General features: G+C 48.3%; 46 protein-coding genes (2 of these 46 cut by a window edge). 2 read left to right on the forward strand and 44 right to left on the reverse strand.

Annotation, left to right across the window (positions count from 1 at the left end):
• From MKX51_RS28480 to MKX51_RS28495, 4 genes are all read right to left on the reverse strand, one after another.
• On the reverse strand, nt 1–83 hold the 5' portion of the coding sequence (locus tag MKX51_RS28480; RefSeq protein ID WP_340994687.1) for a type II secretion system protein. It extends 415 nt beyond the left edge of the window; 83 of the gene's 498 nt are visible here — the first part of the coding sequence; its start codon is at nt 81–83; its stop codon lies off the left edge, out of view.
• Nucleotides 84–180: 97 nt separating this feature from the next.
• A complete protein-coding gene (locus MKX51_RS28485) occupies nt 181–1386 on the reverse strand; it encodes a type II secretion system F family protein (protein WP_340994688.1) in 1206 nt (401 codons plus the stop codon).
• Entirely contained in the window at nt 1386–2435 is a 1050-nt protein-coding gene (locus tag MKX51_RS28490; protein WP_340994689.1) for a type IV pilus twitching motility protein PilT, read from the reverse strand. Before MKX51_RS28490 ends, MKX51_RS28485 begins: the two co-directional genes overlap by 1 nt.
• A 15-nt stretch (nt 2436–2450) precedes the next feature.
• The gene (locus MKX51_RS28495) at nt 2451–4115 is read right to left on the reverse strand and encodes a GspE/PulE family protein (RefSeq protein ID WP_340994690.1); all 1665 of its coding nucleotides are present in this window, start codon (nt 4113–4115) and stop codon (nt 2451–2453) included.
• 305 nt (nt 4116–4420) lie between these two features.
• On the opposite strand from MKX51_RS28495, the gene MKX51_RS28500 reads away from it, so the two are divergent.
• Complete coding sequence (locus tag MKX51_RS28500; RefSeq protein WP_340994691.1) at nt 4421–9238, forward strand: DUF5057 domain-containing protein; 4818 nt, start codon at nt 4421–4423, stop codon at nt 9236–9238.
• Nucleotides 9239–9321: 83 nt separating this feature from the next.
• Here the strand turns inward: MKX51_RS28500 and MKX51_RS28505 are convergent, their stop codons facing one another.
• The 3 genes from MKX51_RS28505 to MKX51_RS28515 form a co-directional block, all read right to left on the reverse strand.
• Nucleotides 9322–11154, reverse strand: a complete 1833-nt coding sequence (locus MKX51_RS28505; RefSeq protein ID WP_340994692.1) for a hypothetical protein — start codon at nt 11152–11154, stop codon at nt 9322–9324.
• 66 nt (nt 11155–11220) lie between these two features.
• Entirely contained in the window at nt 11221–11808 is a 588-nt protein-coding gene (locus MKX51_RS28510) for a PulJ/GspJ family protein (RefSeq protein ID WP_340994693.1), read from the reverse strand.
• Complete coding sequence (locus MKX51_RS28515) at nt 11792–12397, reverse strand: type II secretion system protein (protein ID WP_340994694.1); 606 nt, start codon at nt 12395–12397, stop codon at nt 11792–11794. The genes MKX51_RS28510 and MKX51_RS28515 overlap by 17 nt, the downstream gene beginning before the upstream one ends.
• Before the next feature lie 217 nt (nt 12398–12614).
• Between MKX51_RS28515 and MKX51_RS28520 the strand changes: the two genes are divergently transcribed.
• On the forward strand, nt 12615–13400 hold the full coding sequence (locus tag MKX51_RS28520) for an alpha/beta hydrolase (RefSeq protein ID WP_340994695.1): 786 nt from the start codon (nt 12615–12617) through the stop codon (nt 13398–13400).
• Between the two features lie 268 nt (nt 13401–13668).
• Here the strand turns inward: MKX51_RS28520 and argH are convergent, their stop codons facing one another.
• The 37 genes from argH to MKX51_RS28705 all read right to left on the reverse strand — a co-directional run.
• Nucleotides 13669–15084 (reverse strand): argininosuccinate lyase, encoded by a 1416-nt coding sequence (argH, locus tag MKX51_RS28525; RefSeq protein WP_340994696.1) that lies wholly within the window; start codon nt 15082–15084, stop codon nt 13669–13671.
• An 86-nt stretch (nt 15085–15170) separates the two neighbouring features.
• Nucleotides 15171–16406 (reverse strand): argininosuccinate synthase, encoded by a 1236-nt coding sequence (locus tag MKX51_RS28530; RefSeq protein WP_340946604.1) that lies wholly within the window; start codon nt 16404–16406, stop codon nt 15171–15173.
• 654 nt (nt 16407–17060) lie between these two features.
• Nucleotides 17061–18029, reverse strand: a complete 969-nt coding sequence (gene argF, locus MKX51_RS28535; protein WP_340994697.1) for an ornithine carbamoyltransferase — start codon at nt 18027–18029, stop codon at nt 17061–17063.
• Complete coding sequence (locus tag MKX51_RS28540) at nt 18026–19312, reverse strand: acetylornithine transaminase (protein ID WP_340994698.1); 1287 nt, start codon at nt 19310–19312, stop codon at nt 18026–18028. The genes argF and MKX51_RS28540 overlap by 4 nt, the downstream gene beginning before the upstream one ends.
• Before the next feature lie 122 nt (nt 19313–19434).
• A complete protein-coding gene (gene argB, locus MKX51_RS28545) occupies nt 19435–20259 on the reverse strand; it encodes an acetylglutamate kinase (RefSeq protein WP_340994699.1) in 825 nt (274 codons plus the stop codon).
• A gap of 71 nt (nt 20260–20330) precedes the next feature.
• Nucleotides 20331–21563 carry a bifunctional ornithine acetyltransferase/N-acetylglutamate synthase gene (gene argJ, locus MKX51_RS28550; RefSeq protein ID WP_340994700.1) on the reverse strand — a complete coding sequence of 411 codons (1233 nt, stop codon included), beginning with the start codon at nt 21561–21563 and terminating at the stop codon, nt 20331–20333.
• A gap of 22 nt (nt 21564–21585) precedes the next feature.
• Nucleotides 21586–22641: an N-acetyl-gamma-glutamyl-phosphate reductase gene (argC, locus tag MKX51_RS28555; protein ID WP_445322086.1), complete on the reverse strand. Its 1056-nt coding sequence runs from the start codon at nt 22639–22641 to the stop codon at nt 21586–21588.
• Between the two features lie 196 nt (nt 22642–22837).
• On the reverse strand, nt 22838–23722 hold the full coding sequence (locus MKX51_RS28560; protein ID WP_339251791.1) for a YitT family protein: 885 nt from the start codon (nt 23720–23722) through the stop codon (nt 22838–22840).
• Between the two features lie 72 nt (nt 23723–23794).
• Nucleotides 23795–24908, reverse strand: a protein-coding gene (prfB, locus tag MKX51_RS28565; protein WP_340994701.1) for a peptide chain release factor 2 whose coding sequence is annotated in 2 segments (ribosomal slippage) — nt 23795–24835 and nt 24837–24908 — 1113 coding nt in all. Because the reading frame shifts where the segments join, the coding sequence is not laid out codon by codon here.
• The gene (locus tag MKX51_RS28570) at nt 24834–24995 is read right to left on the reverse strand and encodes a hypothetical protein (protein WP_340995774.1); all 162 of its coding nucleotides are present in this window, start codon (nt 24993–24995) and stop codon (nt 24834–24836) included. Before MKX51_RS28570 ends, prfB begins: the two co-directional genes overlap by 75 nt.
• A 481-nt stretch (nt 24996–25476) precedes the next feature.
• Complete coding sequence (gene secA / locus MKX51_RS28575; RefSeq protein ID WP_340994702.1) at nt 25477–27981, reverse strand: preprotein translocase subunit SecA; 2505 nt, start codon at nt 27979–27981, stop codon at nt 25477–25479.
• Between the two features lie 308 nt (nt 27982–28289).
• Nucleotides 28290–28847, reverse strand: a complete 558-nt coding sequence (hpf, locus tag MKX51_RS28580) for a ribosome hibernation-promoting factor, HPF/YfiA family (RefSeq protein ID WP_036721235.1) — start codon at nt 28845–28847, stop codon at nt 28290–28292.
• 228 nt (nt 28848–29075) lie between these two features.
• The gene (locus tag MKX51_RS28585; protein WP_340994703.1) at nt 29076–30524 is read right to left on the reverse strand and encodes an S-layer homology domain-containing protein; all 1449 of its coding nucleotides are present in this window, start codon (nt 30522–30524) and stop codon (nt 29076–29078) included.
• A gap of 489 nt (nt 30525–31013) precedes the next feature.
• A complete protein-coding gene (locus tag MKX51_RS28590; protein WP_036721237.1) occupies nt 31014–31211 on the reverse strand; it encodes a cold shock domain-containing protein in 198 nt (65 codons plus the stop codon).
• Nucleotides 31212–31452: 241 nt separating this feature from the next.
• Nucleotides 31453–31788, reverse strand: a complete 336-nt coding sequence (locus tag MKX51_RS28595) for a flagellar protein FliT (protein WP_340994704.1) — start codon at nt 31786–31788, stop codon at nt 31453–31455.
• The gene (fliS, locus tag MKX51_RS28600; RefSeq protein WP_209989373.1) at nt 31781–32191 is read right to left on the reverse strand and encodes a flagellar export chaperone FliS; all 411 of its coding nucleotides are present in this window, start codon (nt 32189–32191) and stop codon (nt 31781–31783) included. Before fliS ends, MKX51_RS28595 begins: the two co-directional genes overlap by 8 nt.
• Before the next feature lie 17 nt (nt 32192–32208).
• Entirely contained in the window at nt 32209–34074 is a 1866-nt protein-coding gene (gene fliD / locus MKX51_RS28605) for a flagellar filament capping protein FliD (RefSeq protein WP_340994705.1), read from the reverse strand.
• Between the two features lie 17 nt (nt 34075–34091).
• On the reverse strand, nt 34092–34508 hold the full coding sequence (locus MKX51_RS28610) for a flagellar protein FlaG (protein ID WP_340995742.1): 417 nt from the start codon (nt 34506–34508) through the stop codon (nt 34092–34094).
• A 191-nt stretch (nt 34509–34699) separates the two neighbouring features.
• Nucleotides 34700–35863 (reverse strand): class I SAM-dependent methyltransferase, encoded by a 1164-nt coding sequence (locus MKX51_RS28615; RefSeq protein WP_340994706.1) that lies wholly within the window; start codon nt 35861–35863, stop codon nt 34700–34702.
• 24 nt (nt 35864–35887) lie between these two features.
• Nucleotides 35888–37582 (reverse strand): glycosyltransferase, encoded by a 1695-nt coding sequence (locus MKX51_RS28620; protein ID WP_340994707.1) that lies wholly within the window; start codon nt 37580–37582, stop codon nt 35888–35890.
• A complete protein-coding gene (locus MKX51_RS28625) occupies nt 37572–39428 on the reverse strand; it encodes a glycosyltransferase (protein ID WP_340994709.1) in 1857 nt (618 codons plus the stop codon). Before MKX51_RS28625 ends, MKX51_RS28620 begins: the two co-directional genes overlap by 11 nt.
• A 68-nt stretch (nt 39429–39496) precedes the next feature.
• Nucleotides 39497–40729 (reverse strand): flagellin N-terminal helical domain-containing protein, encoded by a 1233-nt coding sequence (locus MKX51_RS28630; protein WP_340995744.1) that lies wholly within the window; start codon nt 40727–40729, stop codon nt 39497–39499.
• Nucleotides 40730–40971: 242 nt separating this feature from the next.
• Complete coding sequence (csrA, locus tag MKX51_RS28635; protein ID WP_340994710.1) at nt 40972–41214, reverse strand: carbon storage regulator CsrA; 243 nt, start codon at nt 41212–41214, stop codon at nt 40972–40974.
• Nucleotide 41215: 1 nt separating this feature from the next.
• Entirely contained in the window at nt 41216–41662 is a 447-nt protein-coding gene (gene fliW, locus MKX51_RS28640; protein ID WP_340994711.1) for a flagellar assembly protein FliW, read from the reverse strand.
• Nucleotides 41663–41786: 124 nt separating this feature from the next.
• Complete coding sequence (locus MKX51_RS28645) at nt 41787–42350, reverse strand: DUF6470 family protein (protein WP_340995745.1); 564 nt, start codon at nt 42348–42350, stop codon at nt 41787–41789.
• Nucleotides 42351–42368: 18 nt separating this feature from the next.
• Nucleotides 42369–43286, reverse strand: a complete 918-nt coding sequence (flgL, locus tag MKX51_RS28650) for a flagellar hook-associated protein FlgL (RefSeq protein ID WP_340994712.1) — start codon at nt 43284–43286, stop codon at nt 42369–42371.
• A gap of 15 nt (nt 43287–43301) precedes the next feature.
• Nucleotides 43302–44897, reverse strand: coding sequence for a flagellar hook-associated protein FlgK (gene flgK / locus MKX51_RS28655; protein WP_340994713.1), 1596 nt, complete (start codon nt 44895–44897; stop codon nt 43302–43304).
• 57 nt (nt 44898–44954) lie between these two features.
• The gene (locus MKX51_RS28660) at nt 44955–45455 is read right to left on the reverse strand and encodes a flagellar protein FlgN (protein ID WP_076080047.1); all 501 of its coding nucleotides are present in this window, start codon (nt 45453–45455) and stop codon (nt 44955–44957) included.
• A 12-nt stretch (nt 45456–45467) separates the two neighbouring features.
• Nucleotides 45468–45755, reverse strand: a complete 288-nt coding sequence (gene flgM, locus MKX51_RS28665; RefSeq protein WP_036694667.1) for a flagellar biosynthesis anti-sigma factor FlgM — start codon at nt 45753–45755, stop codon at nt 45468–45470.
• 105 nt (nt 45756–45860) lie between these two features.
• Entirely contained in the window at nt 45861–46268 is a 408-nt protein-coding gene (locus MKX51_RS28670; RefSeq protein WP_340994714.1) for a TIGR03826 family flagellar region protein, read from the reverse strand.
• 141 nt (nt 46269–46409) lie between these two features.
• The gene (locus tag MKX51_RS28675; protein WP_340994715.1) at nt 46410–46847 is read right to left on the reverse strand and encodes a ComF family protein; all 438 of its coding nucleotides are present in this window, start codon (nt 46845–46847) and stop codon (nt 46410–46412) included.
• A gap of 459 nt (nt 46848–47306) precedes the next feature.
• Nucleotides 47307–49511, reverse strand: a complete 2205-nt coding sequence (locus MKX51_RS28680) for a DEAD/DEAH box helicase (protein WP_340995747.1) — start codon at nt 49509–49511, stop codon at nt 47307–47309.
• A gap of 99 nt (nt 49512–49610) precedes the next feature.
• Complete coding sequence (locus MKX51_RS28685) at nt 49611–50054, reverse strand: hypothetical protein (RefSeq protein ID WP_340946569.1); 444 nt, start codon at nt 50052–50054, stop codon at nt 49611–49613.
• 251 nt (nt 50055–50305) lie between these two features.
• Nucleotides 50306–51028, reverse strand: coding sequence for a response regulator (locus MKX51_RS28690; protein WP_036699238.1), 723 nt, complete (start codon nt 51026–51028; stop codon nt 50306–50308).
• 4 nt (nt 51029–51032) lie between these two features.
• A complete protein-coding gene (locus MKX51_RS28695; RefSeq protein ID WP_340946825.1) occupies nt 51033–52190 on the reverse strand; it encodes a sensor histidine kinase in 1158 nt (385 codons plus the stop codon).
• A 57-nt stretch (nt 52191–52247) separates the two neighbouring features.
• Nucleotides 52248–54962, reverse strand: a complete 2715-nt coding sequence (locus MKX51_RS28700) for a stalk domain-containing protein (RefSeq protein ID WP_340995750.1) — start codon at nt 54960–54962, stop codon at nt 52248–52250.
• A gap of 286 nt (nt 54963–55248) precedes the next feature.
• On the reverse strand, nt 55249–57671 hold the 3' portion of the coding sequence (locus tag MKX51_RS28705) for an Ig-like domain-containing protein (RefSeq protein ID WP_340994716.1). It continues 1606 nt past the right edge of the window; 2423 of the gene's 4029 nt are visible here — the last part of the coding sequence; the start codon falls outside the window, past its right edge; the stop codon is at nt 55249–55251.

Genomic DNA, 57671 nt, shown 5'->3' on the forward strand with positions numbered 1-57671 from the left:
ACCGCCAGCAACTCAATCAGCGTGAACCCTTTTTCCTCTTTTACCGCCTTACCTAACCTCTTTCTCAGTGCCTGTACGAACATTGTAATTCCCCCTCAATAGTGGTGTAATCCTTGAACAGAACCGATCCTCTGCTATTTGACCGGCGTCACCCCTCTCAAATCATTCAGGATATTCCAATTAAATATTGCTGTAGATACTGAACATCGGCAGCATAATAGAGGCTACGATAATTCCAACCACTCCTGCCAAAAAAGCAATAAGCAGCGGCTCCAGCAGCGATTTCAGACGGTCCACTGTATTCTCTACATCCATCTCGTAGAAATCAGCCACCTTGGCGAGCATCTGATCCAGGGCCCCTGTCTCTTCACCAATGGCAATCATTTGTGTAACCAGCGGAGGAAAAACCCAGGCTTTCTTCAAAGGCTCAGACAGCGGCTTGCCTTGCCGGAGTGAGTCACTAGCACTATGGATATATCTGCCTATCACCTTGTTTCCGGCTACATCCTCCACAATCGATAACGATTGAAGAATCGGCACCGAACTGGCATATAGAGAAGAGAAGGTTCGTGTGAATTGCGCAATGGAGCCTTTTTGATTCAGCTTGCCGAATACCGGAATTTTGAGCTTGGCATAATCAAGCGCATAAGCTCCGCGTTCAGTGCGTTTAACTAACTGATAGACAGTAATGAGCAGTACTATTGCCAGCAACCAAATATACCACTGGCCTTGAATGCTTGTACTAAGTGCCAATACCATCTTGGTAATCGCAGGCAGCTCGGCATTCATTGACTCAAACATGCTGACGAACTGAGGCACAATCGCCCATAGAAGGTATACCACTGCCGCGATAGCCATAATTCCAACGGTAATAGGATAGGTAAGTGCTGATTTGATCTTCTCAGTGGTTGTATGCTGCTTCTCGAAATAGACAGCCAACCGCTCAAGCGTCCCTTCCAGATCACCGGTCTCCTCTCCTGCACGAATCATGCTGACAAAGAGCGGCGGAAAGATCTTCTTGTGATCCTGAATCGCCTGTGAGAATGCAGTTCCTCTTAACAGGCTGGAGTTTACATCCAACAAAGCTTTACGCAGAGGCTTGCTCTCTGTCTGTTCTGCTAATATTCGTGTAGCATCCACAATAGAAACACCGGCACGCATCAGCGTGGCGAACTGGCGGCAATAGATAATGAAATGGATGGTCTTGACCGGATTTCCTATGTATATTTCCATAGACAGGATGGTGGTTTTGCGTTCTACGAGCGAGAATACAGTCAGTCCGCGCTTACGAAGCTCCTCCATCGCTATGGACTTATCCGTTGCCGTGAGCTTCCCCTTCAGCTGCTTGCCCGCATGGGTCTTCACCTGATATTCAAACTGCGGCATCAGCTGCCCACCTCCGTGAGATAGGCCTTGGCAGCTTCCGGATGAATAAGTCCATACTGCAATTGTTCACGAATATTCATCTCAAGTGTATGCATCCCGAGTGAGCGCCCGGTCTGCATTACATTTTTGAGCTGGTGGGTCTTATCAGTACGGATCAGATTCGCTACAGCTGGCGTATTAATCAGCAGCTCCGTTGTGCTCAGCCTCCCCCGTCCACCCGCCCTCGGGAAAAGACGCTGTGAGAGAACCGCCAGCAGCACTGAAGCTAACTGGGAACGAATCTGACCTTGCTGGTGGCCTGGAAAAGTATCGATAATCCGGTCAACCGTCTGCGGGGCATCCGTAGTATGCAGCGTAGCCATCACCAGATGGCCGGTCTCCGCAGCCGTAACTGCTGCGGACATCGTCTCCAGATCACGCATCTCACCCACCAGAATTACATCCGGGTCCTGACGCAGCGCAGCCCGTAATCCGCTGGCGAAGCTCCCGGTATCACTTCCCACCTCACGCTGATCAATTAGGCATGTGCCGTGAGAATGTATAAATTCTATAGGGTCCTCAAGCGTCACGATATGCTTACGCTCTGTCCTATTGATATAATTCAGCATGGCGGCAAGTGTGGAGGACTTCCCGCTGCCAGTTGGCCCCGTTACTAATATTAGCCCCTGAGGCTTCATAGCAAGACTGGAAAGTACAGCTGGCAATGATAATTGTTCAAGCGTCGGAATCTCTAATGGAATTGCCCGCGCCGCTATGCTGACTTCCCCTCTTTGCTTATACACGTTAACCCGATACCGCACCCCATTGTCCAAAGGATACGAGAAATCCATTTCCCCAACGCTATGGAAGATTGCACTTTTGTCACTCCCAAGTAAGGTTTCCGCCATACTAAGAGATTCTTCAGGCGCAACGTTCTCCCCATCCAGCGAATGGAGCGCTCCGTCTATCCGGATTACTGGCGGAGAACCTACAGATATATGCAAATCTGAGGCTTTAGAGGTATAGGCCATATGCAGAAGTTGAACAATATCATGTTTGAATAATGGCATTTATACTCCCCCTATCTAATGCGATACAGTCTCACGCATAACTTCCTGTAAGGTTGTAATTCCTTTGGATACTTTGACGAATCCATCCTCTACTAACTGGATCATGCCCTGCTCTCTACCTGCTGCCCGCAGCTCCTCTATGGATGCAGAATCTGTAATAAGCTGCCGCAGATGATCATTGATGGTCAGCACCTCATGAATGGCAATCCGTCCGCGGTATCCTGTATTGTTGCAGTTACCGCAACCTCTGCCCCGATAAATGACCTCGGAAGGCAGGCCATAGCGCCTAAGCATTATCGACTCCTGCTCTGTCGGTTTATGCTCCTCTTTGCAATCCGGGCAGATTTTGCGTACCAGCCGCTGAGCGACTACCCCCAGCAGCGAGGAAGCAATCAAGTAGGGCTCAACGCCCATGTCACGCAATCTGGAAATTGTGCTAATGGCATCATTGGTATGTAATGTGGACAACACCAGATGTCCTGTAAGTGAAGCACGTACAGCAATCTCTGCAGTTTCAGTGTCCCGAATTTCTCCTACCATTACAATATTGGGGTCCTGACGAAGAATGGAGCGTAAGCCTGCGGCGAAGGTTAAGCCGATCGCCGGATTCACATGCACCTGATTCACGCCTTCCAGTTGATATTCCACCGGATCTTCAATCGTAATAATATTTGCATTCTCAGTATTTAATTGGCTCAGGGCGGAATACAAGGTGGTTGATTTCCCGCTGCCGGTTGGACCGGTAATCAGGAGTATACCGTAAGGCTTGCTGATCATATCTCTGAAGGCATCTGCGTTAAGGTCACTGAAGCCCAATGTATCTACAGACTTAACTCCTGTACTTAGGTCCAGGAGACGCAGTACAATCTTCTCACCATGCATGGTCGGCAGCGAAGATACACGTATATCTACCATCTTGTAGTCAAATTGCATTTTAATCCGGCCATCCTGGGGCAAGCGCCGTTCTGCTATATTCAATCGGGCCATAATCTTCAGTCTGGCGGTGATGAAGCCCTGCATTTGCTTGGGAATGATCCGCTCTGTCCGTAAAGTCCCGTCAATCCGGTAACGGATGGAGAGATTATTCTCACCGGGGTCTACATGGATATCTGAAGCCCGCAATGACACTGCCTGCTGAATCATCTGGTTGACCAGCCGCACAATCGGTGAATCCTCATCCGTAATCTCTGTTTCCTCTATCTCTTCCTGTGTTGGAAGCTCGACCATCATCTGGCTCATAGAGTCCCGCATGCCATAGTGACGGGCTATCGCTCTAGTCAACTCGTCCCGGCTGGAGATTGCCGGCTCAATCCGGAATCCTGTACTCATGCGCAAATCTTCAATAGCGAAGTAGTCCAAGGGATCTGCCATTGCCACCATCAGCTTGCTGCCTTCCTTCATGAATGGGAGCACTTGGTAGCGTTTGGCCATACTCTCGGGGATGATCTGTGTGATTGCCGGGTCAATCTGATATTTGAACAGACTTACGTGGGGGATACCTAACTGGAACTCAAGTACCTCTATGAGCTGTTGCTCAGTAATATAGCCTTGGGTTATTAGCAGATCCCCTAACTTCCGTTTGGTTTTTCGTTGCTCTATCAGCGCTTCTTCAAGCTGTTCTTGAGAGATAATCCCATTTTCTACTAGTAAATCCCCCAGCCTCTTCTTCATGATAGCCATATCTGTTTCACTCCAGAGCACTGTATTTTCCAACCAGGTATAAGCCAATCATTTGGTAATCAGCAACGCATAAAAATCATAGTTTTCATAAAATATTTCAAATTTTATAGTTAATTAGTCTCAATTTTATAGGTTTTTATGCACATCTTTTAATTGCCTATCTACTAAATATGTCCTAGAATGTATATAGCATAGAATGGATAATTTTACAATGGAAACCCGCCTAAAACTACGATCTCATACGGCAAAATAGAAGTTTATATGACAAATTTTGTGTTATTAATAATTATTGGGGAGAGATCACGATGGAGGTCTTGAAAAGAAAAAGACTGCTGCTTATGCTTATCCTTCCGTTGACCTTAATCTTGTTTGCTGTCATCTGGAGTATGGTATCAAGGATTGACGCTGATCAGAACAGTTATCCGGTTCGCCTGCTTGAAATCACGGAAGATGGTACAAGCCAGTTAACCTCCTTCAAGACCGAGTTTCCAGATTTCACAGTTGTAACCATGAGTATGAAACGTTTTGTCGCTTTACGCGATGATCTGGATGGGCAGTATGACGGTATATTTATAGGTAAAGGTACCTATAGTCCAGTAACCTTGGGAAACCTCAAGGATAAAGATGTCTCCGTGCGCTCCGCAGCTATGAACACCTCGTTAATTCAGAATGATATTACGCGCCTTCGTGTAGATGATATCAATAAGCTCTTTATTATGAAGGGCTTGTATGTGATTTTTCATGAACAGACTTTCTTAGATCAAGAGAAGCCTGAAGCCAGACAAGGAATCCTTTACGAAGCATTCAATCCCTTGCGCAGAACCTCAGCTTCGAAGAGTAACGTTCTCTTTTTGACTGATTCCGGAATTAAAGATTTTTTCAATAGATTGAAGACTGACAGCTCCAAGCTGAAACAACGCCCCCAACTGCAAATCACGAACAGTGACGAGATCCGCAATTATGTTCCAGCTTCTACAGGAGGTAAGATATATGCTCCCGGAGACAAATTGAAGTTCAACTTCAATGTCAGCAACACGACTGATCTTGCGAATCATCCTATGACCGCCAAGCTGTACATTAACCTTGATAAGTCTATTGCCATGGGCGAGCAGCAGGTTGTTGCATCTGTCAAAGTGAATAAAGCAAATGGTACGCTGGAGTACATTCTCCCACGGACATTCTCAGGACTGTTGTACTGGAAGCTTGAGATTAGTGACCCTACCAGCTTTGCGCAGCTAAAAAGCTATGAACGCGGAAGCATCCGTTACCGGAATGAGAAGACCGTTATACGAGTCCTGCAGATTACACCTCCAGGTTCCAATACAACTCCAATTCATGAGAGCAGTCTAAAAAAATCAATAAACATGAATCAGAACTTTTTAAGCAACGAGGATTACAAGCTGGATATTACTGTAATGAATATAGATGAATTCAATTATTATATTGAAAGCACCTTTGCAAATACACGTGAATATGGCCTTAATGGCGTATATGATATGCTATTGTTCGGATTCCGGGATGAATATTACTCGAAGACAATAATGAAACCCTTATCTATCACAGCAGTAAAGGAATTCATTAATGAATCCAAACAGAGCGCAATGTTCACACATGATACAGTCATCAATCTGTATGGAGGTAATACTTGGGTAGACAATTTCAAAGAGATTACAGGCCAGAAAGATCCGGTTGTTAACCTTGGTCATAATGCACTTAATCCATCAAAAAAAGTAACGCCGGTTAATGACGGATTGCTTATGCAGTACCCTTTTTATCTGAGTCAACAGACTAGTAGCGGTACCCAGAACAGTATTGGTGAACCCAAAGTAGCCAAGACACACAATCAGTACTTCACTCTGGATCTGGAAGACCGGACCGTTGTTCCCTGGTACAACATCATCAGCGAATCAGGTGATGCAACCAAACGGACTCCCGATGACAGCTGGAACCATTACTACACCTATTCCAAAGGAAACGTAACCTATTCTGGAACCGGCCATCTGTTTGGCTCTAATCTTTCGAGTAGCGAGTCTGTGTTCCCGGAGTGGGAACAGAAGCTTTTTGTTAACACGATGTACAGAGCATTTATGGGTGCTAACCACGCTCCCAGCATCACTGCATATTCACCTATTGAAGGGGCCATTATTCCGTCCTATCAAGATAAGCTGACTGTAAGCTATTCGGTAGCCGATCTCGATTTGAAGGACCGCACCCTGACCACTAATCTGAAATTCATCGTGAACGGAAAAGAATTGACCAGCCCGGACTATATGATCCACAACCGGCGTATAGGATCTGAAGAGACTATTACACAGACTTTCAAGAACCCTCTTAGCGAGAGTGGCAATATTGAAATCATGATCACTGCACAAGATGACCAGGGCGCCTCCGCTTCACCAGTCATCATCCCATTGACTGTGTCAAAGGTGGAGTCCTCTTTATCCATAAACAGAAGCCAATCCGCCACCAAAATAGGTCGGGACAAGCTGGTAACAATAGATTATAGCATTGCTCCAAAAACTTTAAGGCTAGAGGATGTTCAACCTCAATACCAAGGGAAAAACAACCTGTTAATTTCCGGCTTGCGCTATGATGAAAAATTCGCTCCAAATCTTGAATTTGAGGGAGAATCACTACCGCAAGGGTTCACCAAGACCGGAAATCTCAGTGAAGGTTACACTATAAAAGGAACTTTTGAGAATATCACTTTTCAGTTAACAACAATCGATGGTAAGCAGTACTATAAGCCGGTTAATCCTCACAGTACGTCTGACCCGCTTATATATAAATTCACCCTAAGCTTCAAACCTAAGGCAGCGGAGAAATATATACTTGATAACTCCAGCATTATGTTCGAGGATATCCATGCCCCCGCAGAATCTGTACCTACGGCAGTACCTACAGCGGCTCCTACTGTTGCAGCAACACCGACTCCGACACCTACTCCGGCTCCTGTTCCAACTGTAGCACCTCCGGTGTTCCCGGGTTCTACAGCGCCTATTTCGGCTCTGGGGGTTGCTAAGGATTATTCAGTGTATATCCTGGAGGATATTGATTATTCATCTACTTCTTTTCAGAATAAAGCACGTACAGCAGCGGGTGGTAATTTTACAACTCCAAATCTGACCTTGGGTGGAAATTTACCTGAAAGTGAATCAGGAGCAACTCTTGTAGTCGGCGGTAACATAAACTGGTCATCTAATAACGGAAGTATGCGAGGCAAAGCGTATTACGGAGGCAAAGTAATTGCTGTTGCAGAAGCCTACAAAAATAAGTTTTTCCTTGATACATCACTGCCATTTGCCCAAGTTAACCAGCATTTAAAGAATCTCTCTAGCTATTTGGGCCATTTACCAGGCACTAATGTTACCTCCGTCTTAGCAAACGGCAGAAATGACTTTACTCTTAGCGGAACAGACCCAAATCTAAATATTTTTAATGTTACTCTCAAGGATAGCTCTAAATCTATCAGTGCTGTGAACATAAATGCACCAGCCGGTTCTACAGTAGTTATTAATATATCAGGCAAATCAGCAAGCTTTGGTAACGGCTCTATTAATCACGGGAATGTTGCCAATGATCACATTATCTTCAACTTTTATGAAGCTGAATCTCTTGTCTCGCAATATTATGCTATAGATCAGTCGATTTTGGCTCCTTTAGCAACACTCTCATTAACAGGAACTTATAATGGAACAATAATTGCTAAAAAACTGCAACCTATTGGTGGTGGAATTGATATCGGGGGTGTAAATCCCTTTAGCGGAAATTTGCCTGAAATGCCTGCCGCAACCACAGCACCAACCGCAGTCCCTACAGCGACTGCTACACCTGTAGCTACAGTAACAGTTACACCAGTACCTACTGCTAGTGCCACGCCAACCGTGATGCCGACAGCTACGCCAGTTCCAACAACTGTGACTATGAAGTTTTTAGCTGTTAATCTGGAAGTGATTATTGAGATTACTTCAATTACGGTGCACGATGAAGACATACTGGTTGATCAAAAGTTATCGCTCCCGTCAATCACAACTATTCTGCCTGACGACGTAGATGCGAAGGACCGGACTCTTCAGTGGACAATCGTAAGCGGCAAAGATTTCATTAAATTCATAAGCGACGGTATGATCCAAGCAATTGCGCCGGGTGAAGCAGAGATTCAAGCCTCAGCTCAAGATGGAAGCAAGGTTGTCAGCAATATAGCCAGAATTACTGTGACAGCACCTATTCCGCCTGAGCCGATACGCACCATTGAGCTTACCGGAGATATTTCAGGAACTGCCAATACCCCAATTAATTTGAATGCTGTATACACCAGTAATCCAGTTGAGACGGATATAAACTATAAGTGGACTGCCACAGATGGGAATGGCACCAACGTTAATCAATACCTGACAACGAGTGGTCCAACTTCACCTACAGGAACCTTTAATGCACCGCAGAGTGGGATCTATACTATCACGGTAACTGCATACAGCAACAGCAATAAGGCTGGCTCCCCAGCCACCAAGATCATTACCATCACCAACCCATTAAGGGACTTTACTATTGATAGTGCTGATAGTGTTTTTGTTGGCAAATTCATTGAGATGAGTATAAAGGACTTCGCTCCTGATAACGCAGATGATGCTTTCGATATCCATTGGAGCTTAGTGGGAGATGGTGCTCAGTATGCAAGCTTAACCAAAGCCCCAGACGATACGGATGACACTAAGTATATTTTAACTGGTATCAAGGCAAAGGATACTGTCACTGTTTCAGTCACGGCAGGAGGCATTACTAGGATTAAGAAAATTAAGATCGAACCTCTGGTTCTTACGGATATCCAGTTTACGGGGACTATAGTGGAGATGAACGTTGGCGAATCCAGACCACTGGACCAGCTTCTCTGGTTCTCGCCAAGAGAGATTACTCTGAATGATGTTCGGGATCAATTGGATTGGACAAGTACTTTCTCTGGAATTGCCTCCTTCCAAACTCCTGTTACCGTAGACAATCGGGGGATAATCCATGCACATAAAAGTGGAAGTACGCTGGTAACTGTACAATATGTTAACAACCCCCTAATTAAGACAACCATACTCGTCAAAGTATATCCTCTCGATACGGATGACCGTTACTAGGGGAAACTAAATAACAATATTAAAAGGAGCCTTTGGGCGCAGTGAATACTGACGCGAAAGGCTCCTTTAATTGATGTATACCGTCAATTTACCAGTTGCATAGGTCCGACATTTACATTGACGGTTTGCACTCTGGGTAAGCTGGATTGCTGATTCTCATAGATGTCCGGTTTATAATCTATCACAAAACGCTCTGGAGCAGCCGCTTGGTTAATGATTAGTCTGCCAGCATTGCCTGGAAGAGGCTCCATAACATTACCTTTTACTGCATGGACAGTCAGGTTGTCTCTAGCAAAAAAACCGCCGATCAAGTGGAACATAGAGCCTACGCCATACAACTCACCACTGGAGTCTGTATAAAAGAAAGCTTCCATCGTTTCCTCTGCACTTGGTTCGTTCACAGCAAAGGCGTGCAGGCGGTTGATAAGCACTTTCCCTTTGGAGATCAGGACCAGTTCTTTGGTCTCCAGGTCATTTCCCTGAAGTCCCCGAATATTTGCATCCTCAACCGTTGTATCACCTAACACCAGCAAAGTCGAATCAAACTTAACGTTGCCTTTGATCTTAACATTACCAGTAACTAATATATTGGCCCGGACTGGTAAAAAATCAGGCTTAAAGTTGTTGATTTCTAAATTCCCGGTAACGATGAACCAGCGGGGCATACTCCCGCTTTTGGGATCAATCTCGTTGGACGGTCCCTCCCGGTAAAATAATTTCTTGTAATCCAAACCATCAACAACCAAATTCCCGTTAAAAACAACTGTGGAATCCAAGTTCTCCAACTGCTGTAGTTTCTCATTGTATATTTCAAGATCCTTCTGATACTGTTCAAGGACAGCTTCTTCGGCATCCGGTAGTACTTTATCTGGAGCTACCGGCATTCCTTGAATATGTGTGACCTCCGAACGCCCGATAATCCAAGAATTCAAGTCTGCAATGCCTTTGCTGTATTCTCCACGCATACTGTTTCTTAATGATTTTTGGGTAAAATCATCCTTTGAGGAGGATAGCCCCTGCGCCAGCTTATCGAAAAACGACTCCTCAACGTTGATTTGGACAAATTTATTTTTCTCTTTAATTTTAATGTTAGCCGGATTCACATGCAGAATCTTAGCCAATAGAACGTTCCTTTCGCTCTCGGTTTCAGGCAGGGAGGTCATCGTATCTTCTTGATCTTCTGACAGGATACTCTCCTTCGGCTGGAAATTCTCTTTATATTTGATATTGCTCATTGCTTGAACATGTACCTCACCCGGGGCTGACCCATCCGCATTACTCATGACGGTGGGGAAATCCAAGGTGACTTCAGGATATCTATGTCCCAAGTAAGTGTACCAAGGTGTATTTGTTATCAGCAGCTTCTCTCCGGCATATACATTGCCCTTAAGCACAGGAGCTCCATTCAGCCGGAGAGTCTTCTCTGAGCCGAATACATACTTCAGGAAGTCTGGATAACTGTCTATAATGACCTGCTGCCTCAGTGTCCGTTCCACTCCGTTGACCACTGCCTTGGAGCTGATATTGATGGTATACTGGATAGACTGGTTTTGTTTTCTGATTTTTTTGTCCTTAGTATCATCATATTTGATGCCATCGACTGAGCCCCTGCTGGAAGATTGTAATTCTGTAGCTACCTTCAGACTGGCCTTGTTGTCATCCAGCTTCGCAAGAATTATTCCCAGGCTTTCCGGGTCAATATCCTCCAGTTGTAATCCCTTCAGCTCGGATTGAATATAGGCTGCAGCTTCATTAAGTCCTTTTTGGGCAAGATGCAAGGACTGTACGTCACTCTCCCTTGTTTCACTTCTTTGGGCGCCTCCAATAGTTGCGCCTAGAACCGCTAATCCGAGAATTGTAAGAAGAAGGACAATAAACATTACTAGTACGAGTGCAGAGCCTTGTTCAGACTTCATGCGGGAAAACCACTCGGAGCATCTGCTCTTTTTTATAAACCTCGATCCCATTTCTGCCCACCGCTCCTAGAATCCGAATTTGCTCTCAACCGCAAGCTGCCGTCTGTTATCTCCATGTTCTAAAGTCAGAGAAAGCTTGATATTCAGCAGGCCACTCTCACAAGGCTGTATTGAATTTGCACTGCATTCCAAGCTTATTGAAGAATTCGGGCCCAACATGGAATCTGTCGAAGTCCTTGTATTATATGTATCTCCTGGTGTTGGAGTAGTTACGGCACTTACATGATCAGTAGTTGCTGTGGGGTCTGTTGTTGGAAGCTCATTTATCACTAACTGCCCGCCGGATATTCCTATCGTTACTTCATCGATCCCTCCGCTAAGATTATCTCTGCTCAGAAGTATAGTCTTATTCACTTCATCAGAAGAAATAGTGTTTGGAGCAAAAGTATAGATTTCAGTAATAATTGCAGACATCAGTAAGTCACTTTCATCCCTCAACGTATTCTCCATAGTCACTCTCTGATAACTCTGCACGCCAAACGTCATTACTCCATAGACAAGTGCGGATACCAGAGAAAACAAAGACAACGCTGCAATAAGCTCAATTAGCGTAAAGCCCTGTTCTTTGCGGAGAAGATCAACGAATTTTCTCATCTGTAATATATCCCTCCACAACAGTCTCCTTACCATTCGTTCTAACCTGACTGGAATCCCGCACTCTGACCCGAACCGGCAAAAGGTACTCGGCAGTAGCCTTCTCAATGGCATCCGATGAATGTATCATTCCTGTATGGAGAGTAGACTGATATTCAATATCTATCTGATAGCTGATGTTATTAATCGTAGGATTCAGCACCTTCGCCAAAGTGTTCACATCGCTCACCGCATTACTATAGACGCTGCAGCTCACCGTTGTCTCTGTCAAAGGAACACAGCCTGAGGCCTGAATCGCAGGGTGACCTATAATCTCAGGTTCTGCTCCTGTAGTAGGCCTCCCTTTAAGGTATAACTCAAGCTTCTGAAAATCCTGCTTCTCCATATAAAACAAAGCGTTCCGCGCCAGATTGACCATGATCGTCTTGTTCTGGTTGGACTTGGAATAGGTCATGGCATTGGTGAAATAAGAAGTCAGTACCAGGGACACTATCGACAAAATGACGATGGCGGCCAGCACCTCGATCAGGGTGAAGCCCGCTTCCTTGCCCCGCTCGCGGCTGCGCTTCCATGGGTCTTTCCAGGACATTATGTTCGCTCCCTATACTCTATTGAAATTCAATTATGGGCTTATCCGTGTCTTCAGTCCTGTGTCCTTGCATGTTTATATGAATCTTTCTACCTACTTCCATTATATTCTTTCTCCTCCGGCAGCAGCAATGCTTGCGGACAATAAATCTGGAGAAATCTACAATTTATATCAGGTAGGGGCTGTGCTATCATGTGGGCAGAAAGGGGATACGCAAATGGCTTTAATTGAATGTAAATTTTATTCGGAGGTGCTGGGGCTCAGTACTTCGATGACTGTCATTCTGCCGCAGCAGACCACTACGCAGATCGGAATGAGCAATGTCTCCAAAGGGACCTTACACCCCACGCTGTATCTGCTGCACGGCTTGTCTGACGATGATTCGATCTGGCTGCGCCGCACCTCAATTGAGCGTTATGTAGCGGAGTTGGGTATCGCTGTGGTTATGCCGCAGGTCCACCGCAGCTTCTACACAGATATGGAGGCGGGCGGCAAGTACTGGACATTCATTAGTGAGGAGTTACCAGCACTGGCCCGTTCCTTCTTCCCGTTGTCGGCCAAGCGCGAGGATAACTTCGTGGCGGGATTGTCGATGGGCGGATATGGGGCAATGAAGCTCGGACTGCGCAAGCCGGGGAACTGGGCTGCCGCAGCAAGTCTGTCTGGAGCCCTCGATATGGCACACAATTTCTTGAACTTTGAAGATCCATCGCAGAAGACTAAGGATTATTTGCAGATTTTTGGGGACAAGAACATTGCTGGTACTCCGGAAGATCTGCTATGGCTGCTTGAGGAAGTGAACCGCTCCAAAGGACCGAAGCCGCTGCTCTACCAGTGCTGTGGAACCGAGGATTTCCTGTATGAGGACAATCAGGTCTTCCGCAAGGCCTGCTCCAAGACGAAGCTGTCTCTAACCTACGAGGAAGGGCCGGGCGAGCATGAGTGGGGATACTGGGATGCCAAGATCCGCGATGTGCTGAAGTGGCTGCCGCTAAGCAAGTAGAATCTTCCAGATTGTAAGCGGATACGGATCATCCCGTAAGCTTCTACCTGGGGTGCGGAGAATATAACATTATCGCTCAAAAAAAAGACTGTCCTACCGCATCTAACCGATGCTGAGTAGAGACAGTCTTTCGTTTAAAATATAAGAATTTATATGTTGCACACGATAACTTATCCTTCTATTTCTCGCTGAAACGGTACCGTCCTTTAAAAGGACGGCAATGCCGTTTCCACTTGTCCTCTAGTTTCGCCTTCAGGCTCTTCCAGGCTTACTCCGCAGCATGTCCATGCTGCTTCACCCATTCACCCGCAGCAGCCAGGTCCGCTTCAGCTCGCCCGATGGCGGCCTGCACCTGAACCGTAGCGGTACCACCGTAGACATTACGGGCGTTCACCACGGCCTCCGGCTGGAGCACTGCATAGATCTGGTCGTCGAACAGCGGCGAGAACTGCTTGAATTCGTCCAGCGTCAGATCGAGCAGGAACTTGCCCTCGTTGATGCAATACAGGACGGTCTTGCCGATCACCTCATGCGCCTGACGGAACGGCAGGCCTTTGCCTACCAGGAAGTCGGCGATATCGGTCGCGTTGGAGAAGTCCGTATTCACCGCTTCACGCATCCGCGCCTTGTTCACCTTCATGGTGGCGATCATCGGCGCGAACAGCTGCAAGGCCCCTGTAAGCGTAGCTACAGTATCGAACATGCCTTCCTTGTCTTCCTGCATGTCCTTGTTATAGGCCAGCGGCAGCGACTTCAGCACGGTCAGGAGTCCGATCAGGTTGCCGTAGACACGGCCTGTCTTGCCGCGTACCAGCTCCGGCACATCCGGGTTCTTCTTCTGCGGCATGATGCTGCTGCCGGTGCAGAAGGCATCATCCAGCTCCACGAAGCTGAATTCGGTGCTGCTCCACAGCACCAGCTCTTCACTGAGCCGGGACAGATGAGTCATAACGAGCGATGCATTCGCCAGGAACTCCACGATGAAGTCGCGGTCGCTGACCGCATCCAGACTGTTCTCATAGACCCCGTCGAAGCCAAGCTGCTCGGCCACGAAGTGGCGGTCAATCGGGAACGTCGTTCCCGCCAGCGCCCCGGCACCCAGCGGCAGCACGTTGATCCGCTTGTAGCTGTCGGTCAGGCGCTCCGCATCGCGGCGGAACATCGACACGTAGGCCAGCAGATGATGTGCGAACAGAATCGGCTGTGCCCGCTGCAGGTGGGTATATCCAGGAACGATGGTCTCCAGGTTATCCTTGGCCTGCCCGATCAGCGCACCCTGCAGCTCATGCAGCAGCGCGACCAGCTCCACCACGCGGTTTCGCAGGTAGAGGTGCATATCTGTAGCCACCTGATCGTTGCGGCTGCGTCCGGTGTGCAGCTTGCCGCCGACCGGGCCGATCTGTTCGATCAAGTTCTTTTCAATATTCATGTGGATATCTTCATCGGCAACCGAGAATACAATCTCCCCCGCGCGTACCATCTCCAGTACCTTCGCCAGTCCGTTCTTGATCGTCTCGACATCCTCTTGCGGCAGAATTCCGCATTTACCCAGCATCGTGACATGGGCCAGACTGCCCTGCACATCCTCTTCCGCCAGCACTTTATCGAACTCGATAGAAGCCGTATATTCCTCTACCAGCTTGTTCGTTCCTTTGGTAAAACGTCCGCCCCACAGCTTGCTCACCTGTTGTTCCTCCTCGATAGACGTTAGAAGGGCCGCCCCTGTCCAGTTGGGAGGAACGGCCTTCTTGTGTCCGCTTTTATATACTGCTACTTATTGGATTCTGCTACGCCTGCCGATACCTTCAGACGAAGGGCATTCAGACGGATAAAGCCGGTCGCATCGCCCTGGTCGTAGGCCTGAGTAGGATCTGCCTCCATGGTGGCGATATCCGGGTTGTACAGGCTGACCGGACTCTTGACTCCGGCGCCGATGATGTTGCCCTTGTAGAGCTTCACGCGTACCGTACCGGTCACGTTCTTCTGGCTCTCCTTCACCAGGGCCTGCATCGCAATCCGCTCCGGTGCGAACCAGAAGCCGTTATACACCAGCGTGCTGTAACGGGTGATCAAGCTGTCACGCAGGTTCATCACTTCACGGTCCATGGTGATCGATTCCATTTTGCGGTGAGCGGTGAACAGAATGGTTCCGCCCGGAGTCTCATACACGCCACGGCTCTTCATGCCGACAAAACGGTTCTCGACCATATCCACGCGTCCAATCCCATGCTTGCCGCCCAGCTCATTGAGCTTCTCCATCACTTGCAGCGGGGATAACGCTTCGCCGTTCAGCGCTACGCAGTCACCCTTGACGAAGTCCAGCTCCAGATACTCAGCTTCATCCGGGGCGTCCTCCGGCGCATTGGAGAGCAGGAACATTTCCTTGTTCTCCGGTGCGCTTGGATCGAACCACGGGTCTTCCAGCACGCCGCTCTCATAGCTGATATGCAGCAGGTTGCGGTCCATCGAATACGGCTTGGCCGCAGAGGCTTGTACCGGAATACCGTTGGCTTCGGCGTAAGCGATCATCTCGGCCCGGCCCGGGAACTGGTTGCGGAACTCTTCCAGACGCCAAGGCGCGATTACCTTAATGCTCGGCGATAACGCAGCAGCGTTCAGCTCGAAGCGTACCTGGTCATTCCCTTTACCTGTAGCTCCATGGGCAATGGCTGTAGCGCCTTCGGCAATGGCGATATCCACCATGCGCTTGGCGATCAGCGGACGGGCAATGCTGGTGCCCAGCAAATATTGTCCCTCATAGAGTGCACCCGCCTGGAACATAGGGTAGATGAAGTCATTCGCGAACTCATCGCGCAGATCATCGATGTAGACCTTGGACGCGCCGGTGGCGAGTGCTTTTTCCTCCAGACCATCCAACTCTTCTTTTTGACCAATATCCGCTGTAAAAGCAATAATCTCCGCATCATACGTTTCTTTCAACCACTTCAGAATGACTGAGGTATCCAGCCCGCCGGAATAGGCGAGTACAATTTTTTCTTTTGGCATGGGGTGTTTAGCTTCCTTTCGGTGTGGAGGGTGATTATAAGATCAACTTCAAGCTTTGCGTATAGACATCCGGTGCTTGGACGCAGCTGCATGAAATGTTTGGACTTCCGGCCGCTGTTGTCTCCAGATATTCTTGAATATACCGCTAGAGCGGATAATATCCGGAGACAAAGGCGGACGCTTACGCTCCTACAGTTCCAAACTTTCACTTCGCTGCTATGCACCGGAAATCCAACGCTCCGTACCTAAGTTGATCTTATATATGTGTTGTATATATATAATTCAATTACTTCAACCCATCGAAACCTATCACTTGCTCAGGGTTGGCTGTGCACGATTAAGGTGCCATGGGTGGACTTAATTGCAATTTGTACAACTAAATTGGCTGATATAACGCAGAGTGTGCGTTTAGCTGTAGTTCGTACAATTAAAATACCTCTATACCTGAATTCTCGCCCATTAGGGCGGATTTAGTTGTACAGACTACAGTTAGAAGAGGACACGTTAACTTTTCACGGTTTTTAATTGTACAGAATACACATATCTCTAAATGTCCGCTAAAAATGACACTTCACTTCATACCTTAGCGCATTTGTGGGTGGAATGAACTCATTTTCTCTGCTCCAGATGTGCAGACGCTTTGCTAGGCTCCATCTAGCCCATCAAAGCCGCCATCAGCGCCTTCTGCGCATGCAGGCGGTTCTCCGCCTGATCGAAGATCACGGAGTTCGGGCCGTCGATGACGCCGGTGCTGACCTCTTCCTCCCGGTGGGCCGGCAGGCAGTGCAGGAACAGATAATCGCTCTTCGCGCCTTTTACGAGCTCTTCGTTGACCTGATAGTCCTTGAACGCCGCTTCACGTGCCAGCTGCTCGGCCTCGAAGCCCATGCTCGCCCAGACATCCGTATAGATCACATCAGCGTCCTGTACGGCCTCCTGCGGGCTGCGGGTTACGGTGATAAATGAACCTGTCTCCTTCGCGATCTCGCGCGCCTCGGCCACCACAGACTCGTCCGGCTCGTAGCCTTCCGGTCCGGCGATAGAGACATGTACTCCCAGCTTGGCGCCGCCGATCAGCAGGGAATGCGCCATATTGTTACCGTCGCCGATATACGCCAGCTTCAGTCCCTTCAGCTTGCCCTTGTGCTCGTATACAGTCTGGTAGTCCGCCAGCACCTGGCAGGGATGAGCCAGATCGCTAAGGCCGTTGATGACAGGCACCGAAGCGTAGCGGGCCAAATCTTCCACTTTATCATGGCCGAACGTACGGATCATGATACCGTCCAGATAACGCGACATGACCTGGGCCGTATCACCAACCGTCTCGCCACGGCCAAGCTGGATATCATTTTTGCTCAGGAACAGGGCATGACCGCCCAGCTGATACATCCCCACTTCGAACGACACCCGTGTGCGGGTAGAGGATTTCTCAAAAATAAGGCCGATCGTCTTCCCCAGCAGCGGCTGGTAGACCTCTCCGTTCTTCTGCTTGCGCTTCAGCTCAATCGCCAGATCAATCAAATACGTGATTTCCTCCGGGCTGTAATCATTCAGCTCCAGCAAATCACGGCCTTTGAGCTGTGCGGCAATCGTCTCTGTTACGCCTGGTGTACCGTGACTCATGAATTTGCCTCCCCGTTTCCTTGATTAGCATAAGTATGAATTAGTTCCGATAGGATGTCCACCGCCTGATCAATCTCATCGGTGCTTACATATAGATTAGGCAGCAGTCGAATGACATTCGGTCCGGCCTGAACGAACAGCAGCCCGTGCTTCTGTCCGGCAAGCACGATCTCGGCTACCGGCTCCTGGCATTCAATGCCGATCAGCAGGCCTTTGCCGCGAATCTCCTTCACGAAGGAAGTGTCTGCCAGCTTCGCTCTAAGCTGTCCGCTTAAGTATTCGCCCATCTCCGCAGCCCGCTCAGGCAGCTTGTCTTCAAGCATGGTCTCAATGGTTGCTTCCATCACCGCTGCCGCCAGCGGGGTGCCGCCGAAGGTACTGGCGTGGCTGCCCGGGCTGAAGGCCTCACGCAGATAACCTTTGCCCAGCATCACACCGGCCGGGAAGCCGCTGGCTACGCCTTTGGCCAAGGTGAAAATGTCCGGCTCAATGCCGTAATGCTGATGAGCGAACAGCTTGCCCGTACGGCCCATCCCGGTCTGCACTTCGTCCACGATCAGCAGCAGTCCGTGCTCCTTGCACAGCGCTACAACAGCATCCATGAACTCCTGCTGTACCTCAAGCACACCGCCCTCGGCAAGCACCATCTCCAGCATAATCGCTGCCGTGTGCTCGTTAATAGCACCCTTCAGCGCCTCCAGATCATGCAGCGGCACTGTCTTGAAGCCCGCCGGAAGCGGCAGGAAGCCTTCCTTGACCTTCGATTGTCCGGTCGCTGTCAGAGTAGCCAGCGTACGGCCATGGAACGATTGCTCGAAGGTAATCACTTCATAGCGGTCCGTCCCCTTCACCTTCTGGTGATACCGGCGCGCCAGCTTGATGGCTGCTTCATTCGCTTCCGCTCCGCTGTTGCAGAAGAAAACCTGATCCGCACAGCTATTCTCTGTCAGCAGCGCAGCTACCCGGTCCTGGCCCGGAATGTGGAACAGGTTCGAGACATGCCACAGCGTATCAATCTGCTCCTTGAGCTTCGCACCGACCTTCTCCGGCGCATGGCCCAGGCTCGTTACCGCGAGGCCGCACATGAAGTCCAGATACTTGTTACCCTGCTCATCCCATACCCAGCTGCCTTTGCCTTTGACCAGACTGATATCATATCTGCTATATGACGGGAATACCGCACTCAGCTTGGCAGGAGCGGCCCCCTGTCCGTTCGTTCCTGCTGAACGCTCCTGCGGCGCCCCTGTCAAAGAATTCTTGTCCGTTTGCGTAAGCTCACTCATTCTTAGTCACTCTCCCACCATGCTGCTGCCGGCTCCCCGTCAGCGCGTCTAATTTACTTGTCAGTTTGCTACAAAACTACGAATCCCTGTCATAACGTCTTTCCACTCAATCTGCTATCTCCTTATCGAACAATCCGCGTGCCCAGCGCTTCACCCTTCAGCACCCGGCTGAGGACACGCGGCTCTTTGCCGTCTACAATAATAACCTCGGACACCTGACCCTGGATGCAGTCCATCGCAGCGCGCACTTTGGGAATCATTCCGCCGTAGATTTCTCCATTCTCAATCAGCGCTTCAATCTGCGCCACCGTTACGGACGGAAGCACTACCTTCTCCCCGTCCACCGTCCGCATAATACCCGGCACATCCGTAACCACGATCATACTCGGCGAGCCGATATATGAAGCCACAGCTCCGGCAGCGGTGTCCGCATTGATGTTGTACCGCTGGCCTTCGCCATCTACGCCCACTGGTGCAATAACCGGAATATAGCCCATCGCCAAGATACCCGTCACAATCCCCGCTCGAACACCGGTCACTTCTCCCACCAGACCCACTTCATGATGATTGGCCACCGGGTGCGCCGTAATCAGGTTGCCGTCAACGCCGGATAACCCGAGTGCCTGCCCCCCGCTGGCCTGAATTCGGCGGACAATCGCCTTGTTGATGCTGCCGGACAGGGTCATCTCGACCACATCCAGCACCTCTTCCGTCGTTACCCGCAGGCCGTTCACGAAGCGGCTCTCAATGCCGAGCTTCTCCAGATTGCTGGAGATCGCCGGGCCGCCGCCATGCACGATTACAGGCTGATTCCCGCTGACCTGAAGCTCCCGCAGATCCTCGAAGAATGAATCCGGCAGCGCCGCCAGCGTACTCCCCCCGCATTTCATTACGAACAACCCGGTGGCCCCCGCCTGCGCCTGAGACTCTATCGGTTCTAACGTCATCTCCCTGCCCCCTGTACGTAAAAGCTTAGTCGGCTTTCGGCCGCTGTTGTAATCCGGTTAACCTATCTGCACTACGTGCGGTAAGCCGCATTAATCCGCACATAATCATAAGTCAGGTCACAGCCCCAGGCTGTAGCCTGCCCGCTGCCGTCCGACAAGGTTACCGTGATCAGCACGGTATCGCTTTTTTGCAGATAATGCAGCGCCTGCTCCTCATCAAAAGCCACCGGACGCGATCCGCGCAGCACCTCGATCTCACCCAGCTTAATATCTACCCGCTCCGGCGATACCGGAACTCCCGCACGCCCTACGGCCGCAATAATCCGCCCCCAGTTAGCATCCGCACCGAAGATCGCCGACTTCACCAGGCTGGAGCCGACCACAGTCTTGGCAATCGCCGCCGCACCTTCATCATGCACCGCCCCGCTCACCTGCACCTCAATCAGCTTCGTGGCCCCTTCGCCGTCACGGGCAATCGCCATCGCCAGATGCTGGCACACATGGGTGAACGCCGCTGCAAAAGCTTCCCAGTCCGCATGCAGCCGCGTCAGCTTCTCATTGCCGGCCAGCCCGCTGGCCATCGCAACCAGCATATCATTCGTACTGGTATCACCATCAACGGTAATCATATTAAAAGTAGAATTAGTAGCTGTGCGCAGCAGGCTAAGCAGATCCTCTCCATCAATGAGCACATCGGTGGTCATGAAGCCCAGCATCGTCGCCATGTTCGGGTGAATCATCCCGGAACCCTTCGCCGCTCCGGCAATCGTAACCTCTGTACGGCCTACCGTTACTTTTACGCAGCTTTCTTTTTTGACCAGATCAGTGGTCAGGATCGCCTGGCTGAATTCCTCCGCACCGGCAGCGCCCGCGTCCAGCTTCTCCGGCAGTCCGGCAATCCCACTGCGCACACAGTCCATCTTCAGCAGTTCACCGATTACACCTGTGGAGGCGACAGCGACATCCAGCTCATTCACACCCAACTGGCGGGCAGCAGCGGCACGCATCTCGTACGCATCCGCCTCGCCCTGGTCCCCTGTACAGGCATTGGCATTGCCGCTGTTCACGATCACCGCCTGCAGCGTTCCGTCCGCCAGACTCTCCCGCGTAACCTTCAGCGGAGCCGCCTGAAATACATTGGTCGTATACACCGCAGCCGCCGTAGCAGGCACCTCACAGAGAATTGCGCCGAGGTCGTTACGCTCAGTTTTTTTGAGACCGCAGTGCAGGCCACCGGAGGTGAAGCCCTTAGGTGCAGTAATACTTCCGCCTTCTACGACGGTATATAGTGGTTGCTCACTCATGATATTGTTTGACCGCTTGCGCTTATGGATACACTGGTGTGTAACCCAGCCCGCGGGTTTCCTCCCATCCCATCATCAAATTGAGGTTCTGAATCGCTTGCCCTGCGGCGCCCTTAACGATATTGTCGATGACCGACACAATGGTAACCCGTCCCGTGCGTGCATCTGTGGCGAAGCCGATATCGCAGTAATTCGATCCGCTGACTTCCTTCGTCGCCGGAACCACGCCGGGCTCACGCACCCGCACATACGGCCTGCCTGCATAATAGTTACGATATAAATCTACGAGTTCCTGCTCACTATGTTCACCAATCAGTCCGGCATACATCGTAGTCATAATCCCCCGGGTCATCGGCACCAGATGGGTAGTGAAGGTTACTGTAACTTTCTCCCCGGCAATATCGGTCAGCACCTGTTCAATTTCAGGGATGTGCTGATGCTTGTTGATTTTGTAGGCTTTGAAGTTCTCATTGATCTCGGCAAAATGCACCATCAGGCTCGTTCCCCGCCCTGCCCCGGACACCCCGGATTTCGCATCAATAATGATGCTGTCCGGCTTGATCCAGCCTGCCGCAAGCGCCGGAATCAGCCCCAGCAGCGTCGCTGTCGGGTAACATCCCGGATTCGAGATGAAGTCCACTCCAGCCGCACGTTCGCCGTACACCTCACATAGCCCGTATACCGCCTGCTCCAGGTAAGCCTCCGGAGGTGCCGGGTGCTTATACCACTGCTCATACTCTGCGCCATCCTTCAGCCGGAAGTCCCCGGACAGATCCACGACCTTGAGTCCCGCCTCAAGCAGCCCGGGCACCAGCTTCGCGCTCACTCCCGACGGGGTAGCAGTAAATACAACATCTGCTCTGCTTGCAATCTCTGCTGCATCTACACCGTCCAGCTTGCGCTGCACCACTCCCGTGAGATGCGGAAAACCCTCCTCAATCGGCGCCCCCGCACTCGAAGAGGAAATCACTGAAGTAATCTCTATATCAGGGTGGCCCTGCAGCAGCCTGATCAGCTCCACGCCCCCATATCCCGTTGATCCGACAATTGCCGCTCTCAGCTTGCCTGTCACAGTCATCCCCGCTTCCCGTTTCTCATTTCTATCATTATCGCTCATGCATAACCGTCCTGCAAATATGTATTATTATACGACCGAATTAATATAAATACAACATGTTGCGTTAAGTTTATTCAGCTGGCACACAAGAAGGAACGGCAGGGTCATTCTATTTGCTCCATGATAGAAAAAGAAGCGCAGAGCCCCTTAAGGGAGTCTACGCTTCTCTTTTAAACCCTTCACCCAGCACTTCATGGGCCTCGGTAATAATTACAAATGCAGCCGGGTCCACCGAGCGGACGATCGCCTTCAGCCTCGTAATTTCATTCTGGCCTACCACAACCATCAACACCGTACGATTGTCCCCGGTATAGCCGCCTTGCGCATTCAGTTTGGTCAGCCCGCGGTCCAGATCATTCAGAATCGCCTGCGAGATGTCCTCGGTGTGATCCGAGATGATATACGCCACCTTCGTGGTGCTGAAGCCCACCTCCAGCGCGTTGATCACCCTGCCCGTGACGAACAGCCCGATCAGTGCATACATCGCCTGCTCCATCCCCAGTACAAAAGCCGCCAAGGTAATCACCGTACCATCCAGCAGCACGACGGACAGCGAGAAGCTGAAGCCGGTAAGCTTTTGAATAATCTGAGCCGCAATCGTCAGTCCGCCTGTTGAGCCGCGCCCCCGGAAGACGAGGCCCAGGCCGAGACCCACACCAATTCCTCCATAGATAGAGGCCAGGAGCGGATTCGTGGTCGGTACCGGCCCGTCCTTCGTCAGGAAGATAAACAGCGGCAGCACAAAGCTGCCCAGCAGAGAGCGGATGCCATACTGTTTGCCGAGGAAGATCACGCCGAGAATGAAGAGTGGAATATTCAGCGCCCACTGGGTAAAAGCAGGCTCTGCCCCAAACCAGGCCTCGGCCAATACCGACAGCCCCGACACCCCGCCGGATGCAATCCGGTTCGGGAGGAAGAACAGGTTGAACGCCAGTCCCGTAATCAGCGAGCCGATCAGAATTAGCGCAATATCCACGGTATGGCGCAGCGGCCCGTTCAAGGGAATGAGCGGAGGTTTGTTGCGTGAATTGATTTTTTGCATGGTTGGCCGGACTCCTTTATGTTCAGACAAAAATTCCTACACCTCCGAAGACGCGTAGGAATTGGATTACTTTTATTCAGCTTCCGTCTTGATCTGGCTCCGCAGATACCCGTCAATGAAGCCGTCCAGATCCCCGTCCATTACCGCCCCAACGTTGCCTGTCTCCACAGAGGTGCGGTGATCCTTCACCATGCTGTAAGGATGGAATACGTAGGAACGAATCTGGCTGCCCCAGGCAATATCGGATTGTTCGCCGCGGATCTCGTCCAGATGTGCCTGCTGCTCCTGAATTTTGCGCTCGTAGAGCTTGGAACGCAGCATCTTCATCGCCTGCTCCCGGTTCTTGATCTGTGAACGCTCATTCTGACAGGTGACCACCACGCCGGTTGGTATATGCGTAATCCGCACCGCCGAGTCCGTAGTATTGATGTGCTGACCGCCCGCGCCGCTGGCCCGGTACGTATCAATCTTCAGATCCTCTGTGCGGATATCCACCTCGACGTCGTCTGCAATCTCCGGTACCACATCGCAGGATACGAAGGAGGTATGCCGTCTGCCTGAGGAGTCAAAAGGCGAAATGCGCACCAGCCGGTGCACGCCCTTCTCTGCCTTGAGGTACCCATATACATTGTGACCCTTAATTAACAAAGTTACACTCTTGATTCCTGCTTCATCGCCCGGCAGATAATCCAGCACATCTACCTTGAAGCCCCGCTTCTCCGCCCAGCGTGTGTACATGCGCAGCAGCATTTGGCCCCAGTCCTGGGACTCCGTGCCGCCTGCACCGGGATGCAGCTCCAGAATCGCGTTCAGTTTATCGTACGGCTGATTAAGCAGCAGCTGCAGCTCAAACTCATCCACTCGGGCACTTATACTGCGGATCGTTCCGGCGGTCTCTTCAGCCAGTGCGTCGTCGCCTTCCTCATCGGCCAGCTCCGCCATCATGGCAGCATCGTCATAATCCTGCTGGAGCTTCTCGAATTGGTCCACCACCGACTTCACGGCATTCATCTCGCCAATCACGCTCTGCGCCTGATCGGGCTCATCCCAGAACCCGGGAGCCGCCATCTTCTCTTCGAAGTTCGCTATCATCTCCAGCTTCAGGTCTAAGTCAAAGTGACCCCCTAAGGTTGGTTAATTTCTTGCCCATTTCACGCAGGTCCTGCTTCACATTAGGATCGATCATTTGGATCACTTCACCTTTCATAATTAAATATTGCGCCGGGCTGCCGGTTTGGCGGATAGGCGACGCAGCTTCTGATCGCTGCTTCATCGCTCTTAAGAAATGCCTGTCGGTGTACGCCGTAACTGCGGGAAATGTTTGGACTTCCGGCCGCTGTTAGGATTGAATTTCCTTATTTAAACTGCTCTTCGCAGTAGAAATTCAATCCTAAAGGCGGACGCTGACGCTCCTCCAGTTCCAAACTTCCCCTCCGTCACTTCCACCTCAATTGCAGTTCTAAAGAACAATTCCATCCGCTTCCTTTGAAGCGGCGGCGCTCTTCCTGCAAACATCCAAAAAAGCAGCCGGGCCGCAAACGGGGAGTCCCCCGGGCCCAGCCGCTTTTTATTGTCATTATAACCCTAAGTGCAAGTGCACAAAACAGGAAGTGCCAGTCGGTGAAAGGTATTCGCAGCTTCATGCCTGCTCATTATTTCACCGTGCACTACCAGAACCGGCCTTGACTCCTGGATTACGCCGGGCCCAGTGAGAGTGAATTGACCTCTCAGATCCGGCCGTAATTCTGTTTATCTTACGCCTGGCCGTGGCAGTTCTTATACTTCTTGCCGCTGCCGCATGGGCAAGGATCGTTACGGCCCACAGTGGATTCCACATGCACCGGACGCTTCTCAGCAGGCTCTGCGTTGGTGGAGATCTTGTCTTCCTCCACTACCGATTGCCGCTCCTGATTCGTCTCGATGTGCGCCTTCATAATATAGGTCGCTACTTCTTCCTGAATGTTCGCGGTCATAGCGTTGAACATCTCGAAGCCCTCGAATTGATATTCGCGCAGCGGATCGGTACCGCCGTAAGCACGGAGGTGAATCCCCTGACGAAGCTGATCCATGGCGTCGATATGATCCATCCACTTGCTGTCTACGGAGCGAAGCACAATAACCTTCTCGAATTCACGTACCAGCTCGGAGCCAAGACGCTCTTCACGTGCAGCATACTTCTCAAGTACACGGGTGAAGATGAATTCGAACATTTCATCCACTTCTTTTCCCCACAGATCATCGCGGGTCAGCTCATTTTCTTCCAGAAGCTTGCTATTTACATAATCTGCAACCTCTTGCAGCTCCCAGTTCTCCGGGATATCGTCACTGCAGTGGGCATTCACGATGCGGTCGATGACCGGCTTGATCATTTCCACTACGATGTCTTTGATATTGTCAGACTCCAGAATTTCGCGGCGCTGCTTGTAGATAATCTCACGCTGCTGATTCATGACGTCATCGTATTGCAATACGACTTTGCGGATGTCAAAGTTATTACCTTCTACCCGCTTCTGGGCAGATTCAACAGCCTTGGTAATCATACGGCTCTCGATCGGCTGATCTTCCTCGAATCCAAGGCGATCCATCATGTTCAGCACGTTGTCCGCACCGAACCGCTTCATCAGCTCATCACCGAGGGACAGATAGAACTGTGTCGAACCCGGGTCGCCCTGGCGTCCGGCACGGCCGCGAAGCTGGTTATCAATCCGGCGCGATTCATGGCGTTCTGTACCAATAATATGCAGACCGCCAACATCGGTTACCCCTTCGCCCAGCACGATATCCGTACCGCGTCCAGCCATGTTCGTGGCAATCGTTACGGTTCCCGGCTGACCGGCATAAGAGATAATTTCGGCTTCGGCCGCATGGTGCTTCGCATTCAGTACCTGGTGTCTGACACCCTTACGTTTCAGCATTTCCGATACGCGTTCGGAGTTCTCAATCGATACCGTACCTACCAGCACCGGCTGATTCTTCTTGTGGCGTTCCACAATTTCAGCGACTACAGCGTTGAACTTGCCGTTTTCACTTTTGTAGACCACATCAGGCATGTCGATCCGTTGATTCGGCTTATTCGTTGGAACCTGAAGAACCTCAAGACCATAGATCTTCTTGAACTCCTCTTCCTCCGTCTTCGCTGTACCCGTCATCCCGCCCAGCTTGCGGTACATGCGGAAGTAGTTCTGGAAGGTGATCGTAGCCAGCGTCATGCTCTCATTCTGAACTTCAATCTCTTCCTTGGCTTCAATCGCCTGGTGCAGCCCGTCACTGTAACGGCGGCCCTGCATCAGACGGCCTGTGAACTCATCGACGATCATAACCTCGTCTTCGTTAACGACATAATCGACATCCCGGCGCATAATCGCGTTCGCCTTCAGAGCCTGTACAATGTGATGATTCAAGGTAACATGGCTATGGTCATACAGATTCTCGATCCCAAAAGCACGCTCAGCCGTAGCCACGCCCTTCTCCGTAAGCGCAACAGACTTCACCTTGATATCCACGGTGTAATCCTCTTCGGCAGTCAGCTTCTTCACGAAACGGTCTGCTGCATAATACAGCTCTGTCGATTTCTCAGCCTGGCCGGAGATGATCAGAGGGGTACGCGCTTCATCAATAAGGATGGAATCGACTTCGTCAATAATACAGAAGTAGAGCGGGCGCTGTACCATCTGTTCCTTATAGAGCACCATGTTGTCGCGCAGATAGTCGAACCCGAATTCATTGTTGGTTCCGTACGTAATATCGCAGGCATATGCCGCTTGTTTATCATTATGGTCCATGCCGTTCAGGTTCACCCCAACGCTCATGCCCAGAAAGTTATAGATTTGTCCCATTTGCGCACTGTCGCGCTGAGCCAGATAATCATTTACGGTGACGACATGCACGCCTTTACCCAGCAGTGCATTCAAATACACCGGCAGCGTTCCAACCAGAGTCTTGCCTTCCCCGGTCTTCATCTCGGAGATCCGGCCTTCATGCAGCGCCATACCCCCAACCAGCTGAACGTCAAAATGCCGCATGCCCAGCGTCCGTTTGGAAGCTTCGCGTACGGTAGCAAAGGCCTCAGGAAGAATCTCTTCCAGGGTCTCACCTTTCTCAACACGGGCGCGGAATTCCGCTGTCTTCGCCTGCAGCTCTTCATCCGTAAGCGATACGAAATCCGGCTCAAGCCCATTAATTACTTCGACCGTCTTCATGAGACGTTTGACATCCCGTTCATTAGTGTCGCCAAATATTTTCTTAACAAGTCCTAGCATGGTTAACCCCTTTCATGCAACACAGATGGTGGAACCGAGCCCATCCTCATAGATTGAAAGGGCCATATATGATTTCGATTCCGCTGCTTCATAAATTGTAACAGTTTGTAAGAGAAGCCGCAATACAAGCCGCCCTAACCTTATTCTGTATAATCCTCTCAGATGAGGACAGATGATGGCATTTTAATGAAACTTCTATATATACGCACAAGAGCCCTATTCGCTTCAGGCGAATAGGGACTCGTCTAATTGTCCACGTTAGGCTGAACCGAAGCCCTTGCTTATTCCAACAATTCCCGGTCCAGAGGTTAGTTCTGCTCGATCAGACCGTACTTCCCGTCATCGCGTTTGTATACTACGCTAACTTCGGAAGTGTCAATGTTGGAGAACACGAAGAACGTATGTCCAATCATGTTCATTTGCAGAATCGCTTCTTCCACATCCATAGGCTTCAAGGTGAACCGTTTGTTCCGCACAACCTCAAGATCATCATAATCCTGTTCCTGCTCTTCAACAGCTACGGCGCTACCCGAACCTTCAACGAACAAGGTCTTCAGGCTGCCTTCCTGACGGAACTTGCGATTAAGCTTAGTCTTGTGCTTGCGGATCTGACGTTCCAGCTTGTCCACTACGGCATCGATGGATGCATACATATCATCGCTGCGGTCTTCCGCACGAAGCGTCACACCAGCTAGAGGAATTGTCACTTCCACCGTATGAAGGCCGCGAACGACGCCAAGCGTCACATATCCTTCAGAGGTAGGGGGTGCTTCGAAATACTTCTCAAGTCTGCTGAGCTTCTTATCAACATAGTCTCTCAAAGCGTCGGTCACTTCAATTTGTTGACCTCGAATGCTGAATTTCATAAGGCACTCCTCCTTTGTTTACTTTTCCATTATAGCAAATTGTCAGGGCTAAGTAAAAAACAAATCATGACAGACTTTACATTCACCTAACAATAGATGTAACAGACCTGCCGTAACAACAAACGGCCCGGCTCGAGCATAAAGCCGCCCTCGCCGGACCGAATACTGATTGCTGTATTATTTCACGCTGAAGCCTGGATTATGAATGATTGCATTCATCAAGATTACTTATTTCGTGTGAATCCGCAGAATCTCTACAGGTGACAAGGTGCCATTAGAATCAGTGATAAAGAAGACTTTATACGCTGTATTGGCAGTGAGTCCAGTCAGGTTAATGCTGTGTTTCACAACTGGATTACCTGTAAGAGTACCAGCCCAAGGTGTTGTTAAATGAGCACCTGCACTGTTCAATCCTTGGGATATCTGTAATGCAGTTGGATCAGCTTCCGTTGCCTTAACCACCACATATTTCAGAGGAGTTACCGGTGTACCCGTCTGCCCGTAAGCAGCGTATACTTCCGCAGATACTGTTGTTACGTTCGTGATTCCAACTTGAGAAACTGACCAGTTGCTGCCTGCTGCTGTTTTCAATTGAAGCGGTGTTACGCCGGACCAATTACCTGAAGCATCAGCCAGGGCAACGTATACGGTATAATCCGTATTTGCTGTCAGACCATACACAGAGAAAGCAACGGATGTGCTGCCAGTAGCCGCAACTTGGCCGAAATGAACGCCTGCTGTTGTAGCATTAATCAGTCCGTCTTTCACTTGTGCTGCAGTTGGTGCGGTTACGTTCATGCTGTATGGAGCAACTACATAATACACGGCTCCTGTTACAGAAGGCGTAACATATACATCAGCGGTAACAGAACCTACATGGCCGTAAGTCACGTTGCTTACAGACGGCAAGGTAACGCTACCGCCTCCACCACCACCGCCGCCGCCAGTGCCGCCACCACTACCGCCGCCAGGAGCTGGAGTAGCTGTTGGGCTGGTGCTTGGCACAGGTGTTGCAGAAGGAGCCGGTGTTGCTGTCGGTGCTGGTGTAGGCGTTACTCCGCCTGTAGCCGGCTTATGCACAACTGAGTTGCTTATAATTCCCACCGCTTCGGCACGGGTAAGGGATTTCTTCGGACCGAAGGTTCCGTCAGGATAACCGTTAATGATCTTCTTCTCAGCCGCTGAGGCTACGGCCACCTTGGCCCATGCCGCGATCTGAGCATTATCCTTGAACTTAAGCGGAGTAGAGCTTGTACTCAGCTTAAGCAGCTTGGCAGCAATAACTGCTGCTTCCTGCCGGGTGAGCGGGTTGTTGGCCCGGAAGGTATTATTCTCATACCCGCCAATATAACCGGCCTTCACAGCTTTAGCCACTTCACTGTAGACCCAATTGGATTTCTTCACATCCGTGAAGTTAAGAGTAGCTGCTTCGGTGAACCCGAACAGACGATTTATCAGTGCCACATATTCACCACGGGTAATTGCCTTATTCGGCTTAACCGTTCCGTCAGGATAACCACCCAGGTATCCTTTATCCAGCCAGCTCTGCAGTTGCTTCTGCGCCCAGTGTCCTTGAATATCCTTAGGTGCAGGCGCTGCGGACACACTTCCCAGTGATCCAAGCAGCATTGAAATACCAAGTACTCCGGCCGTAAGGCCACGCCACAATTTCTTCATTCTTTTGTTCATCCTCCTGTGAGTTTGATGGGCATAGGCTTCACTGCATGACTTCTTACCAAAAGATCTTTCGGAAGCATACGCCTAAGCAATAATGAGAGTGCAGACTAGGCAACAAAAAAAGCCCAACGGTCTCTATTACCCATAATTTGGAGGATGGTAACATTTTTCTGTAACTAATTTTTACAAAGTGTCCAATTTCGGACTCTTTCCATCTCGAAATGTAGGCCATTTACTCGAAATTAAGAATATTTATAAGAAGAATGTAAGAACAGCTTCATACAGCCCATCCTTACAATGAACACCTCTCGAACTCTTATCCTCAGCTTTAAACACAGTTTATCCACAACAGACAAAATCACATCTTTAGACAAAAGCAACTTCATTCACTACATAAAAAAGACCCAAGGGAGATCCCCAGGGTCTAACGCTAGCGTTGTCTCAATTGCTAACCATCTACCATATATGTAGGTCGGCTTCGCCGGATGATTATAATTTGATGACGTTAGCTGCTTGTGGTCCGCGTGCGCCTTCAACGATATCGAACTCTACGGATTGGCCTTCATCCAAAGTCTTGAAACCGTCAGTTTGAATCGCGGAGAAGTGTACGAATACGTCGCCACCATCGGAAGTTTCGATAAAACCATAACCTTTTTCTGCGTTAAACCATTTAACTTTACCTTCCATTGACTAAACATTCCCTTCGTCATCAGATGAACGTGAGTCTTGCTCACAATTCGACTATACCACCGCAGCTTCTCTATTGTCAATTGGAATAGTAAATGATTACTTTCAATATTTTACCAGAGCACAATTGACATCAAATATGGATAACATTCGGTAATATAAGTTACAAAAAAAGGAGCAGACGCTTGTAAATACCCGTCCACTCCCCTATTGAAACAGGAGGAAATCTATTATTCTATCTTTATTTTTTGCGGTCCATCAGGAAGCTGTCCGGGGTGTAGGCCGTTTCGTAGGCGTTGCGTTGGATTTTGGCTTGGTTGCGTTTTTGAAGCCAGTCTTTGGCTTCGAGGCGATGGGCATTCATGCGTGCCATGATGGCCGGGTCATGTTCCAGGATTCGACGCAATACATCTTTTTGTGCAGGTGTCATCTGACAATTCTCGACTTCGTCCCCAATAGCTTCGACAAGCTTCTGGCGTTGTTCTACGAAGGCTTCGAGTTCTTCGTAGGTAGCGTCATACAGATGAGCCAAAAGATTTTTCGTTAACCTTTCAAGTTCATTAGTTAACTCATCCATGAGCGCCTTCGGGTGACATTGGTGTCTGTCCCTGCCCTGCTACTATTTTGGAAGCTTGTAACCAAGTTTCCCGTAGTTCTGTCAAATACCCTACTGCTTCCTCAGCCTTTTCAGCATCTTTGCGAATATTCGCCTCTATAAGCAGAAAACTTGTATATTCATAGAGTGAATAGAGTCCCCCAGACACCTCGTAAGTATGGTCAAGTGTGCTCATCAACTCACTAACAATCGTCTGCGCTTTTCCGAGATTGGTATTTGTTTTCTCATAATCATTTTTCTTGATTCCATCAAGTCCAGCCCGGATGAATCGAATTGCCCCATCATACAGCATAATTACTAATTGGGCAGGTGTAGACGTCTGTACAGAGGACTGGCGGTATTTATCATAAGGAGAATTAAGCAATAGTCTCACCCTTTATACTATTTTGATGATAATCCTAAGCTGGATAGCAGACTGGAGGATTGGGATTGTAACTTGCTCATAGCTGTTTCCATAGCAGTAAATTGTTTATAGTAACGATTCTCGGCAGTAACTAGATTTTTTTGCATAGTATCGAGACGGCTATTATATCCTTTCAAAGTTCTACCAATTACATTCTCAGCCTTGTAGGTTCCTGTAACACTTGCAGAGTATCTATCAGTTCCCGCTTTCTCAGAGAATCTTTCCAGTGCAGTCTCTGATATTTTCACCAGTTTGTCGAACAGTCCACTTCCGGCATCACTAGTAGGTCCTTGAAGTAAGTCAATGATCTTCTGTGGATTCTCAGCGATAGCTGTTTTCAATTTAGATTCATTCAGGTACAATTTACCGTTCTCATAATATTGCCCTGTCGTAATACCAATGGAACTGAGATCCCCTAATTTCCCGGTTATGAGCATTCTCATTGAAGATACCGTAGATCTTAAAATGTCATCATTTTTCAAAAGTCCGCTTTGCGCTTTCTCTGTCCAAGTCTTTATATCCGCTTCTTTCATATCCTTTTTCTGCTCTTCAGTTAAAGGAGCAAAATCACGATATTTCACTTCACTTGTTTTGTTATTCAAAAGTTCAATCATACTATTATAATCTTCTATAAACCCTTTAATGGTTTCAATTGCTGTAGATGAATCAGTCTGAGTATTAATAGTCGTTAATTTATCAGGTGCGGAAGTTTCCAATAAAGTTAATGAAACCCCGTTAATTGTAAAGTTATTCGAATCTTTCTCTAACTTGGTTCCATTAATTGTTACTTGTGAGTTCAATCCAGAAGAATATGTCTGCACTCCATTAAAGATATTAAATAATGTGTTTTCTCCTGTTCCAAGCTCAATACTCCCACCCGATCCAGATACAAAAGAAAACTTCCCTTTGCTCATGTCAAAGGTCGCTGTAACATCAACTGCATCTAATTGACTTATAATATTATCTATTGAATCAGAACCCTTAAACGTAATTGTATTACCACTATTAATACCTTTAAAGGACAATTTATATTCTTTATCTAAATCAGTGCCCGTAAAAGGCTCAATAGCTCCAGCCAATTTAGCAAGAGTTGTGCTACCTGTAAAACCCGCACCCTTCGCACTATTTGTTTCTATAATTGCTTTTTCAGCGGGCACACCTTTGAAAAGTTCCAAGATACTCTCCCCGCTTGAAATTGCGCCTAGCTCAACCTTGCCTTCCGATCCGCTCGTTTTAGAACGAATAAATAGTTTACCAGTAATTTCATCATAGCTTGCAATGGCATTAGCCTTTGTATTGGCATTGATAGTTGATACCATAGTGGCAATACTAGTTTTCCCAGTAAATAGAGGTTTACCGCTATTATCCTTGAAACTTTCACCATTAATTGTTATGGCAAACTCTTTACTAAGCAGTACTTCTTGGTCATTGGGAGGAAGCGTTGTCACCCCCGGATTAAAAAGTTCTGCAAGCGTTGTTTTGCTTGTTTTCCCTGATCCCACACCAAGCGTTTCCACAGTTGCCCGAGTAGCCAATCTTTCAATACTAACTTTCATTTCCGCTCCATTAGCCTCAGCAGTTGCCTCTGCTTTGAGTGCAGTTGTATTACCGGTAATAACTGCCTTGTTAGCATTTAATGCACTATTAAATCCATATTTATCGGTGAGTTTGGCACTTTTAAATTGATAAAGTTTACTGTTGATTTCGCGATAACTGTCCCTTTTCCACTCTAGTAATTGCTTATCTTGTACAAGCTTATCGTAAGGAACACGCTTCGCAGCCATCATACTCTTGACCATACTATCGATATCCATACCTGAGAATCCATTGACTCTAGTAACCAAAACAGCACCTCCAGATTCTAAATTTTCTCATCAACTAATATTCCTGCAATTTCCATCATTTTAGCTACAAGATCAAGTGTCTTCTCTGGCGGCACCTCACGGATAAGCTCCCCAGTATCCTTATTTAATACCTTGACCATAATATCATGTGTTTTCTCATGGATGCTGATTTCCAATGTAGTCTGAGGCCCCTGTAGAGATTTAACTGCTCTCTCAATAGTTCTTATTAGTTGTTCTTCAGCCACAGAGACGTTCACTCCTTGCCTCTCTCTAATATTAAGATCCCTGGCATCCTTAATATTATTGGCTGGAACGACTTCAACGTTTGAAGTGTTCACCGGAAACTGTGCAGTCGCCCCATTACCCAACAATACTTCCGACTTACTTTGTCCTTTAGTAATAGAACTGGCAGAAAGAGAGAACTGTACATTCATCAAACATCCGACCTCCAAAAAACCTCGATTATATCTCGATTATATATAGTATATATCGGTTACTAATTGGGATTGTTTAGGCTGGTAATATATCTATAAGGTGAAGTGCTAATTTTTATCACAAAGTTATTGGTCAGAACCATGGAGAAACATTAATTAAACTAATACTAGTTTTACAAACGGTTAGTTTGTTACTTTTTTCTACATAATGCGACTATATACATTGGCTGCATATCTTTCACCTCTCCGAAAGGGATAAGCGCATGTTTTTCAGATTCCAATAAATTAATTGAAGCAGGAGTAATTTGCGTATCCATCTGCCGAATTTGTCTCATTATACTAGTGTAATAAGTTTCTTGATCCTTAATAAAGGTTTGTCCATATAATTTTACTATGTCATATTTTTTCAGCAACTCACCAACAAACTCATTTGCAGTATACTCATATTGATGATGCTGGTTAAGTGGCCTTTCGTTAAAAAATGTCCCCGCATTTGTTACTGTTCTATTAGGAGTCGAGACGAGAAAGAGTCCATCATCTTTTAAGAGTCTAGCTGATTCAGTTATCCAATTTGATCCGTTCTCAATATGTTCAATGGTCTCATAGGATACGACAATATCAAAGCTAGCATCTTCAAAAGGCAGCTTATTTACATCACCGCACATAAATTTAAGATTAGGTGCATCATAATCCTTTTTTGCGCTATTTAAACTTTCTTCAGAAATATCTACCCCGAAAACTATATCAGCTCCTGCATTAACTAACATTTTTGATCCATAGCCTGCTCCACATGCAGCATCCAAGACTTTTTTACCTTTAACATATTCACATGACATTTCATACCTTTTAATATGTTCTTCAAGTACATCAGAATATTGCTCTTTTACTAATCGATTAACAACAATTCTTTCACCTGTGAATTGAACATCGTTTTGCTCTAAGTGAAGTATTTCATTGCTGTTTAAAATTTTTAATAATTCTTCTGCTGCTACTCTAACTTCATTATCTTTATTCTTGATTTTAGAAATGTAAGAATACGCCAGTTGATATTCGCCAACATCCATTAATATACGACTTAAATTAAGAAGAGTTACTTTGTCAAACGGATCTTGATTTAAAGCTTCTTGCAAAAAAGGAATTATATAATCATGCATTTGATTTTCATAACACCAAACAGCTATATAATTACACATTTCAATTTTATTTTGATTCAACTTATCAATTGTTGAAACAATATAATCGAATAGCCTCTCATCATCTTTCAAGGATTGAACGATGATACTCTCGATATTTTCTTGCGCCTTTCCTTGACTCAACAAAATAATCGCTTCTTCAAGGCGAGTATATATGCTCATACAATTAGCTCCTCATTAGTTATTTCAAGATATAAATTCATTAGATATTCTGGATAATTCATCATGTAATTGGTTGTCAAGATTTTTTAAATATACCATATGACTTTGAAATTTATCTTTCTCACCAAAAAACAGATAATAATATGATAAATTATAAATTACCTCTTTATTATATTTTTCTATTGAATATGCCCTTTCAAAAAAGGGAAGTACTTTCTCATGCAAGCCATGTTCAAAATGTATGACTCCTAAAAAAGTCAAGAGTCTTACCTCTTCATCATTATAAAAAGCAAAAGAAATATTTTTTATAATATTTTCCACAGAATAAGTCGATAATTTATTTATTAACTCCTCTTGATCGTCTTTTTCCACTTTGATAGATTTTACTATTTCAAAAAGCTCACTTTTAACAGCACTAACTAAATAATGAGTAGTACATAATTCATTTTTGTTTTCAATACCTGTTATAGATATAACTTTATCAATAAACCATTCAGCACTTTGATCAACATCTGATTTAATGCCTTGAATTTTCAAGGCATCAAACCCACTTTGTTTAAGAAGTCTATTAATTTCTATGAGAGAATATGATCCGTCTTTAGCTGTCCAAGAGCCATTTAATATTTTTTTAATCACATCATAGTACATCATATTCTTAAAATCTGCTAAAAGGCATCCTGAAGGTTTTAAAGAATTCATAAATTGCGGAATAACTTCCCCCACATTAAAATCAAAACAATTGGTTAAAATAATATAATCAAAAAAATTGTTGGGATATCTTAATTTCGAGTCAAAAATATCTACTTTAGCGACTAAAGAAGCTACTTCTGCAGCCGCAGCATTTAGTTCAACCCCATATACATTACACCTATTGTTTTCGTTCTTTACTTTTAGAAGTGTACCGCCACACCCGCAGCCTACTTCTAGGATATTTAATTCTTCTTTTTCTGATAAGTCCATCATCTCAATAATATCGAAACGAATATTTTGAGCGGAAATGGGATTGAATCCCCATTTTTTTTGATATTTATTCATGTTATTAAATAAAACATGATTGAAATCAGTTGTCTGTTTAAAAGATACACTTCCAAAATGATGAATAAAAGTGTCCTTACATAAAATCAGACGGTATCCGGCTTTTCTAATTCTCAGCGAGTAATCGTCATCCTCGAAATTCCCTGGTGAGAATATCTCATCCATTTTCCCTATCTTTTTTATTACACTAGCTTTGACTAGCAGGCAAAATCCTACAAGTTTTAAACGTTCTTCCCATAGTTTTAGATTTTGCTTATTGTATGAATAAGCAAAATGGTGCATTTCCTCTATTGTTTTATAATTGGTAGGTATCGCCTGTCCATAAGAAATATTATTTGTCACACAACTAACAGCTCCATACTCATCACTACTCATTAAGCAGAACAGCATATTATCTAACCATTTTTGTGTGACTATGGTATCATTGTTCAAGAATAAAATATTTTCTCCTATTGCAAGATCAATACCTTGATTGCAACCATATGGGAAACCGAAATTGACTTCGTTAAATAAAAATCTAAGATCTTTTTGAGATTCAATCCATCCCCTTGTTCCATCGGTTGAACCATTATCTACAACAATTATTTCATATGAACCGGCGGTAGTATATTTACGTATACTTTCAATACACATTTTTGTATAGTCAAGTTGATTATAAGTTAGTACTATGATACTAGTTTTCATTGGTTCCCCCCATACTTTGCTGCCTTGAACTAAGTGACCAATTCAAATATTCAATTACTTGTTGTTCTGAAAATCCGCTATTTATTGTCGCTTTAAAAGTCTCTAAGGCTTCTGAATACTTTCCTAGCCTGAATAAACATACACCAAATTGGAACATTGCTGCTCCTTCTAATGGAGATGACTTACCATCAAAGTATTCGAGAGCCAATTCATACTTTTTTTGATTCATTAACATCAGAGCAATCTTAATAGACATATCTATGGGGATATAACCCTTAATATTGAATAATTCTTTAAGTTGAGCATCATCGCATATTCTTACCAATTCAGAAAACAGATCCACTAAGCTATCAACATCTTCCACAAGTAGCCTGTCTCTTCTTCCTAAATATACCTCAAGTATTCTTTTGAAAGATGTATCAACCTTGGACCAAGCCAAATGAACAATGGCCTCACGCATACTTAACAATGCTGACACGACAATATATACTTGGGTGATCTTGTCGATTTTATTTTCTCTCACAGATGCACAAAGCATTTTAAATGATTCTTCGTATTTTCCGTTCAGATATAATGTATAAAAATCAATAATACCTCTATGATTGTACTTTGTACGCCAAATATTAGCGTAGTAGATTAATAGTTTCCCCTTTCTTAATCCCGAAAGATTGTTAACAAGGAATAAAATATCCTTTTCACTGTCATCATAAAGACTGTTTATTAGAGGAATTATTTCTTCGAAGGAATACTCGGAAACAATTGTAATTATACCTTCAAATGCTTTTTCCATATATTTATTCTCTTTTAATGCTTTCACATAATAATCGAATGCATTAATCTTATCGTTTTTAAACACATATATGGAAGCCATATGATTATATATTTCACTCATCACACGGGTTATTGTCACAGCTTCAAATCCGTTATATTCTTTACTAAGTGAGATGGCATCAAAAAATATTTCCAATGCAACTGAATACTTCTTTTCTGCCAAGTATTGTAATCCATTTAACCAAACAAAATCAGGGTGTCCCGGAAATAGATTTAGAGCTTTATTAATCCATTGTCTTGTCTTTCCTTCTGCAGTATTCGTTATGATTAAAGAACGTATTATATTTAGGTAAGGTTTTGCATTAAATCCATATACCTGCGTATTTTTATCAAGGAATTCAATTGCGTACTCAACTGACTTTTCAAATTTGCCCAACCCCATATAACAATCCGATAAATATAAAGATGTCATAACATTGGTATTGTTGCTCTCCACATCATGTAATAAAAGCTTAAGGTTTCTTTCAGCCTTTTCTACCATATTACTCGCAGTATACCCGGTATGGTAAACAGCCACATCACTTTCAGTAGCATCTGCAAAATTCATTTTCCCATTTAATTTGAATACCGACTCATGTATCGCCCCTTGATACCGCAAAGTTGATTTTCTAAAAACCCGTAGTAAGCGATTAGTTTCAATAATTAACTCGCTCTCTTCATCAATACTAATATGTTTTAACATGAAACCATCAGTGGTCCGATCACACTGTTCAATCTCTTTAATAATAGAAGGAATCATATATGCTTGGTTTGGTAATACATACTCATCTGCATCTAGGAATATGATCCATTCGTTCTTTGCTTGTTCTAATGCATAATTTTTAGCATTTGAGAAATTATTATCCCATACGTACACATAAACGTCCGCTCCGCTTTCTTTAGCCACCTCTATGGTATTATCTGTTGACCCAGTATCAACAACTATCATTTCATCAACAACAGCGCTAACTCCTTCCAAACACCTTTTGATATTCCGCTCTTCATTTTTGCAAATGACACACAATGAAATCTTCATGGCGCCTCCTTCATTTATAAAAAAAGGATCAGAGGATGTCCCCTGACCCTTTCCCCAAACTCTAAATATTATCTCAGAAGTTGAAGAACGCCTTGTGGCTGTTGATTTGCTTGAGCCAACATTGCTTGTGCAGCTTGAGCAAGAATATTATTCTTAGTCTGTTGCATCATTTCTTTCGCCATATCTACATCACGCACGCGGGATTCAGCAGCAGTCAGGTTCTCAGAAGCAGTACCCAAGTTATTAATAGTGTGTTCTAGACGGTTCTGAACGGCACCAAGTTTAGAACGTTCAGTTGACACTAATTGAGTAGCCGAATCAATTACTTTAATAGCAACATTTGCTTGTCCTTGGTTACCAATCTTAATATCTTTAACACCAAGTGCAGAGGAACTAACATTTTCGATGCTTAGCTGAATATTTTGATTTGTATTAGCACCGATCTGGAATGTAGCTTGGCCATCCGTGCGTTGATTCTGAGCGGCTGTTGTTTGTGTAAAGCTGGATAATGCATTAGTTGCTCCAGCACGAACTACTCCGTTTGTGTCTTTAACTGTAATAGTTAAACCATTTACCGCCCCAGCATAACCAGCGCCGCCAGCTGTAACCTGAACACCAGCAGTAGTGCTGTATGAAGCAGTTCCATCGGCCCCTAGCAGTGTGGCAACATCAGCAACTGTAGTAGTAGCAAAAGCAGTCAGCGATGTAATTGTGGTTGTACCGTTTTTAACATAAGACACTTCAATAGTATCAGTTGCTGCAATTCCAAGAGTGTTTGAATTCTTATCATTCAAACCTACTAATGTTGTAGTAGCCGTGGCAGCAGCAGCTAATGAAAGGTTCGATGAAACATTATTTGTAGCAGTTGCAACGCCATCACCCATCGAACCATCAAGCAGGTTCTTAGTATTGAACTGAGTAGTTTGGCTGATACGATCGATTTCTTTAGTTAACTGATCCATTTCCTTCTGCAACTCACCACGGTCACTCGAAGTATTAGTATCATTCGCGGATTGAACGGACAATTCACGCATACGTTGCAGAATGCTGTGAGTTTCGTTCAGTGCGCCTTCTGCTGTTTGAATCAAGGAGATACCATCTTGTGAGTTACGGGAAGCTTGATCCAAACCGCGGATTTGGCCGCGCATTTTTTCGGAGATTGCCAGACCTGCTGCGTCGTCACCTGCACGGTTGATACGAAGACCGGAAGACAGTTTCTCGATATTTTTGTTAGTGTTGGCTGTGTTAGCAGACAGTTGGCGGTGAGTGTTCAACGCCGCGATATTGTGGTTAATAATCATTTGATATTTCCTCCCTGAAATTAAGTTAGTTCCACATCCATGTGGTAAACGCTGAGCCATTAAGGTCGGCCGCCCCGCTGGCTCAGCGCCTAATACATATATCGACGGCAAGTCCTCAACTGTGTAGAGCATTTCGAAAGTTTTTTAGAAATTAAACAGGAATTATTTAATAATAAAAAAGAAGATACCCTAACGGCTATGAAATAGCCTCTGATACCTTCTCTGAGTACCTTAATCTAATTTTATTCATTTCTCTGTGGCCCACGAAGCCGATGAATCAGTGCATTTAAATCAGACTGTTGTGGGGCTACAGACTCCTTGTTGGATTGCTGAATGGAAAGATAGACTTCTTTACGGAAAATATCGACATGCTTGGGGGCAGAGATGCCAACCTTTACAGTATCACCATCCACACTTAAGATCGTCAATTCAATCTGATCTTGAATGACAATGGTCTCACCTTTCTTGCGGGACAGTACGAGCATATTATCCACCATCCTTTCCATCTATTGTTGTCTGCTCTTGTACCAAGCTATGCTTCGTGTGATAGGGGGCCTGATGGAGAACAATTTGTTTACCTGTCAGACCAATGGGATTCAGAACAATCGGGGCTAAGAGATTAATCGTAGAAGCTTCTACATCTTCCTTCAGAGTAAGAATACAGCGAACAAGCACTTCTGATTCAATTGCAAGCTCCTCTGCTTCATCATCAGGAAGTTCAAATTCATAGGATGGGTAAAATACGAATGGATCACTTAGTAGAAATGAAAGTCCTTGCTCATGTACAGACTGTAGCACCCAAAACGGGCCATCAGGCATAGCGATCAAGGCAAAATCAACTTCATCATCAAAACCTGGAATGCCCTTTGAAAAATGATAAATCTGATTCTCATTTACTTCAAGTTTGCCCATTGTATATGTTTGTATAATCATATTATTCACTCCTTATAAGTTCTGCATAGCAAAACTAACTTCCTCAGTGTATCTGCCTGGTAAATTTGTATAGATAACAGAAAAGCTATAGAAGCGCCTTCCGGCACATCCATAGCCTATTACTTTACATTTGAACATTCAATTCTGGTGGAATGAATTGAATCGAAGCATATTGCTGCATATAGATATTTAACTTCCCGCGAGTATATTCTGTCTCTGGCCGGTGTCTTTCCACATGAATATCTACCTGTGCTGCCTTAAAGCTAACTTCAGGAGCTCTCGTCTCAAAATGAATGTCCACATTGTCATAGGACGCTGGGCCACAAGGCTCAGGAAAGGAACTCGGCTCGGTATCTGTTCCGTAAATCTCAGCAATGCTGTTACCGGGCTTGAAAAATTCAGCCATTCGCGTTCCCTGCTCCACTCTGCGGGCAATGGCCTGAAGATAAAGCTGCTGAATTCCCGAATAGATTCTACGGTTCATATCCAGAACACTGCCCCCATTATACGCGGCGCGTGCCCGGGTCTGATCAATCGTCAGCTCCGGCCGAGTAGATTGAACCTTCAGTTCCCCAGGTGTAGTTGTAATAGTAACCTCTGCTTTGGGCTGAGTTATAGAAAAGGCTCCTAAGTCAGCATCAATCCCAAGAATCGCAGGCTTCTGTCGAATTAGCAGAACAGATTGCACCAACTAGTTCCACCTCCATTATCTAATGAAGTCCACTAGAGTCGTAGAGATAATCTTCGCCCCCACAGAAAGAGATGCGTTATAAATATTTTCTTGAATTTTCGACTGCATAATTAGTCCTTCGTAATCAGCATCCTCTGTCTTAGCCTGCAGATCAGTAAGGTTAATATTGAGATCACTCAAGCGATCTTGCATTAATTCAACACGATTAGTCTTTGCGCCAATCTCAGCGCGTGCAGATAATATTGAATCATTACGAGTATCAATCTTATCAATCTGGCTAGAAATCCCTGTCAGATCACCTGACTTAAGTGCAGATGATAGATTGTTAATAATCGAAAATAGATTATCCGCTTCTCCAGTTTGACCGAAAATATCATTTCCAGTCATATTAATTGGCATTTGTACGCCTTCTCCTACAATATACTGAATTTGCCCGGGATCTGTCGTAATTGCTTTAGTAGTATCGTAAGTACCATCAGCACCCTTAGCAAAATCATAAGGCTTGGCAGTATATTGCTCACCATTAAATATATATTTTCCGTTAAGCTTGCTGTTGGCTATATCCACTAGTTGCTCTTTCAGTTGCATCACTTCTTCATTGATACTATCCAAAGCGGACTGTGGGTTGCTTCCCGTTGAAGCTTTTACAGAAAGCTCCCGTAAACGTTGAACAACATCCCCCGCCTGACCCAACACCGTATCGTTATAATCCAACCAAGACAGCGCACTATCCACGTTCTTCGTGTACTGCTCATTAGAGGACAGCTCCGCACGGTAACGCAGCGAATAGGTGATACCTACCGGGTCATCTGAGGGCTTGTTGATCTTACGGCCGCTGGCCAGCTGGAGCTGGGTGTCGTTCATGGTACGTGCATTGCGGTTCAAGTTAAGCAGCAGCTGTGAGCTCATCATATTGGAGGTGACTCTGATCATTGTATGTTCCTCCTATTATCTTCCGACCATGCCGGTAGAATTAATTAATTTATCTAACATCTGATCATAGGTGGTCATGAAACGCGCAGCAGCACTGTAGGCATGCTGGAACACGAGCATATTGGACATTTCTTCATCCAGCGACACACCGCTTACGGATTGGCGGCGGGAATTGACTTGCTCCACCAGATAATCGGCGTTGCTCGCCTGGCGTGTGGCCTCTTGAGATTGGATACCCAATTGTCCAACCATGGAGCTGAGATAGGACCCGACTGTACCCGTCTTAGTGCCATCTGCTGTAGCAAAAGTATTGTTATCCTTCATATTACTGAACAGCAGTGCCAGTGTGTTATTCCCTTTTACTACGGATACATTACCTGAGGTGTCTGTAGTAGTACGCAAGGAAGTAGCAAACAGCGTGGGATCAGCAGCGATTTCCGGATTCAGCTTGAGATTGGCAGCAGTGATTGCTTCTCCGGCTACCGCAGAGGTGAAGAACGGCCGGCCCGAAGTCCCATTTAATGCGTACCCCAGCTGATGGAGTCCATTCAAACCCTTGACAGTTGTTCTTAGATCACCCGGCAACGGGATAGGTACCGCGCTTCCTGCTGAAAGAGTTGTTTTGGTGCCATCCGCATTAATAATCTCTGAATCCTTGAGCACAGTCGTTCCTGCGGGCAGGTTAGAGCCTGCCGGTATGGTCACCTGCACTTCACCATTGGCAATGGTATTGGCCATCGCGTCGAGTTGCTTTCTGTAATCTGCTACATAGGTGTTTTTGGAGAAAAGCATCCCATAAGCTTCACCGGCCTTCAAATCGCCGGAGGCGAAAGCGGTATTAAGAAACGTACTGTCCACAGCCGCAGTTACGGTTGCTCCTTGAACTAAAGGCTGCGTGCCCAGAGAGATGTTATATCCGGCATCTGTATCCAGAATAGTGATATTGGCAATCTTGGACAGCTTGTCCGTCAATAGGTCGCGCTGGTCGCGCAGATCATTGGCTTTGTCGCCCATGCCTTCGATCTTGGAGATGGATTGATTGAGGTCAGCGATCGAGCTGAGGTAGCTCTGAATCTCTTTGCCCTTGACGTCAATATTAGTGCTGAGATCGCGGTCCAGATTGCTGAGCTGTGTACTCATATAGTTCATGGCATCCGTGAGGGCCTGAGCTGTCTGCACGACGATCTTGCGGGCTGTGGGATCTTCCGGGTTCTTACTGAGGTCCGACCAGGACTTCCAGAAGTTATCCAGTACGATACGGACACCGGTATCTGAAGGCTCATTCACGATCGCTTCCAGCTTATCTAAGGTATCCGACTGAATGCTCCAGTTCCCGCTTGCTGAGTTCTCCCCGCGGAACTGATCATCCAGGAACATCTCACGAATCCGCTCAATGGAACTGAATTCAACCCCGGTTCCCAGCTGCCCTGGCATCGTCGAGTTATTCATACCATAAGCTTCAATCGGGATTGCCGCCTTCATATTCACACGCTGGCGGGTATATCCCTCCGTGTTGGCGTTGGCAATGTTGTGGCCGGTTGTATTGAGCGCAGCCGTCTGGGTAAACAGGCTTCGTCTTGCGGTCTCGATGGAGTGGAATGTGGATGTCATGCTACTTGTTCCTCCCTTGTGATTGCTGCGGTGGGCGCAGCTCAGCGGATAACCTGATTATCCACGGGCATCAAAAAGACCCGGCCGAGTTACACTGCTGCCCTTGTCGGACGGATGATGGTACGTCATTTCCTGATTTGGTCTTCCGACAAGCAAATCCAGGGAATAATCTATAAAGGTAAGCGACTGCTCAATCAGCTTCTGGTTCAGCTCATTGGCCTTTTTTAATTGCTGCAATGTGCCGGAAAGCTTCTGCTGAATCTGCAGCAGGCGCGATTTGTCATCGGGATCAAAGACAAGGCGGGACAGCTCGGTAAGATTCAGATTCAGATTGGAACGGATTCCAACCCCCTGCAAAAACTCGAAGGCCGCTTCTGCACGCCGTTCTTCCAGCTGTCCGATCACCTTCATCAGCTTGGACTCGCGGTTCAGGATATCAATAAGACCCTCTACCTTGTTGTCCATAATGGTCTGTTTCTTGACTGCGGCCAGATCCAGCATCTGCACATGCGCCTCGTCCAGCCGCTCAAGCAATTCTAATAATGTTGTAAGTGCCATGGGTGTTTTCACCTAATTCTCGGAGGATTGCTTAAAGTAGGGGGCGAGTGTCTCGGCGAGCTTGGCTGCGTCAACCTGGTAGGTACCTGCGGATACTTGCTGTTTCAGGCTCTCGATCTTGTTCGCACGTTCAGTGTCAATCTTCCCGCTCTTCTGTGCCTGAAGCAGCTTGATGGCTTCATCCGAAATCGATACCTCATCCTTGCGTGTACTCTTCTTCATCTGTTCCTGCCTTTGCGATTCCGCACTTCGTTGGTATGGATTAATCGCATTGATTCGTCCGGCATCGTTAATTTTCATAACTTCACCTTCCTTCTGTAATAAAAAAGCCGATAATCTTTACTAAGTTTATCGGCCCCTGTTGAAACATTCTTTATAGCTGCAAGCGTTTTTTTGCAGAATTGTTTAGTTGCGGAACTTGTCCACAGCGCGGTAAGCGCCATCCTGAGCCTTCTTGGGAGCGCTTGAGTCCGCATTATCCTTGGCCGCATTGGCCAGGTCCTTGGTCAGACGGCTGCGGCAGCTGTCGCACATATGCCCTTCCCGGATCAGGGTTCCGCATACCTCGCAAGGGTACATCATATTGGGCGCATTGGCTATGGAAATCCGTCCCTCCCGGATAAAACGTGTGATTTCCTTGATGGAAATATCGGTGGCATCGGACAGTTCCTGTATGTTGGTACCTCTATTTTTGCGTAAGTATTCTACACAGATTTCATACTCATGCTCTAGCTCTTTGATGCAGGGCTGGCACAGGTTCATCAGGTTCTTGACATATAACCGGCCGCATCTCGGACAATTGTCTACATTCATATCTACCGCGGCTCCCTTCTATCATTCTGCACAACTCATGAATCGCTTATGCTACTAAGATTACATGATCGCCGAAGATCCGTCTATGTTTAGTATCGGTCAGGGAAGCGGTTTTATTGAATTCTGGAGCAGCGGCAGCTGCTAGGAACGCGCCCAGGTCAGAGAGTAGATCTCAGCAGAACAATTCTGGCTGCGGCAGAGCTGCTGAAGAGCTTCCGCACAGGCACGAATCGTACTTCCGGTAGTGTAGATATCATCGACAATGATGATTCGTAATGGGTGCTGTTCAAGCTTGTGCGACGCTCGGGAATGCAGGTGTTCATTCAGACTTTGCAGAACCGCCGAATCTGTAGTCCCGGCAAAAGCATACTTCATATCTGCCAGCCGCTCCCTCCTGCTTTTGAAGCTCTGCTTGGCGGTGTGATGGGTGCGGACCAGCAGCGGGAGCTGAGGGATTCCTCTGCGCAGGGATACGACTTCCGCCATCCGCTCCGCCTGATTGAAGCCCCGCTCGGACAGGCGGACAGTGCTCACCGGTACAGGAACCAGCAGGTCGGCTTGCCACCGGTTAGAACGCATACTAAACTTTGAATGCCATATCGGGAATGGTTTACTTAAAAAATTGCTTGGGAGCGCTTCACTCAGTTGTTGTCTACTCTGTTCTTGTTGCAGCAGCGCGTATGCCCTGTCCAGCATCCGGCCGAGCAGGGGGGCGAGCCGCTCATTCCCTCTGTATTTATACTGGCCTAATATTTCACGCATTTCACTGGTGTAGGCTACTGCACTCCGGTTGCACACAATTGGTATGGGTGCATGGCTGCGGCTGCAATCGGGACAGCCCACGTGACGCCCGCAGATCTGGCACCGGGGAACACGTATCCAAGGAATACCGCTCTGGCAGTGCAGGCAGATTCCAGGCCATTCAGGGGAAGGGCGGCCACTGCGGCCGCAAAACAGGCATTCCGGCTGCGAAGGCGCGATTAGGGAGCGGGCTTGCTTCATCCATGACGTTAGGGAACGCATTGTAATTCTCCTTCTTTAAGACTTGAGATATCCTTGTCTGCGGGCAATGGCGTTCATACTGCGGATCTGCGATATGGCGGCGCGCTGTGAGCGGTTCCACTCTGCTGAAGCAAAGATGACGTTGCCTGCCGGATCATCCTTGGAGCGTCCCGCCCGGCCCGCCATCTGTACCAAGGCCGCCTCATCAAAGAGTCCGCTGTCCGCATCCAGAATAAACACATCACTATGCGGTACCGTGACCCCACGCTCCAGAATCGTTGTCGTCACCAGCAAGGAGATGGTACGATCGCGGAATTTCAGTACCTTCTCTGCTCTGCCCGGATCTTGAGAGGAAGTACCCTCTATAGAAATTTCCGGTAACATCGTCCGCAGAAGCTGCAGCAGTCCCTCAATATGGGCAATCCGCGAGACGAAGAGGAAAATCTGCGCCTTACGGTCAAGGGACCGCTGCAGTGCTGAACGCAGTCCTGCCGGAATTCTGCCCTGCTTCAGGCAGCGATGAAGCGGCGGTATCCGGATATGGCGCGGAACCGGCAAAGGATGGCCGTGAAAGCGGACCGGGACCCTTGCATGCGGCAATCTGCCGGAGCGGGCAAGACGCTGCAGCTCCGCAGGCGGCGTGGCGGATAGAAGGATGAATCGGCCGCCGAGCTTGCAGACCTGCCTTGCAGCATAGTCCAGCATAGGATCGTTGTGATAGGGATACGCATCGATCTCATCGATGATGACCAGATCGAAAGCCTGGTGAAACCGCAGCAGCTGGTGCGTGGTCGCCAGGGTGATCCGGCTGCGGCGCAAGCGGTCCTCGCTGCCTCCGTACAGCACGGCGGGGACATCCGCCGGGAAGGCCTTGGCCAGGCGTGGCGCAAGCTCCAGCACGACGTCACGCCGCGGCGTGGCGATCAGCGCCCGGCCCCCGGCCGCGAGCGCCGCCTCCAGGAGCGGGAAGACCATCTCCGTCTTCCCCGCTCCTGTCACTGCCCAGAGCAGGAAACGCTCTGGGCCTCTTGCAGCGGAGCGCTTGCGCGGCTCCGCCAGGAACCCCAGCGCAGCGGCGGCGGCGGCCGCCTGCGCTGCGCTAAGCCCCCACCGGCGTGCCGTCACGGTGGGGGATACGCCGGCCGTGCGCTGCACGGCCGGCAGCGGTGCGCTGCGCAGCAGCAGCGCGCAAGCCCGGCTGCGCCCCAGTGCGAGGCAGGCCTCGCAATAGGCGCAGCCGGCAAGGCCGCACGCGGCGCAGGCCGTGCGGCCCGTGGGGGCGCTGCCGCAGCGCAGGCAGCGCGGCACTTCGCGGCGGCGCAGGCCAAGCCGCGCGGCGCCCGCAGGGCCCAGGACGGCGGCCGTAAGGCGCAGCCGTCCCTGGAGATAGGCGAGCTGCGCCGCAGCCCGCCAATTCTCCGCCAGCTCGGGGAGCTGCTCGGCCACCAGTGCCTCTGCTTCACCCTGAAGCAGAGAACGCCCGTCCAGCGCTGCAACCAGCCGGTCAGCACCCGCTGCAAGCACCTCCATCTCGCTCATCAGCACACTCACTTGTTCGTTCCCTTGCCAATTCGTCCTCATACTCCCCTGTACGCTCCCACGTTCCTTCTCTCGCTCTCTCGCCCAGCCACTCCCCTCTTCATCCTTCCACTCACTCACCCCCGCCTTACGCTCCCCATTCCTTTCTCCAACCACTTTTCCCCCACGCCTGCTCCATCCCCTGTCCTCCGGTAGCCTGTACACCTTAGCCTCCTCAAAAGGCCACCCTGCGCCCCCTGTCCCTCCAGCAGCCCGTTCCGCCCGGATCTCCGCCTTCAAGAGAGCTGAGGCATACTTCCTCCAAGCTTCCTCATCCCAGTACTGCATCCGGTTCGTGAACTGGCAGGCTGCTGCCAGCTTCACTGCCCAACCTAACGGCAGTGACCGGGAGAGCAGCACAATCCGGTCTGTCGCCTGGCCTTTCCAGTCTGCCCGCTGACCTTCCCACTCCGCCGCTTGCTTCCCCCAGCCTGCCCGCTGACCTCTCCGTTCCTCCGCCTGGCTTTCCAAGTCTGCGTGCTGACCTTTCCGTTCAGCCGCTTGGCTTTCCCAGTCTGCCACTTGACCTCCCCCTACTACCCAGCGACCTCCCCAACCCCCCAGCCCCTCCGCCTCACCCGCCCACCATAATTCATCCACCGCCAGATTCAGTGAAATCCGGGCCTGCCACACTCCGCCCTGCGCCACCACATACACAGCCACCTTCAATCCCAACGCCTCCTTATCTTTTAGAGCACGCCAAAAAGCACACCGCCCCATTCCTGGAGAGTGTGCTTCACCCGTAACTTACATATTTAGCTGTCATTCGCCGGGCTTGGATGGGGATCTCCCTCTTCCCGGCAACCGCATCATCCGCAGCGGCAGCAGCGGCTCCTGAACCCGCAGGTCTACCGTAACCCCCTGCCGGAGCTCTTCCCTGCCCGTAAGACCGAAGAACGGCACCGCAGGTGCAAATTCAATCGAAGAGTTATGATAAGCCATCCGTGAGGCTACCGCCATGGTCCTGTCTTCTGAACCGTCATCCACCAAGGTGACCTGCAGGGGCCTGCCGATCCAGCAAGCATACACTGCAAAAACCCTGAGATACCACTCCACCACGGCCTCATGATTACGGGTAATCAGAATATAGTGAAGCCGCTTACCAGTCCGTGCTGCTGCCCGGGTCTTTTCCCGATGATGCAGGAGTTGAACAAGGGCTGCTGCGGATGCATAAATAGAGATAATCCAGATTAACTGGGCGATCATGAAGATGCACCTCCCTCTTATACCCACACTATATGCCGGTGATAAAAGGACGGTGACAGCCCATTAGCGCGGGAGCCCTCCCGCCAGTTTAACTTAGGGTACATATTTAAGTTAGCATTTTGCAAAATTCGAATAGAGTGCGGACTGAAACAATACTATGGCTGCAGCTCTCAGCTGCATACAAGTTATGTACCGTTTATAAGGATCATTAGGATTCTCCAAAACGCTCAGTTAAAAGTTTATGAGGGAAGCTATAAAGTTACCCAGCCGTATTTGATCGAATTAATTACAGCCTGCGTACGGTCATCCACTTCCATCTTTTGCAGAATACTGCTGACATGGTTTTTGACCGTCTTCTCACTGATAAACAGATACTCCCCAATCATCTTGTTACTCTTGCCCTCCGCCATCAGCCGCAACACCTCTGCCTCGCGGCGGGTCAGCGGATTGTTATCGCCTGCAACGAATTTAACACCGGCTTCCTTCACGGCCGTCTCGGCCATTGCGCCAGTCTCGTTAAGGTACGTCATGCGCCGCAGCTGATTAATCAGCTTGCCGGTCACCTTCGGATGGATAAAAGCATGCCCCTCGCATACAGAGCGGATCGCATTAATCAGCGACTCGGCCTCCATATCCTTCAGCAGATATCCGTTCGCCCCCTTGCGCAGCGTCTCAAACACATAGCTTTCATCATCATGGATCGAGAGGATAATCACTTTGACATCCGGGAACATTTCACGGAGCTTTTGTGTAGCCTCCACACCGTTCTCAATCGGCATATTGATATCCATCAGCACGATATCCGGCTTGTTGCCGTTGCAGAATTCAAGCACCTGGATGCCGTCCCCGCATTCGCCAATGACCTCGATGTCATCCTCCATATTCAAAATACGCTTAAGCCCTTCACGAAACAATTGATGATCATCGGCCAAAAGAACTTTAATGGGCGCTTTGCCAGAGTTTTGGTTCTCCATCACATTACTCCTTCCCCTTTTCCACATTCGTCGGAATGTGAATTACGATTGTTGTGCCCTGGTTCTCGGCTGATTGTATTTCCATTCTTCCCTCCAGCAATTCCACGCGTTCGCGCATACCCACCAGACCGAAGCTTTCCCGGTTGGCTTGTTCACTGATTTTTTTCACATTGAAGCCTAAGCCATTGTCTTTCACGACAATCTTGATCAATTGAGCCTGATAAGTAATCTCTACCAGTACGTAGCTCGGGTAAGCATGCTTCGCCGCATTGGACAGACCCTCCTGCACCAGCCGGTATACCGCCGCTTCCATTGCCGAGGACAAACGGTGCTCCTTCCCCCTGGTTTCAAAAGAGGTGCGGATCCTCGTCTTCTCCTCATAATCATGCACATACTTCCGCAGAGTCGGAATCAGCCCCAAATCATCAAGCGCCATCGGACGCAGGTTGAAAATCACCTTGCGCATTTCTTCCAGGCTGTATCTTACCTGCCCCTTTAAGTCTATTACTTCGGCTTGTACCAGCCCAAATTCCTGCTTTACCAGCATTCTTTCTACAATTTCCGTCCTTAGGACTAGATTCGCCAGCATTTGAGCAGGACCGTCATGAATTTCCCGGGCAATTCTTTTCCGTTCCTCTTCCTGAGCCAGGATTATTTTGAGTCCAATCATCTGGCGGTTCTTCGCAGATTCGACAATTCGCGTCACTTGACCTAGTTCTCCGGACAGATATTCCAGGACAACGCTCATTTGCGAACCAATCGATTCGGCACGTTCTACAGAATTTTCGACACTGCGAACCCGCATTTGCAATTCATCGCGTCTGCTCCGCAGATAAGCTTCTCTCTCCCTGGTCATCATCAGCTCCAGCTGCAGCTCCGTCGCCTTCTCATAAGCAATCCGGATATCCTTCTCCGTATAGCGGACAAAATCCCGGCTGACCTCTGTCAGCCGGATCCGGGAGCGGTGGTACTGCTGCTCCAGCTTGTCTACCTTTTGCAATGTTTCATCCGTTTCTTCCATGACCCGCTGCAGTTCTTTGTTGAGTGCAGCAAGCTCATCCCGTGCCACCTGCAATATTTCGAATATCTGATACTTGCTGCTCTCCATCACGTCGATGGTGTTTTTAATCACCCGATCTATCGCATCGGCTTGAAATTCCACGGATGCTTGCCCCATTTCTATCGAATCGTATTAAAGGCTTTCCTTTATACTAACATATCACGATTCGATAGTTACGGTCTTAGTGTTCTGTTCCCATTTTACAGTGAGTCCGAGCTGTTCTGTCACGAGTCGAAGCGGTACTAAAGTCCTGGCATTCAGAATCATCGGTGCTACTTCAGCACTCTGCCGCTTCCCGTTCAGTACGAACTCCTTCTTATTCACGGTCAGATCGAGCGCCTTAGAGCCCCGAAGGACCATAATCTTCTTTGTCTTCGCATCCCAGACCGCATTGCCGCCGAACGCGTCCAGAACATATTTTATCGGCACATACGTACTGCCGTCCTTCACGATCGGCGCGACATCAATCGGCCGCTTGGTACCATTAACCGTCATCGCCTTGCCGCCAATGCTCATCGCCGCTGTCCCTTTGGGCAGTCCCGCCTCACTGGAGAGCGATGGCATCACGAAGGAAATATTATCAAAAGCCACTGTCCCCGTCTTGGCCCGTTCATCCTGGCCTTCTTCTACATTTACCACGTAAAGTCTCTTAAGGGAAGCTGGGAATTTAATCCCTGAGCCGGACAGATCGATATTAAGCGTCTTCCAGCCGTTCCAGTCGATAACTTTCGCCAGATCAATATAGGCCGTCTTTCCGCTGGCATCTGTCAGCTCTGCACGCATCCAGTTCAGGCTCATGTCCCCCATCACATCGACTGACATTGAGGTTGCCGCCGCCGGAATATCCTTGCCCTTTGTACCGTTGAACTGGGCGTATGCGTACATTTTACCGGTGCCAGCACTCATATCGTAGCTAAGCGATAAGACCTTCGAGCCTGCGCGCTCTGCGCTGCCCGCAGCTACTGCTGCTGTTCCAGTGACGCCTGCCGCATTGGTTGTGAACGCGAACGGATAATTGGCATTCTCGAAATCCTCCCACGCCGTAGCAGCTGCAGTAGACAAGACAACCGCCGTGCTGAAGCCGTCATAGCGGGCAATCGCATATCCGGTAGTTACGCCGGGATCGACTGCCTCCACTTTAAGCTTGCCGTCCCCCACACTTCCTTTGAAGCCGATGAACTCCCACTTCAGTGCGGTTGCCGGAACAGCTATCGTTGCTCCGCTCTTCGACACCGCGTTAACCGGAACCGATACTGTGGCCCCTGCTTGCAGCGGTGCAGTTGCTGTACCTGCAATCAGGCTGGACAGGTCTTCTCCGCCCAGAACGGTGACCTCGGTCTCGGCACTCGCTGTTCCGCTGGTCGCCTTCAGCTTGACGGTTCCCGGCTTGACGGCCGTGGCTTCGCCCGCATTCACAGTGACACTGCCGCCGCTTGCGGTCCAGGCCGGATTAGCCGCCGCTACATCCACCGGATTGTAGTACGTATCATACCCCTTTAGGGAGTATGTGGCCTTTTGCCCGATTAACAGTACCGAACTGCCGCTGATCTTGATCCCTTTCACTTCACCTTGCGGAGCAGAAGTATAGACCCCTACGCCGTTAACGATTGTGCGCTGCTCCTTGCCGTATTCGGTATTGAAGGTAAGTGTAGTCGAGGTTTCAGCCAGCGGGCGGTCTACCATCGTTGTAGAGCCCCCTCCGTCCAGATTAATCCCTTTCCACACCCCGATATTCGTCATGAAGGATTGCAGCTCTGTCAACGACAGACCTGCACTATTGCTGTTCTTCTCGGCTGCAATGACATATACGTACCTGCCATCCTGGGAATAGCCCAGCGCTGTACGCGCCCGGTACCCGCCAATGCTGCTTGTAGAACGGGAGAACGACGACGCCTTGCCGTTATTGACCAGAATCGTATGCCCCCCGATCATCATCTGCAGCGTAGAAGGATCGAGCTCCTGCTGGGTGGTTTTGGAACGGAGCTTGTATGTGCTGCTTAGCTTCTGCCCTTCAACTAAATGGGCCTTGACAAACTGGGCAGCCAGCCCGTGTGTACGGAGAATATAGCCTCCCTTGGGCACCTTGACCGGCAGGGCCGAATCCAGCGAGATCTGGGTAATGATATCATTCTCTACCAGGACCTCCGTCGGTGTAGTAGAGCTGCCCTTAGGCCGCTCCAGCGCTGTCCATGCATCCGTATAGATATACGCGGCATTAGCATGACTGTAAGTCGAACTGCCGCCTTCGGGATTGTAGGCCCCTTTGTTGATGCCGGACAGCGGGAACTGGGAGCCATCCTCTGCGGTCAGCATCCCCTCAAATGTATATTCATCAATCATAGGTTTACGGTCCTTGGTTACTGCAAAAGCATACATTCCGTTCAGCTGTGAAGGAGTGGACACCAGCACACCGCCGGATACCTGACCGCCAATCGGTGCACCTTCTCCCCCGGTATTGAAGTAATCCCCGTTCACCGCCGCGACCGCACCTGTCTCAGCCGCCATGCCCCCGGTGCTCTGCCGTGTCGTCAGATTCCCGCCTTTGCCGGTCATTACATCCAGTGAGACATAAGGATTATTCAGATCGACACGAATGACGCTGGCCAGTCCTGTCGCACTCTTACCGGAACGCACCGTGGTAAATTTGTATTTCATCATCATCGCACCGGAAGTGATAACCTCTTCACTCAGTTTTGTCGCCGAGAAGGACGCTGCTGCTTGTGCTACCGGCGCAGTGCTTGCGCCCAGCCATCCTGCACCTTCACTCCCGACAACCGGCATGATCCAGATTACACCCGCCAGAGATGCAGCAATCCATTTTTTAGCAGGCGACCATTGATTTCCCCGTGTGTGCTCTGTACTCTTTTTCCCCATGAAAAACTCATTCATTTCAGTGTAACTCTCCCATCTATTTGTACTCTTCTACTTCGCTATCAAGCTCCCGATATCAGTTCATAGTAATAGACTATACCTTTAATAGACTGAATTCAGCTCGAAAAGTTGCGAAAATTGGAGAGAACTAGCAGGTTTTACCGGCTGGGCGGAGTCACGCTGGAGCTGTCCAGGCATGCTAAAAAGACCTCTGAACGCATAAAACCTCTTCCCGCAAAAAAAGCACCCGGCCCATAGACCGGATGCTCTGCTTAACTATACAATCCCCTTACAAATAGCCTGCTGTCTTAAGCATCCGCTGCAGCATGACCGCAGCCTGCCCTCGGGTAGCATTACCCTGCGGCTGGAATTGCGTGGTGCTGACTCCCTGAATAATCCCCGCCTTGACCGCCTTGGCTACAAACTCGATACTCTGGCTCAGGATTTTCGCCCGGTCCTTGAACGGGCTAAGCGTATCCATCACCGATGCACTCAGCGTCACCGATTGCCCCGTGTACTCCAGCGCTCTCACCATCATAATCGCCATCTGCTCACGGGTAATCTTATCCTCAGCACGGAAGGTCCCGTCCGTATTGCCGGTGATGATGCCGGCTTTGGCAGCGGCTTCTATGAAATCACTTGTTTGTGTAAAAGGACGTACATCCTTGAACTGGGAAGCTCCACCGCGTACTGCCTGTAGACCTAAGCCCCGGCTGAGCATCACAGCGAACTCAGAACGGGTGATCGGCTGATCAGGCTTAAACACAGTTCCGTAGCTGCTATCGATGATATTTTTGGCGGCTAACTCTGCTACAGCCGTCTTACTCCAATGGGAGGTCATATCTCCAAATGTACGCAAGGAGATAAACACCCCCACCACCTGGTTACCATTCGTGCGTGCACTAACAACGCTATTACTGCCCACAGTAGCAAATTGGGCCGGCAAATAAATAGCATCATTGTATGTCGAATCTACGCCAGCAGCCATTGTTTGTGCGGAGTTCAGTACAGCAGCATTACGAACAGTGTATTGCCCTTTTACATTTAACTCTTTGGCGTTGGAATAGTTATCTTTAATAGAACCAGTTAGACGTAAATCTATAAGACCGGTAACGTTACGCATGGCCTGACTTCCTATTTTTTGTTCGAAAGAATAGAACGTCCCGCCTGGAACACTCTCCATACGCAGAACAAGTGAGACCTTATCGATATCTGTCCCCAAACTAGCAATTAGCGAATTCACATCAATATCGCTTAGTTTTACACCATACATATGATCTCCGTACCGGATGATCAGCTTTGCATTTTTGTTGCTTGCGGCTGCATCCGATAGTGCTTTTAATGGAACGGTAACATAGGCTGATTTCTCTGTAGAGGGAACCTCGAATACCAACTCATCCGCACCTGCAAGCTTCAGATATTGATAACTGGCAGCCATTCGCTCTGCATTCAGATCATATCTTTTAACCATTTGCTTGTAGACCGAGAGATCTGTAACCGCAAGAGCAGAATCACTCTTCAGTAGCGGGTACTCCTTGCCAAACTCACTGGCAGCCAGGGTTCCCAGATAAGAAGGGCGGCTTCCGTTGCCGGTTACACCAGTGGTCAGATTCTGAACAGACAATGAGTTGAAGGAAGGAAGCGAGTTCCCGTTCGTGTCTGTAATCATCCCCGCTCCAGACAGGTAAGAGAGCTCAACCTTTTGTCCGGCCGTCACTGCTTGCGAGAGATTCAATTTCAAAAGAGTTCCGGACAGGCTGAAATCCTGAACATCAATGCTGCTTCCATCAGCCTTTACCCCAAACTGATTGACATACAATTTCGAAGAGGACTGCATGCTCTTGGTAAAGGTAACATTAAGTTCATTGCCTTTCACCGTAGCTACGCTGATCTCGGATACTATCGTGGCTGAAGTTACAGACACTGGCTGAAGATCAACATAGGCTGCACGATTACCATTCAGATCACTAAGTCCAAGAGTACCTGGAACATAGGATACCGTCACTGTTCCGCTAAGCGGCAAAGCAGTCTGAAGGGTCAATGTAGCCTGCGATCCACTCACCGATACATTAGTAACATAGTTGGGTTTGCCGCCAACCAGTACAGAGAACTGGCTATTCATCGGTAAATTGGTTGTGGACAGGCCTTCGTTATAATTCAGAATGATCTTATTGCCCGCACCCGTCGCATTCTGGAACACCGGCGGCACATTATCCTTACTGTTACGGATGTTAAACTCAGCGAAGTTGGCGATATTCTGCCCCAGAGAGCTAACCAGCGGATACGAACCGGCGTAGTAGGATACCCGGACCGACTCCGAATTGCCCACCTCCGAACCTACTGTTAAATACAAGGTGTTGCCGCTGGAGCTGACAGAGTTCACCCCAAGAGAGTAGCCGTCAGTCGTTACCACAAACTGATCATACGCATAAGGAGAGACTATTTTGAGCGTATCATTGAAGGTCAGTGTCACCGTTCTGCCAGTAATTCTGCCTTCTTTGGGTGTAGGGAGCGCCGATTCTATAGTATTAGTGATCTGCTGTCCAGAAAAGGTAGGCGCAGCATTCCCGCTCGTATCCTGAATTGTCCGCACGCCGCCGGTATAGCTGATTTTTACATTCTGGCCTACAGCTATGCCTGTGCTAATCACTACAAATACACTATCTCCTTGAATATAGGCACTCTCAATATTCCGGACTTCCTCATTGACGG

Origin of the sequence: Paenibacillus sp. FSL M7-0420 (assembly GCF_038002345.1) — a bacterium.
GTDB lineage: Bacteria > Bacillota > Bacilli > Paenibacillales > Paenibacillaceae > Paenibacillus_AQ.

Excerpts from the sequence above, each read along its gene's own strand:
- MKX51_RS28485 (WP_340994688.1), bottom strand. The coding sequence starts at position 1,386 with ATGCCGCAGTTTGAATATCAGGTGAAGACCCATGCGGGCAAGCAGCTG.
- MKX51_RS28490 (WP_340994689.1), bottom strand. The coding sequence starts at position 2,435 with ATGCCATTATTCAAACATGATATTGTTCAACTTCTGCATATGGCCTAT.
- MKX51_RS28495 (WP_340994690.1), bottom strand. The coding sequence starts at position 4,115 with ATGGCTATCATGAAGAAGAGGCTGGGGGATTTACTAGTAGAAAATGGG.
- MKX51_RS28500 (WP_340994691.1), top strand. The coding sequence starts at position 4,421 with ATGGAGGTCTTGAAAAGAAAAAGACTGCTGCTTATGCTTATCCTTCCG.
- MKX51_RS28505 (WP_340994692.1), bottom strand. The coding sequence starts at position 11,154 with ATGAAGTCTGAACAAGGCTCTGCACTCGTACTAGTAATGTTTATTGTC.
- MKX51_RS28510 (WP_340994693.1), bottom strand. The coding sequence starts at position 11,808 with ATGAGAAAATTCGTTGATCTTCTCCGCAAAGAACAGGGCTTTACGCTA.
- MKX51_RS28515 (WP_340994694.1), bottom strand. The coding sequence starts at position 12,397 with ATGTCCTGGAAAGACCCATGGAAGCGCAGCCGCGAGCGGGGCAAGGAA.
- MKX51_RS28520 (WP_340994695.1), top strand. The coding sequence starts at position 12,615 with ATGGCTTTAATTGAATGTAAATTTTATTCGGAGGTGCTGGGGCTCAGT.
- MKX51_RS28530 (WP_340946604.1), bottom strand. The coding sequence starts at position 16,406 with ATGCCAAAAGAAAAAATTGTACTCGCCTATTCCGGCGGGCTGGATACC.
- argF (WP_340994697.1), bottom strand. The coding sequence starts at position 18,029 with ATGAGTCACGGTACACCAGGCGTAACAGAGACGATTGCCGCACAGCTC.
- MKX51_RS28540 (WP_340994698.1), bottom strand. The coding sequence starts at position 19,312 with ATGAGTGAGCTTACGCAAACGGACAAGAATTCTTTGACAGGGGCGCCG.
- argB (WP_340994699.1), bottom strand. The coding sequence starts at position 20,259 with ATGACGTTAGAACCGATAGAGTCTCAGGCGCAGGCGGGGGCCACCGGG.
- argJ (WP_340994700.1), bottom strand. The coding sequence starts at position 21,563 with ATGAGTGAGCAACCACTATATACCGTCGTAGAAGGCGGAAGTATTACT.
- argC (WP_445322086.1), bottom strand. The coding sequence starts at position 22,641 with ATGACTGTGACAGGCAAGCTGAGAGCGGCAATTGTCGGATCAACGGGA.
- MKX51_RS28560 (WP_339251791.1), bottom strand. The coding sequence starts at position 23,722 with ATGCAAAAAATCAATTCACGCAACAAACCTCCGCTCATTCCCTTGAAC.
- MKX51_RS28570 (WP_340995774.1), bottom strand. The coding sequence starts at position 24,995 with ATGAAGCAGCGATCAGAAGCTGCGTCGCCTATCCGCCAAACCGGCAGC.
- secA (WP_340994702.1), bottom strand. The coding sequence starts at position 27,981 with ATGCTAGGACTTGTTAAGAAAATATTTGGCGACACTAATGAACGGGAT.
- hpf (WP_036721235.1), bottom strand. The coding sequence starts at position 28,847 with ATGAAATTCAGCATTCGAGGTCAACAAATTGAAGTGACCGACGCTTTG.
- MKX51_RS28585 (WP_340994703.1), bottom strand. The coding sequence starts at position 30,524 with ATGAAGAAATTGTGGCGTGGCCTTACGGCCGGAGTACTTGGTATTTCA.
- MKX51_RS28590 (WP_036721237.1), bottom strand. The coding sequence starts at position 31,211 with ATGGAAGGTAAAGTTAAATGGTTTAACGCAGAAAAAGGTTATGGTTTT.
- MKX51_RS28595 (WP_340994704.1), bottom strand. The coding sequence starts at position 31,788 with ATGGATGAGTTAACTAATGAACTTGAAAGGTTAACGAAAAATCTTTTG.
- MKX51_RS28610 (WP_340995742.1), bottom strand. The coding sequence starts at position 34,508 with ATGAATGTACAGTTCTCTCTTTCTGCCAGTTCTATTACTAAAGGACAA.
- MKX51_RS28615 (WP_340994706.1), bottom strand. The coding sequence starts at position 35,863 with ATGAGCATATATACTCGCCTTGAAGAAGCGATTATTTTGTTGAGTCAA.
- MKX51_RS28620 (WP_340994707.1), bottom strand. The coding sequence starts at position 37,582 with ATGAAAACTAGTATCATAGTACTAACTTATAATCAACTTGACTATACA.
- MKX51_RS28625 (WP_340994709.1), bottom strand. The coding sequence starts at position 39,428 with ATGAAGATTTCATTGTGTGTCATTTGCAAAAATGAAGAGCGGAATATC.
- MKX51_RS28630 (WP_340995744.1), bottom strand. The coding sequence starts at position 40,729 with ATGATTATTAACCACAATATCGCGGCGTTGAACACTCACCGCCAACTG.
- csrA (WP_340994710.1), bottom strand. The coding sequence starts at position 41,214 with ATGCTCGTACTGTCCCGCAAGAAAGGTGAGACCATTGTCATTCAAGAT.
- fliW (WP_340994711.1), bottom strand. The coding sequence starts at position 41,662 with ATGATTATACAAACATATACAATGGGCAAACTTGAAGTAAATGAGAAT.
- flgL (WP_340994712.1), bottom strand. The coding sequence starts at position 43,286 with ATGATCAGAGTCACCTCCAATATGATGAGCTCACAGCTGCTGCTTAAC.
- flgK (WP_340994713.1), bottom strand. The coding sequence starts at position 44,897 with ATGACATCCACATTCCACTCCATCGAGACCGCAAGACGAAGCCTGTTT.
- MKX51_RS28660 (WP_076080047.1), bottom strand. The coding sequence starts at position 45,455 with ATGGCACTTACAACATTATTAGAATTGCTTGAGCGGCTGGACGAGGCG.
- flgM (WP_036694667.1), bottom strand. The coding sequence starts at position 45,755 with ATGAAAATTAACGATGCCGGACGAATCAATGCGATTAATCCATACCAA.
- MKX51_RS28670 (WP_340994714.1), bottom strand. The coding sequence starts at position 46,268 with ATGAATGTAGACAATTGTCCGAGATGCGGCCGGTTATATGTCAAGAAC.
- MKX51_RS28675 (WP_340994715.1), bottom strand. The coding sequence starts at position 46,847 with ATGCGTTCTAACCGGTGGCAAGCCGACCTGCTGGTTCCTGTACCGGTG.
- MKX51_RS28685 (WP_340946569.1), bottom strand. The coding sequence starts at position 50,054 with ATGATCGCCCAGTTAATCTGGATTATCTCTATTTATGCATCCGCAGCA.
- MKX51_RS28690 (WP_036699238.1), bottom strand. The coding sequence starts at position 51,028 with ATGGAGAACCAAAACTCTGGCAAAGCGCCCATTAAAGTTCTTTTGGCC.
- MKX51_RS28700 (WP_340995750.1), bottom strand. The coding sequence starts at position 54,962 with ATGGGGAAAAAGAGTACAGAGCACACACGGGGAAATCAATGGTCGCCT.